Annotated in this window: 46 protein-coding genes and 2 tRNA genes (1 of these 48 running past the window's edge); 28 read left to right on the forward strand and 20 right to left on the reverse strand. The window is 32.1% G+C overall.

Going from position 1 to position 57671, the window contains the following annotated elements:
• From IM807_RS03115 to IM807_RS03145, 7 genes are all read right to left on the reverse strand, one after another.
• On the reverse strand, positions 1-343 hold a 343-nt coding region (locus tag IM807_RS03115; RefSeq protein WP_196363098.1), incomplete at its 3' end, for a hypothetical protein.
• Between the two features lie 20 nt (positions 344-363).
• A complete protein-coding gene (locus IM807_RS03120) occupies positions 364-960 on the reverse strand; it encodes a hypothetical protein (RefSeq protein ID WP_196363099.1) in 597 nt (198 codons plus the stop codon).
• A gap of 327 nt (positions 961-1287) precedes the next feature.
• Entirely contained in the window at positions 1288-1650 is a 363-nt protein-coding gene (locus tag IM807_RS03125; RefSeq protein WP_196363100.1) for a hypothetical protein, read from the reverse strand.
• Positions 1651-1813: 163 nt separating this feature from the next.
• Entirely contained in the window at positions 1814-2371 is a 558-nt protein-coding gene (locus tag IM807_RS03130) for a hypothetical protein (protein ID WP_196363101.1), read from the reverse strand.
• Positions 2313-2543, reverse strand: a complete 231-nt coding sequence (locus IM807_RS03135) for a hypothetical protein (protein WP_196363102.1) — start codon at positions 2541-2543, stop codon at positions 2313-2315. The genes IM807_RS03130 and IM807_RS03135 overlap by 59 nt, the downstream gene beginning before the upstream one ends.
• A 279-nt stretch (positions 2544-2822) precedes the next feature.
• Positions 2823-3098: a hypothetical protein gene (locus tag IM807_RS03140; RefSeq protein ID WP_196363103.1), complete on the reverse strand. Its 276-nt coding sequence runs from the start codon at positions 3096-3098 to the stop codon at positions 2823-2825.
• Positions 3067-3312, reverse strand: a complete 246-nt coding sequence (locus IM807_RS03145) for a hypothetical protein (protein ID WP_196363104.1) — start codon at positions 3310-3312, stop codon at positions 3067-3069. The genes IM807_RS03140 and IM807_RS03145 overlap by 32 nt, the downstream gene beginning before the upstream one ends.
• On the opposite strand from IM807_RS03145, the gene IM807_RS03150 reads away from it, so the two are divergent.
• From IM807_RS03150 to fusA, 4 genes are all read left to right on the forward strand, one after another.
• Positions 3304-6573, forward strand: coding sequence for a hypothetical protein (locus IM807_RS03150; RefSeq protein ID WP_196363105.1), 3270 nt, complete (start codon positions 3304-3306; stop codon positions 6571-6573). The genes IM807_RS03145 and IM807_RS03150 overlap by 9 nt on opposite strands.
• Before the next feature lie 170 nt (positions 6574-6743).
• Complete coding sequence (rpsL, locus tag IM807_RS03155; protein ID WP_196363106.1) at positions 6744-7163, forward strand: 30S ribosomal protein S12; 420 nt, start codon at positions 6744-6746, stop codon at positions 7161-7163.
• Between the two features lie 53 nt (positions 7164-7216).
• Positions 7217-7687: a 30S ribosomal protein S7 gene (gene rpsG, locus IM807_RS03160; protein ID WP_196363107.1), complete on the forward strand. Its 471-nt coding sequence runs from the start codon at positions 7217-7219 to the stop codon at positions 7685-7687.
• Positions 7688-7699: 12 nt separating this feature from the next.
• Positions 7700-9784: an elongation factor G gene (gene fusA, locus IM807_RS03165; RefSeq protein ID WP_196363108.1), complete on the forward strand. Its 2085-nt coding sequence runs from the start codon at positions 7700-7702 to the stop codon at positions 9782-9784.
• A 760-nt stretch (positions 9785-10544) separates the two neighbouring features.
• On the opposite strand, the gene thrS is transcribed toward fusA, so the two are convergent.
• Positions 10545-12284, reverse strand: coding sequence for a threonine--tRNA ligase (thrS, locus tag IM807_RS03170; RefSeq protein WP_196363109.1), 1740 nt, complete (start codon positions 12282-12284; stop codon positions 10545-10547).
• 4 nt (positions 12285-12288) lie between these two features.
• Positions 12289-13272 (reverse strand): tryptophan--tRNA ligase, encoded by a 984-nt coding sequence (gene trpS / locus IM807_RS03175; protein WP_196363110.1) that lies wholly within the window; start codon positions 13270-13272, stop codon positions 12289-12291.
• 65 nt (positions 13273-13337) lie between these two features.
• On the opposite strand from trpS, the gene IM807_RS03180 reads away from it, so the two are divergent.
• The 15 genes from IM807_RS03180 (at position 13338) to IM807_RS04435 (ending at position 31733) form a co-directional block, all read left to right on the forward strand.
• Positions 13338-13727, forward strand: a complete 390-nt coding sequence (locus IM807_RS03180; protein ID WP_196363111.1) for a PTS transporter subunit EIIB — start codon at positions 13338-13340, stop codon at positions 13725-13727.
• A gap of 4 nt (positions 13728-13731) precedes the next feature.
• Positions 13732-16923: an ATP-binding protein gene (locus IM807_RS04430; RefSeq protein ID WP_196363112.1), complete on the forward strand. Its 3192-nt coding sequence runs from the start codon at positions 13732-13734 to the stop codon at positions 16921-16923.
• Positions 16910-17650, forward strand: coding sequence for a ribonuclease HIII (locus IM807_RS03190; RefSeq protein WP_196363113.1), 741 nt, complete (start codon positions 16910-16912; stop codon positions 17648-17650). The genes IM807_RS04430 and IM807_RS03190 overlap by 14 nt, the downstream gene beginning before the upstream one ends.
• Positions 17643-17939 (forward strand): YneF family protein, encoded by a 297-nt coding sequence (locus IM807_RS03195; protein WP_196363114.1) that lies wholly within the window; start codon positions 17643-17645, stop codon positions 17937-17939. The genes IM807_RS03190 and IM807_RS03195 overlap by 8 nt, the downstream gene beginning before the upstream one ends.
• 12 nt (positions 17940-17951) lie before the next feature.
• On the forward strand, positions 17952-19469 hold the full coding sequence (gene gpmI / locus IM807_RS03200; RefSeq protein ID WP_196363115.1) for a 2,3-bisphosphoglycerate-independent phosphoglycerate mutase: 1518 nt from the start codon (positions 17952-17954) through the stop codon (positions 19467-19469).
• Between the two features lie 68 nt (positions 19470-19537).
• On the forward strand, positions 19538-19750 hold the full coding sequence (locus IM807_RS03205; RefSeq protein WP_196363116.1) for a hypothetical protein: 213 nt from the start codon (positions 19538-19540) through the stop codon (positions 19748-19750).
• 229 nt (positions 19751-19979) lie between these two features.
• Entirely contained in the window at positions 19980-21779 is a 1800-nt protein-coding gene (locus IM807_RS03210) for a cation-translocating P-type ATPase (protein WP_308699305.1), read from the forward strand.
• An 864-nt stretch (positions 21780-22643) separates the two neighbouring features.
• Positions 22644-22880 (forward strand): hypothetical protein, encoded by a 237-nt coding sequence (locus tag IM807_RS03215; protein ID WP_196363118.1) that lies wholly within the window; start codon positions 22644-22646, stop codon positions 22878-22880.
• Between the two features lie 18 nt (positions 22881-22898).
• The gene (gene nusA / locus IM807_RS03220; protein ID WP_196363119.1) at positions 22899-24701 is read left to right on the forward strand and encodes a transcription termination/antitermination protein NusA; all 1803 of its coding nucleotides are present in this window, start codon (positions 22899-22901) and stop codon (positions 24699-24701) included.
• Positions 24702-24729: 28 nt separating this feature from the next.
• The gene (locus tag IM807_RS03225; protein WP_196363120.1) at positions 24730-25053 is read left to right on the forward strand and encodes a YlxR family protein; all 324 of its coding nucleotides are present in this window, start codon (positions 24730-24732) and stop codon (positions 25051-25053) included.
• The gene (gene infB / locus IM807_RS03230) at positions 24999-26798 is read left to right on the forward strand and encodes a translation initiation factor IF-2 (RefSeq protein WP_196363121.1); all 1800 of its coding nucleotides are present in this window, start codon (positions 24999-25001) and stop codon (positions 26796-26798) included. Before IM807_RS03225 ends, infB begins: the two co-directional genes overlap by 55 nt.
• An 11-nt stretch (positions 26799-26809) precedes the next feature.
• The gene (locus tag IM807_RS03235; protein ID WP_196363122.1) at positions 26810-27145 is read left to right on the forward strand and encodes a ribosome-binding factor A; all 336 of its coding nucleotides are present in this window, start codon (positions 26810-26812) and stop codon (positions 27143-27145) included.
• A gap of 59 nt (positions 27146-27204) precedes the next feature.
• Positions 27205-30132: a DNA polymerase III subunit alpha gene (gene dnaE, locus IM807_RS03240; RefSeq protein ID WP_196363123.1), complete on the forward strand. Its 2928-nt coding sequence runs from the start codon at positions 27205-27207 to the stop codon at positions 30130-30132.
• Positions 30132-31040, forward strand: coding sequence for a 5'-3' exonuclease (locus IM807_RS03245; protein ID WP_196363124.1), 909 nt, complete (start codon positions 30132-30134; stop codon positions 31038-31040). Before dnaE ends, IM807_RS03245 begins: the two co-directional genes overlap by 1 nt.
• A gap of 39 nt (positions 31041-31079) precedes the next feature.
• Complete coding sequence (locus IM807_RS04435) at positions 31080-31733, forward strand: phosphotransferase (protein ID WP_196363125.1); 654 nt, start codon at positions 31080-31082, stop codon at positions 31731-31733.
• Between the two features lie 310 nt (positions 31734-32043).
• Here IM807_RS04435 and IM807_RS03255 read toward each other — a convergent pair whose 3' ends face one another.
• Both IM807_RS03255 and IM807_RS03260 read right to left on the reverse strand, forming a co-directional pair.
• Positions 32044-32523, reverse strand: a complete 480-nt coding sequence (locus IM807_RS03255; RefSeq protein ID WP_196363126.1) for a PTS sugar transporter subunit IIA — start codon at positions 32521-32523, stop codon at positions 32044-32046.
• A gap of 19 nt (positions 32524-32542) precedes the next feature.
• The gene (locus tag IM807_RS03260) at positions 32543-32833 is read right to left on the reverse strand and encodes a PTS sugar transporter subunit IIB (protein WP_196363127.1); all 291 of its coding nucleotides are present in this window, start codon (positions 32831-32833) and stop codon (positions 32543-32545) included.
• Positions 32834-33125: 292 nt separating this feature from the next.
• Between IM807_RS03260 and glpK the strand changes: the two genes are divergently transcribed.
• Positions 33126-34640 (forward strand): glycerol kinase GlpK, encoded by a 1515-nt coding sequence (gene glpK, locus IM807_RS03265; protein WP_196363128.1) that lies wholly within the window; start codon positions 33126-33128, stop codon positions 34638-34640.
• Between the two features lie 10 nt (positions 34641-34650).
• Entirely contained in the window at positions 34651-35394 is a 744-nt protein-coding gene (locus tag IM807_RS03270; RefSeq protein WP_308699306.1) for an MIP/aquaporin family protein, read from the forward strand.
• 405 nt (positions 35395-35799) lie between these two features.
• Here the strand turns inward: IM807_RS03270 and IM807_RS03275 are convergent, their stop codons facing one another.
• The 4 genes from IM807_RS03275 to IM807_RS03290 all read right to left on the reverse strand — a co-directional run bounded on the left by IM807_RS03275 (position 35800) and on the right by IM807_RS03290 (position 41491).
• Positions 35800-37578: a PTS ascorbate transporter subunit IIC gene (locus IM807_RS03275; protein WP_196363129.1), complete on the reverse strand. Its 1779-nt coding sequence runs from the start codon at positions 37576-37578 to the stop codon at positions 35800-35802.
• Positions 37579-37765: 187 nt separating this feature from the next.
• A complete protein-coding gene (locus tag IM807_RS03280) occupies positions 37766-38269 on the reverse strand; it encodes a PTS sugar transporter subunit IIA (protein ID WP_196363130.1) in 504 nt (167 codons plus the stop codon).
• Positions 38270-38460: 191 nt separating this feature from the next.
• A complete protein-coding gene (locus IM807_RS03285; protein WP_196363131.1) occupies positions 38461-39519 on the reverse strand; it encodes a phospho-furanose lactonase in 1059 nt (352 codons plus the stop codon).
• Between the two features lie 148 nt (positions 39520-39667).
• On the reverse strand, positions 39668-41491 hold the full coding sequence (locus IM807_RS03290; RefSeq protein WP_196363132.1) for a P68 family surface lipoprotein: 1824 nt from the start codon (positions 41489-41491) through the stop codon (positions 39668-39670).
• A 136-nt stretch (positions 41492-41627) separates the two neighbouring features.
• On the opposite strand from IM807_RS03290, the gene IM807_RS03295 reads away from it, so the two are divergent.
• The 4 genes from IM807_RS03295 (at position 41628) to IM807_RS03310 (ending at position 46930) form a co-directional block, all read left to right on the forward strand.
• Complete coding sequence (locus IM807_RS03295; RefSeq protein WP_196363133.1) at positions 41628-42794, forward strand: ABC transporter ATP-binding protein; 1167 nt, start codon at positions 41628-41630, stop codon at positions 42792-42794.
• On the forward strand, positions 42760-43698 hold the full coding sequence (locus IM807_RS03300; protein WP_196363134.1) for a sugar ABC transporter permease: 939 nt from the start codon (positions 42760-42762) through the stop codon (positions 43696-43698). Before IM807_RS03295 ends, IM807_RS03300 begins: the two co-directional genes overlap by 35 nt.
• Entirely contained in the window at positions 43688-44533 is an 846-nt protein-coding gene (locus IM807_RS03305; protein WP_196363135.1) for a carbohydrate ABC transporter permease, read from the forward strand. Before IM807_RS03300 ends, IM807_RS03305 begins: the two co-directional genes overlap by 11 nt.
• A 93-nt stretch (positions 44534-44626) precedes the next feature.
• Positions 44627-46930, forward strand: coding sequence for an ATP-binding cassette domain-containing protein (locus IM807_RS03310; protein WP_196363136.1), 2304 nt, complete (start codon positions 44627-44629; stop codon positions 46928-46930).
• A gap of 17 nt (positions 46931-46947) precedes the next feature.
• On the opposite strand, the gene IM807_RS03315 is transcribed toward IM807_RS03310, so the two are convergent.
• Together IM807_RS03315 and smpB are read right to left on the reverse strand one after the other, a co-directional pair.
• Positions 46948-47481, reverse strand: coding sequence for a thermonuclease family protein (locus tag IM807_RS03315; RefSeq protein ID WP_308699307.1), 534 nt, complete (start codon positions 47479-47481; stop codon positions 46948-46950).
• A gap of 137 nt (positions 47482-47618) precedes the next feature.
• A complete protein-coding gene (gene smpB / locus IM807_RS03320; RefSeq protein ID WP_196363137.1) occupies positions 47619-48056 on the reverse strand; it encodes an SsrA-binding protein SmpB in 438 nt (145 codons plus the stop codon).
• Between the two features lie 89 nt (positions 48057-48145).
• Between smpB and IM807_RS03325 the strand changes: the two genes are divergently transcribed.
• A complete protein-coding gene (locus IM807_RS03325) occupies positions 48146-50782 on the forward strand; it encodes a cation-translocating P-type ATPase (RefSeq protein WP_196363138.1) in 2637 nt (878 codons plus the stop codon).
• Between the two features lie 11 nt (positions 50783-50793).
• Here IM807_RS03325 and IM807_RS03330 read toward each other — a convergent pair whose 3' ends face one another.
• From IM807_RS03330 to IM807_RS03340, 3 genes are all read right to left on the reverse strand, one after another.
• Positions 50794-51750 (reverse strand): nucleotidyltransferase, encoded by a 957-nt coding sequence (locus tag IM807_RS03330; RefSeq protein ID WP_196363139.1) that lies wholly within the window; start codon positions 51748-51750, stop codon positions 50794-50796.
• A 421-nt stretch (positions 51751-52171) separates the two neighbouring features.
• Positions 52172-52255 (reverse strand) — tRNA-Leu (locus IM807_RS03335).
• 39 nt (positions 52256-52294) lie between these two features.
• Positions 52295-52388, reverse strand: a tRNA-Ser gene (locus IM807_RS03340).
• A gap of 352 nt (positions 52389-52740) precedes the next feature.
• Here IM807_RS03340 and IM807_RS04440 point away from each other — a divergent pair.
• Both IM807_RS04440 and IM807_RS03350 read left to right on the forward strand, forming a co-directional pair.
• Positions 52741-56940, forward strand: a complete 4200-nt coding sequence (locus IM807_RS04440) for a P110/LppT family adhesin N-terminal domain (RefSeq protein ID WP_196363140.1) — start codon at positions 52741-52743, stop codon at positions 56938-56940.
• A gap of 183 nt (positions 56941-57123) precedes the next feature.
• Positions 57124-57671: the beginning of a P97 family adhesin gene (locus IM807_RS03350; protein ID WP_196363141.1), read on the forward strand. It continues 4906 nt past the right edge of the window; 548 of the gene's 5454 nt are visible here — the first part of the coding sequence; it begins with the start codon at positions 57124-57126; the stop codon falls past the right edge of the window.

The following is a 57671-nucleotide window of genomic DNA, read 5'->3' on the forward strand; positions in this document are numbered from 1 at the left end:
TACCTCAATAAGGGTCTTCTTTTTTAATAATTGGCGAAGTCATAAATGTTAAATTAATATTTTTTGATAAAGAAGGAATAAGCGGTTGAAAGATATCATTATTTTGGCTTCCATTTTGAATAGCGCCACTTAAAAATTTAGGAAAAATATTAATTATTTTTGATGAAAATGAATCAGGGGTTCTCCAATAATAAGTAATAATTAAGCCAATTTTTACTGTTTTCGAACTAGAATTTACATCAACCTTTGCAAGTCTTAAAGTGTAAAATTTATCATTTGATTCATTTATCTTCAATTGAGTTTTTGGTTCTAATGATTTTGGAATTTCACCAATTAGATCCACATAAGTTTTATTAGGGTCATTTATGAGCTGTCCAAATGGATTTTTAAGATCATATTCATACCCTCTAACATCAAAATCAAGGTTATAATGGGAAGAATTGCTAGCTGTTCACTGGTTTTTTGGAACTGAATTAAAATAACCATCGGTGTCATTTGATGAATCAACTTTATATTATTAATTTTTGTTGGTGATTCACTTGGGTTTTTAATTATGTCTGCTTGGCTGTCAAAAAAGATTTTTGATGATAACTCTATTCAACTAGTAAGGTCATCTTTTCCGCTTGTTTTAGCATTTTCAAATCTGTTTTTTAAAACATTCAACAACCCTTTTGGATCCTCAAATTCCATTTCAATATAAGCGCCAATTTGGTTTAAAGGCTTAATTTCAGATTTTTTCAATAAAATTCGGTTGGTATACTTGGCAAAATCAGTTAATTCTAATGTTTCAATACCAGAAACCTTGTTTCTTTGATTTGAAGTTGAATTTTGATATGCTTCTTCTTTTTCATTTCTATTATCTGTTTGATTTGTATCTAATTTGGTGATTAATTTTGCAAATTGAGATTGACTTCGATTATTATTATCTTTAAAATATTTATATTGAATTGCAACTCTCATTTTATAGTATTTTAATCAAGATGCATCACCTTTTAGAGTGAAGGCAAAATAACGTCTATAAGGATGTTGTCTCCTAATAGAAACAGCATTGGTACTAGATTGATTTTCCTGATTTTTAAAATCAAAATACGCTTTTATTTTTTCAAGTTCTTCTTGTCTTGCCTCAAGCTTTTGTTTCTTTCCTCAATTGCTTGCTTGATTTTACTACTCTCTGATCTTAGTTGTTGCTCAAACTGTGTTCTATAATTAGAATTGGCAAGTTTTTTTATTAAACTTATTCGCTCAGCATCACGGATAGAAAAGTTATCGATTTCACCATCAATTATTTTAATTTGTTCTTCTATCTTTTTCTCTATATACTAGAATTCTTTGCAATTCAGGATCTTCATTATATTGAAATTCTGGAGCATCTAATTCCCGTGGGTTAAACAAAACAACGCCGTTTGAACTAGCACTTTCAGGTTCATATTTGGCTACTTGTTCCCATGAAGAAGCATCAGTTGCATCATTATTCTTGTTTTTATCAGTTGTTCCTTCAAGAATTAATTTTCAATCTTTAATTGATGATTCATCAATTGCTCGATAGGGATCATCAAAGGCAAAGTAAATATGTTGTTCAAAAGTGTCATCTAGCCCTTGTTTATTGTAAAAATTAGAAATTTTTACTTCTTTTAATGGCGGTTGGGCCAACTGGGTTGTAAATTTTAATTGATCATCTTTTTTATTTGTTGCTCCCTGATCAAGATTAAGTGTAATTCCATCAGTTCTTGAGCTAATTTGTGTAATTTTATAAGTGGTTGAAGGATAAAGATTAAAATCAGAATTTGAATCAGTTACCGGTTTTGCTTTTAAACTAGCAACAAGTGATTTTTAACTTTATCATATTAACATTAAATTCATAATTTCTTTCTTTATTATTATCACCAGATGTTAGATCTTTTCCATCTGGACCAACAGGTTTAAATTTGACCATTATTTTTTTCTTATCCAAACTTCACATTGAAACAGGATCAAGATTTAAATCCAGAGTTTCAGGCAGATATTCTGAACCAGATTGACCACCTGAAGGAGTTCTTTGTTTTTGAGTCAAAATTATACTTTCGGGCGAAAGTACAGAAAACGTGGTTTTAAATGTTTTTTCGGTTGCACTTGCATTTGTTTGTGAAGTGCCACTACTTTGCGCTAATTTTAATTTATATTGTTTTTCACCAAACGGGATTTCAAGATCTTGACCCTGTAATTTAAGGATTTTATATTCAACATTGGGAATAAGATCTTTAAGATCATATTCAATTTCAAATTTTGACTTATTTTTTTCTTCTAACCTTGTAACATATGAAGTTGTTACTAAACTAATAGGGATTTTGTTTTGTGTTTGTTTTTTTTGGATCTGGTTGGATTGATAAAACAATGGGATTTTTAACTATTTTATCAAAATTTCTAGAATCACCTTTTATTTTGATTTTTAATTTAGCTGAAGTATCAGTTAAATTATTTACAATTACTGATTCAATTACTGGGGGAATCACAACATCTGTTTCTAATTTGGGCGCATAATCCAAATTATATTGTCTTTCGGGCACTTCGATTTTAATGTCTTCAGGTGATTTGCCTTTAAGATTGGTTACTTGATCAACTTCTTTTATTTTAAATTCAAAAGCAATTTTGCTTCCAGGTTGGATTTGATTTTGATTTTTTAAATTAATTTCAACCTTATAAGGTGTTGCCGGTTTTGTGTTATCTTCTCTAACTGCTGCATTTGTAATTGTTGTTATGTTAGTCCCTTTATTTTATCCTTAATTTTAATTTCAAATTTAGATTTATTTAATCAAGAATCATCCTTGTCAAAATAAAATTTGATTTTACCAAAAACTCTTGAACCATCTTCAGAAATTGTTTTCTTGTTTTCCGCGACCAGACGAAGTTTGTATATCACCCGTTCTTAGATTTTCAACTTCTAAGTCAGACAGATAAATTTTTTGCGCTACAGGCGTGAAATTTACATTAGCTGTTCCAGCAGAAGCAGCAACAAAAGGATCAATTTTTTCACCACCAATTTCAAAATTGGTGATTTTATAGGTGTGAAATCTATCCAAATTATTTAATTTAAAAAGTAATTTTTCCATTACTTGAATCATACGGATTTTCTGATATAAAAGTAACTTCTTTTTGTTGTGATTGTGTTGAAGAACTTTCAGCAGGGGCAATAGTAATAGTTGCATAACTAGAAGGAATTTGTAAAAATTTATTATTAAAATTAAATTCTAAAGTTGCTGATTTTCCATCAGCATTTTCATCGTCGTCTTGTTTAAAGAAAGTGATCAAAATAATTTTGCTGTGCGTTTGCCACAAAGATTAACAGTCACACCTCCAAGAGATAATAGTACTATTGAATTAAAAACAGCAAATGCTGTCAAAGCAATTCAGTATGAAGCAGTTTCAGAAGGTCAAACCGATGTTACTGTTGAATTTTACAATAATAATGGTGAACTAAATAATCAGCAAATAGAGCTAAAAGCTAAACTTAATGAAACTTTTGGAAACAAATATATACCTTCAAGCTGGAGTAGTTCAAAAAATGTAAAAGCTGAAGCCCAACTAACAGCAGCTTCACAAGGCGTTTCAACTGTTAAATTTTCAGTAAATAAAGATCTTAAAAAAGCAAAGCAATATATAATTGAAGAAATTAAAAACAAACAGTCGCAACAAAAAATCGAATTTGACACCCCAATTAAAAATGAAAATGCACTTCAACGAAAATTTTATTCAAAAGCTGAAAATGCAAAATTAGTTAAAACTGAAATAAAGGATGTGACAACTGATTCTGCTGAAATTAAATTAGTATTTGACAAAGATGATGCTTTCCTAAAAGATGATCTTGTTACCCTTTATCTTGAAAAAACTGACCAATCTCAATCGATTGGTTCAACAACAACTATTAGAACTTCGACCCAATCTGGAGATGGAAGAGGGAGAGGTGCTCAGCAGCAACAAGAGCAACTTGAAGCTACTTTTAGATTTAATAATGTTCTTGAACCAGGGCGAAAATACACAATTAAAGCGCTGACTTCCAAAACTGTTGATCTAAAAATTGATGAAAAATCAAAAGTAAAAAATCCTAATCTGACTTCTGGATGGAAAACTGCTGCTAAACTCCGCAAAAAACGTTCTACTAGTTCTAGTTCTGTCACCCTTGATTTTATTACACAGCCACTTATTAGTAATATTGAAGCAAAACAAATTGATGATGATTCAGCAACAATCAAACTAGAAGGATGGACAAAAGACCTGAATGATGCAGGTTTAACACCTAAATTCACTGCAACTAAACAACAACAACAACAACCAAATAATGGTCAAAAAAAATCAAATCAATGCACAGGTTCAAGTCAAAGTTGCCTTGAATTTAAATTTAGTGGTCTTGAGCAATACACTGAATACAAAGATTTAACTTTGAAAATTGAAAAATCCTCATCATCTTCGGGTGGTGGCAATCAAAATCAACAAAACGCTCCTTTACAAGATCTTACAGTAGAATTTGTCCCAGAAATTCAATCAGGGGCAAAACAGTTTTTGCGTAAGTTTCGGACAACAGCAAAGAATTTAAGCCTTGCTACTAATAACCCCGTAACATTAAAACCCCTTTCTACTTCAATTGTAAATATTGAAATTGAATTAAAAGATGAAAAGCAAGCTAGTTCAATTGCTGATGTTCCTTTTGTACTAAAATATAAAAAGATTTTTCCAACTGTTTTTGCTGAAAGTATTGAAAATACTTCACTTCCTGTTTTAATAAATACAAAAACCAAAAAATTAACTTTTAATATTTCAAATCTTGATCCGGGTGCTATTTATGAAGTAACTAGTGCTGAGCCTCTTGATGGTGCAGTTAAAGACAATCATAAAATAAGTGGTCTTAAACCAACTGAAGAATTACTTAAATTTCTTAAAGATGTTGAAGGATTACCTATTAAAAAAAGTAGTCCTGATAAAATTTACTTTGCACCTTTGAACATTCCAGTAAAACTTGAAAGTGGATGGTCACATCCAATCAGATATGATTATTATGAAGGTGAACAAATTTACATTAAATTTAACAAGGAAGCAGCAACGGCAATTAATACTGAGTGACTTAAACAAAATTTAAAATTAAAGTTGATTCCTAATCAAAAAAGTAGTACTAGCTCTGACAGTGATTATCAAGAAGATTTTAGTAGCATTACTAGTTATACCCCTTCAATGAAAGGAAATTTCAAGTATTATTTAACTCTTTCAGATCTAAAATGAAATCCTGAAAGTCAGATTGCTAGTTTAAAATTACAACCCAAAACTCTTAAATCTGTAATTGGAGCTAGAGTTGAAATTATTATTAAAGATGTTGAAAAATATCATTTTGATCCAACAAATTCTTCATCTTCATCTTCATCTTCATCTTCATCTTCATCTAATCCACAATCCGTTATTTTCCGTCTTACCTCACAAGCAGCAATGGTAACGCCGACAAATGTTGATTATATGAATCCAGGACTTATAGGATTTAGTTATGCAATTTATGATCCAAATGATTTAATTCAACCAACCGGAAAAGATTATAATCCTTTTGGTGAGTTTCCGCACTTAACCCCTTATAAAGAACAAGATTGGTTGAAGGTTATTATTAATGATGGTGAAGATGATTCAAAGTCTCAACTACATCTTTGACAACCCGATGATAAGATCTACAAAAATACTGGAAATGCAAGGAAATGAAGTGATATTCAAACTCTTAAAGTTCCAGAACCGCCAGTGGCAATCAGGACAAAATTAGATGTAGGAAAAAACATTAAATATTTAACACTTTATTGAAAAATTAATTCTAATACTGGCTATTTTCATTTACCACAAGTTTTTCAAGATGCAAAAGCACTTTTCTACCAAGCAGGAAAGATTGTTAATCTGCCAATTTCCTTACAATTAAAAACAAAATCAAAGGATTCAATCCAAAATCTTTATTCATTTGTGCCAAATTCTCCTTATGGAACGCCAGGGCATGTTATGCCTTATTCTAGTTCAGCACAACCTCATGATGCTATTTCAATAATAGATGAAGGAAATAATTACTGAAACGAATGAGGATCTACTACAAGAAAAAATCAGGAATTAATTCCTAGAATTAATAAATTTCCAAAAAACATCTCAAATGTTTTTTGATCTGCACCTTCCTATGGTGAATGAACTACTAATGATAGTGAATTAAATAGAATATTTTATCAAAATAGGGCTATACCACGATTAACCGCTAATTCAAAAACAACTGATTTGCAAATTCAAACAGGTATTGGTGCTGTTTCTTGAGGAACTCGATATTCAGGTAAAAAATGAAAAATTATTTATGTAAAAAATAAAGAAGGAAAAACATCGCAACCAGGAATTGAAGAAACACAAGCTAGTTGGGACTATTACAATCAAAAAACAAAAGCCGAACGCTTTGTGAATTCAGATGGAACTTCTTCTTGAATTATATCAATGAATTTGGATGGTAGTGGAAACATTCACAAGCCATTACTCTACGATCCATTAAATTATTATGATATGCTAGGGCCTTTTAAACCTCCTGAATTACCTGAAAATTAAAAAAATTTGCAAAAAATTGTTAGAAAAAATTATCTGGGTTTTTTATACTAATTTATAAAATAATTGTTATAATTATTTTTTAATTTACAGAAGAATATTCTTTTGATACAACCGAAATGGTTGTTAGCTAAATAAAAATCATGCTGTATTTCAGCACTTTAAAGGGGAAAATGCCAACTATATCGCAATTATCTAAAGGATGCCGTGTTAAAAAAATCGGTAAATCCAAAGTTCCAGCGTTGAACACACTTTTTAACTCATTGCATAAAAAAGAACTAAAAATAAGTTCACCTTTCAAGCGTGGAGTTTGTACTCGTGTTGCAACAATGACGCCGAAAAAACCGAATTCAGCCCTTCGAAAATTTGCCCGTGTTAAACTTTCAAATGGAATTGAGGTTAATGCTTACATTCCTGGCGAAGGTCACAACTTGCAAGAGCACTCAATTGTGCTAATTCGCGGTGGGAAAGTAAAAGATTTGCCTGGGATTCGTTACCATATTGTTCGTGGAACTCAAGACACTACTGGTGTTGCAAAAAGGGCACAAGGTCGTTCAAAATATGGTGCTAAAAAACCGAAAAATAACAAATAAAATTTGTTAAAAGACAAAAAATGAAAAGATTTTAATTTTCAAAAGGAGTAAAAATGTCACGAAAGAAACAAGCACCAATTCGCGAAGTGCTATCAGATCCAGTTTTTAATTCCAAATTGATCACAAAAGCAATTAATTGTGTGATGCTTGAGGGAAAAAAAACTACAGCCCAAAATATTCTTTATTCATCTTTTAAATTGGTTGAACAAAAAACTGAAAAAGATCCGCTTGAAGTTTTTCAGCAAGCAGTTAAAAATGTTACTCCACTTGCTGAAGTTCGTTCTCGTAGAATTGGCGGAACAAACTATCAAGTGCCAATGGAAGTTCGCTTGAAGCGTCAACAAACTTTGGCTCTTCGTTGATTAATCCTTTTTGCCCGTAAACGCAACGAAAAAACAATGGTTGTTCGTTTAGCGAATGAAATTATTGATGCTTATAACAAAACTGGTGGTGCCTTTAAGAAAAAAGAGGACACCCACAAAATGGCTGAAGCAAACCGCGCTTTTGCTCACTTTAAATGGTAGGATTTTGTTAATATGTCTCGAAAATTTGAACTTAAAGATTACCGCAATATTGGAATCATGGCTCATATTGATGCCGGAAAAACAACAACGACTGAACGAATTCTTTTTCACACTGGTAAAATCCATAAAATTGGTGAAACCCATGATGGCGTTAGCCAAATGGACTGAATGGAGCAAGAAAAAGAGCGTGGAATCACAATTACCTCTGCAGCAACGACCGCTTTTTGAAAAGGAAAAAGAATTAACATTATCGATACACCCGGTCACGTTGATTTTACTGTTGAGGTTGAACGTTCATTGCGAGTTTTAGATGGTGCAGTTGCTGTTTTGGATGCTCAATCGGGAGTCGAACCCCAAACTGAAACAGTTTGACGCCAAGCAACAAATTATCATGTTCCCCGTGTTGTTTATGTCAACAAAATGGACAAAGCAGGAGCTAATTTTGAAGCATCAATTGAATCTGTGCGCACAAAATTGAATGGAAATGCTGTTGCAATTCAACTAAATATTGGTTCTGAAGGCGATTTTAGTGGCTTGATTGACCTTGTTGAATTTAAAGCTTTTAATTATGATGGTCAAAAAGAGGAAAACGAAAACGAAATTCCAATTCCCCAAGAACTTGAGGAAAAAGCCCGGAAAATGCGTGCTCAACTTGCAGAAGCAGTCGCTGATTATGATGAAAATCTTCTTAATGATCTTCTTGAAGAAAAGGAAATTTCGCCTGAACAACTTCGTGCCGCAATTCGAAAGGCGACAATTACTGGTGATTTCTTTCCTGTTGTTTGTGGTTCATCCTTTAAAAATAAAGGTGTCAAAAAAATGATTGATGCTGTAATTGATTACTTACCTTCGCCAGTGGATGTCCCACCAATTAAAGCTTTTCGTGATGAACAAGAAATTACAATTGAAGCCAGTGATAATCAAGAATTCTCTGCCCTTGCTTTCAAAATTATGAATGATCCTTTTGTTGGTTCGCTCACCTTTTTCCGTGTTTATTCTGGAGTTTTAAGCAAAGGTTCTTACATTATTAATTCAACAAAAGGTAAAAAAGAAAGAGTTGGTCGAATTTTGGCAATGCACGCCAATTCCCGTGAAGAAATCGATGAAGTTCGCACTGGTGATATTGGCGCTTTTGTTGGTCTAAAAGACACAACAACTGGTGATTCCTTGATTTCTGAAAAAAGTAAGAATTTTGTTTTGGAAAAAATGGTTTTCCCTGAACCTGTTATTTCACAATCACTAGAACCTTTTTCTAAAGCAGAAGTAGAAAAATTAGCCAATGCTCTCCAAAAATTAGCCAATGAAGATCCAACTTTTAAAACTTGAACTGACATTGAAACTGGTCAAACTATTATTGCAGGAATGGGTGAATTGCACCTTGACATCATTGTTGATCGCCTCAAAAGAGAGTTTAATGTCCAAGCTAGTGTTGGAAAACCTCAGGTTTCTTATCGTGAAACAATTACAAAAAGTGCTGAAGTTGAAGGAAAATATATTAAACAATCCGGTGGACGTGGTCAGTATGGTCATGTTTGAATTAAATTTGAACCTAATCCAGAAGAAGGCTTTGAGTTTGTTGATAAAATTGTCGGTGGAAAAATTCCTAAAGAATATATCAAATCAATTCAAAAAGGTCTTGAAGAAAAGATGCAAGTTGGAATTCTTGCAGGTTACCCGCTAATAAATGTACGTGCAACCCTTTTTGATGGTTCATTTCACGAAGTTGACTCCTCTGAAATGGCCTTCAAAATTGCTGCATCAAAAGCGCTTTCTCGCGCTCGTGATGCTGTAGGAACAGTACTTTTAGAACCGATTATGGACGTTTCTGTCTTTGCTCCTTCTGAATATTCAGGTGATGTAATGGGTGATTTATCACGTCGTCGTGGACTTGTTCGTGAGCAAGAAACTCGTTCAGATGGGGCAAATGTGATTCGTGCCCATGTTCCTTTATCAGAAATGTTTGGTTATTCGACCCAACTTCGTTCAATGACTTCAGGGCGTGGCACCTACCAGATGCAATTTGATCATTATGAAGTCGTGCCTAAAAACATTTCTGATGTGATTGTCAAGCAGCGCGCAATTAAATCTGATGACTAATTTAATTTAAAATTTCTTCCTTTTTTTGGCAAAAAAAGGAAGAAATTAAGAAAAAACTTACATTTTTTTACTTTAAAAAATCGATGTCAGTTTGAAAACTCATTTTTTTACCTATTCAAAATTCCTCAGTTTTTTATTGATCTTTATTAAAAAACTGAGGAATAAAAAAGCACCAAAAATAGGTGCTTTTTTATTTTTGTGGTTGTAAAAACAACCACAAAAAGCGAAAAAATGGCTAAATTTTTCTTAATTTTTCCGCTCGTGAGACAGCATTTTCATGTGTAATTCCCCAAAAATCAAAAAAAGCGGGCTCATACAGAAAAATTGAAAAATTTATAATTCTTAATGTGTCTTTTTGGATTTATTTTTTTTAAATTGTCTTTTTGAAAAACGCAATTCAATTTTTTTTTTGACCATGAGGGAAGGAATAATTAAAAAAATGGTAGTGCAGGTCAAAATTATCCGGAGACTCAAAAGATTTTTGTTCAAACTTAGAGGATAAGTTAAAAGCAAAACTGTTAGGGAAAAAAGTATGACTGAATAGTAAAAAATAAAGGAAAACTGAACAACTTTTAGCCTAATTCAAATCAGTGAAATCAAAATGCAAACAAAAAAATTAAGAATTGCAACTAAAAGCAAAATTCAGTAGGAAATGATCACTTTTCCATAAAAATCAGGTGAGAAAAATGCAAAAATTAGACCAATAGGTAAAAAAATTGTAATGAAAGAAAAGAAAAAATCAGGAATTTTTGTGATTTTTTTATACATTTTTTACTAAATTATTCAGCATTTCAATAAAACTTTCAAGTGAAACTGTTTCAGTTTTTGTCGAACCAAATTCACGATAAGTAATTTGGTTATTTACAACTTCTTCGTCACCAATAACAATTTGAAAATTAATTTTTTGCAAATTTGCCTCTCTAATTTTACGAGAAATTCGCTCATTCCGAAGATCAATTTCAGATTCAAACCCAAGTTCAAAGAGTTTTTTGTGAACTTTTTGTGCAAAATCAAAGTGTTTTTCTGTCACCGGAATGACAACAATTTGTTTTGGTGAAAGCCAAAATGGCAAAACTCCTTTAGTTTGTTCAAGCAAAATCGCAATAAATCTTTCATATGTGCCAATCAAACCCCGGTGAATCAGGATCGGCGTTTCCTTTTCGTTGTGCTCATTTGTGAAAAAAATTTCAAATTTTTTTGGCAACAAAAAATCAAGTTGTATCGTTGAAATCGTGATTTCCTTGTTGAAAACAGTTTTAATTTGAAAATCAATTTTTGGACCATAAAAAGCTGCTTCACCAATTTTTTCAACATAATCAACACCAGTTGAGTCCAAAAATTGCTTTAAATCATTTTCGGCCTGATTTCAAATTTGATCATTTTGAAAAAATTTGTCCTTATTTTCAGGATCTCTTCGTGAAAAAGAAATGTATGAAACTTCGATTTTAAAAAAATTAAGAACTGTTAAAATCATTCCAAAAAGGTGATTAATTTCATCAAAAACTTGATTTTTGGCAACAAAAATATGACCTTCTGTAAGATCCATTGCGCGCACGCGCTCAAGCCCAGAAAGCGCGCCTGATTTTTCGTAACGATACAAACGCGATTGCTCAGAAATCCGGTAAGGCAAATTTCTATAACTAAAAAGTTGGCCAGAAAACAACACAATATGGTGAGGGCAGGTCATTGGCCTTGGAATCAAGAACTCTGAATCAACATCCAAAGATGCGAACATATCATCTTTATAATGATCTAGGTGTCCGGAAATTTCGTATAGCTTTTGATGACCAAAGTGGGGCGTCATCACCTCTTTGAAGCCGTAATTACGGTCAAATTTGAGAATTACTTGTTTAATTTTGTTGTGAATTTTCATCCCATTTTCAAGCCAAATAGGAAACCCTAAACCAAAAAGGGGACTGAAAGTGAATAATTGCATTTTTTTCCCTAGCTTGCGGTGGTCTTGCTCTTGTCTTTGACGCAAAATTTCAAGAAATTTTGCCAAATTTTCCTTTGAATCTCAGCAGGTGCCATAAATTCGTGTCAGTTGCTTGTTTTTTGCGCTACCAAGTCAATAAGCACCGGCGATGTTAAGAAGTTTAAAATGTTTGATTTTATTAAGAGATTCAAGTTCACCAGTTGTGCAAAAATCTGCAAAAATCTCGTTTTTATTTTGATCAACTATAGAAAAATAGGTGATTTTTGCAGATTTTTCTCTAAAATTTTTCTCTAAAATTTTTTTATATTCTTCAGTTAAAATTCTTGATTCTAAAGAATTTTTTTTAATAATCTGTAGGTTTTTTGTCAACAATTTTTGCATCATTTTTTCAATTTTTGCAAAATCAAGTTGTGAAATTGAATTTTCCAAATCAAAATCATAGAAAAAACCATCTTCAAAAATAGCGCAATTTCCCAATTTTACCTGCGGGAAAAGTATTTTAATCGCACATGCCAAAAGGTGAGCGGCAGAGTGGTTGAGCTGATTATCAATTTTTTGGTTCATGAATTTAAAGCCCTAATTTTTTCTTAATTTTATTCAAGTTTAAATTAGCAATTTTTGCTGCTCTTTCGGCACCAATTGTTGCCAAAGCATCAATAATAATTGCATTTTGCTGGTATTTTTCTTGAATTTCTTCAAGAAAATCAGCAACGATTTGACCAACAGTCTGCTTGAGAAAAAAGTAATCCTTGTCATGAAAAAAAGCAAGGGTTTCTTCCTGATTTTTGCCACTAAGACCCATAAAAATGTTTAAAAGGTTCGTAATTCCAGGTTTGTTTTCACTAAAGTAAATTTTATTTTCTGAGTCAGTTACGGCTTTTTGAATTTTTTGAAAAGCAACTTTTGGTGAATCAGTCAGAAAAATTGCCGAATTTTTGTCACTTGTTGATTTGGACATTTTTTTGGTTGGATCGGTTAGCGACATAATTTTTTTGGTTGCCTGTGAAATTACAGGTTCAGGAATGTTGAAATTAGCGTTGAATTTTTTGTTGAATTTTTCTGCAATATTTCGTGTTAATTCAAGATGTTGTGCCTGATCGGCGCCAATAGTAACAAAATCAGCGTTGTACAAAAGGATGTCAGCAGCCATTAAAATCGGATAAGTGAGCAAGCCGGTTGGGATAGTTTCGGTGTTATTTTGTTGTTTTTGTCTTGATTTGTCCTTGAATTGTGTCATTCTTGACAGCTCACCAATTGTTGTTTGTGTTTGAAAAAGTCAGTATGATTCAGCGTGTGCGCTGACCTCTGATTGAAAAAACAAAGTAGTTTTTTCAGGATCAAAACCGCAAGCAAGGTAGAAAGCAAAAATACTTTTGCGATTTTTACTTAATTCTTCGGGCTGAATTGGCAAAGTAAGCGCATGTAAATCGGCAACGAAAATAAAATTTTCGTATTTTTCTTGCAATTCAACGCTTGGTTTGATTGAACCCAAAAAGTTTCCAATCGTTAATTCACCAGTCGCTGTTATTCCAGTTACCAATCTTTTCTTCATGTTTTAAAAATTCTATCATATAATGATAAAAAATAGTAAAAAATGAGTATAATTAATGAATTATTATGATTTTTTTTTCAAAAGTAGTTTACCTGTTTTTACAAATCATCACTTTTGGTTTTTTTGGTAAACTGATTAGCAAAAAACTCAATAAAACAAGGTCTGATTTTCAATATTCAGTCAAACTTGACTTTGAAATCGAGAAATTAATTAATTTGTTAGGGGGTAAAAAAAATATTGAAAACAGCAGTTACAAGATTTCCCGCTTAATTATAAAATTAAGGACAACTGAAAATTTAGATTTTGAAAAAATCAAACAATTAAAAGGTGTTTCGGGCGTGGTTGTTGATTTTCAAACTGTGAATTTGATAGTTGGAAGCCGTTCGAAGGTAATTTGCGAAGCAATTGAAAATTTTTCACCTAAAAAAACAAAAAATTACGAGGATTTAGTATAAAAAAATGGAAAAATTTGACCCAAAAAAAGAAAACCAAAAGTTTCAATCTGGAAACCAAAATGTTAGTTACGAACGTTTACTGGCGAATTTAAGTACAATTGAGCGCGCTGATTCAGCACTTTTTACAAGAATTGACAACGAAAATTACATTGATTTGTTTTCAGCGCTCAATCTTTCTGATTTCAAAAAGCTGCTTTCTTTGCCAATTTCATCGTTTTCACTTGCTAGTTACGAATTTGGTGATTTACTTGAAAAAATTAATGAAACTGCTAACAAAGAAGAATTTGTTGAACTTTTTAAGAATAACAATTACAAACTTACAACTGCTGACTTGAAATCATTGGATGCTGATTTTCAGAACGCGAAAACAAATATTACTAACAAAATTAATTACAAAAAACAAACGGGACTAGCAAAATGAAAAAGATTAATTAAAAAATCTTACGATATCTTGCGTGATCGCAACATTTGACCTTTACACATCGGTTTTCTTTACATTTCTTTGGCAATTGAGGACCGAAAATTTTTTGGCCCACTTTTTGTTAAAGAATGTGAAGTTTCAATTTCAAGTTCAGTACCAAATTTGCATGCTGACGGGCACATAAAATTAAATAATAAATTGGCAACATTTTTGAAAAAATTGGACTATCATTTTGATTTTGACTTTGATTTTTCTGAATTTTCAATTGACGAATTAGTGGAACATTTAAGAAAAATTTTTGAAGATAAGTTTGAAATTCCAAGCATAATTGCCGCTGTTCCCAAAGATGTTGTTCCCGCTGATGAGACAATTGCTTTTTATCCTGGTGTTGTTCTAGGTTTCTTTAACACTGGTGGATCACATCAGCGCCAAATTATGGAAACAATGATTAAAACAGGTGAAATTCACAGCTTAATCGATGTAAATATTGACAAAAATATTTACCGAAATAATGTTGAAAAATCGCTTTTTTCGCCTAATTTTAGTAGTTTTTTCAAAATTCAACCAACTAATTTTACACAGGATTATGCCCATATTTCGGCAATTTTGCAAAACACAATAATTTGAGGGCCCCCAGGGACCGGAAAATCGCAGACAATCGCCAATATTATTGCCAATATTATTGCTTTAAGCAAAACCGCACTTGTCAGTTCGCAGAAAAAAATTGCCCTTGTTGTTTTGCGTAAAAGATTAAAAATGATTTCTTATTTTTGTCTTTTTGTGATCAACGAAAAGTTGGAAAATTACAAGGATTTTTACAAACCAATTGAAGAATATGTCGAAATTATCGAGAATTTTAACCTTAAATCTGAGTTTGGCGAGATCAAAGTTTTTTCAAATGAGGACCGTGAATATTTGGAACTTGCAATGAAAATTTTTCCCGATGAAGAAGTTCTAAACGACACATTGGAAGCCTATAAAATTATTGAAAATGCCAATAAATTCTTTTCACTTAATGTTGCTGAAGCGATTTTTAAACTATCCAAATCGATTAATATTAATCCAAAAAGGTCGCCACGCACACAAACTCAGCTCAAACTTCACATTATTGAGTCAACTTTGAAAAGAAAATTGAAAATTTATGAAAAAGCGCTTCATGCTGTTTCAAAAGATTTACGTGACGATGTTGACATCATCCTTGCAAATCTAACAAATTATGACGATAATTTGGAAAATATTTACAGTAAAATTGAAAAATTAAACATTTCAAATTTTGCTAACTTGGAAAATTTCCTCAATTTTGCCACTAAATCCAAAATTGAGGTCATAAGTGACAAAGCGCTTTTTGTTTTTAAAGCAAAAAAAGTTTTTGAAATGTTAACAAAATTGACAAAAGACGAGGAATTTCAGCAAGATTACAACCGGTTTCGTCTCAGCGTTACCCAGAAAAAGAAAATGTCACCTTATAAATTTCTTCTTAAACATGCCAAAATTATCAAGACACTTTTTCCTGTTATCATCACAACTCCTGACATTGAATTAGTGATGTTTGAGAAAAAAGAATTTGATTATGTGATTATTGATGAAGCTTCACAGATGTTTTTAGAAGAGGCTTTGCCACTTTTGTACTATGGAAAAACGAAAATTTTGGTGGGAGACCATCAGCAAATGCAGCCAGTACGCTGATTTGCTTCTAAAACGAATGAAGAATCAGAAGATGATGCTTTTGCTAACATTGAATCAATTTTAGAATATGCTCATTCCAAAGGTGTCTTTAACGTAATGCTTGACAAAAATTATCGTTCAAAGCATGCTTCTTTAATGACTTTTAACTCCAAACATTTTTATGATTCTGAACTAAAAATTGCCAATAATTATCGTTTTGATGGTACAGATGTGATTGAAGTTCACAATGTGGGTGGGCAGTGAGATGGTCAACAAAACTTAGCAGAGGCTGAAGCAGTTGTGAAAATAGCGCAGAAGTTTCTGCACAAATTCGAGACAATGATCATTTTGGCCTTTAATAAAAATCAACAAAATGCAATTGAAAAAATCATTTTTGATTCTTACCCTGAAATTGAAAAAATGATTTACACTGATAAAATTATTGTCAATAATCTTGAAAATATTCAAGGAGATGAGGCTGATTTAGTGATAATTTCAGTGGCTTATGATCAAACTGCAAAGTTTGCTTCCACTTATATTGCCCGAAAGGGTGGAAAAAACGCCTTAAATGTGGCAACTTCTCGTGCTCGCCAAAAAATGATAATTTGCAAATCAATTAATGCAAGTGAAATTCAAAATGCTTCAATTTCTGAAGATTTGGAAATTTTCAAAGCTTGAATTAATTTCCTTGATCTTGATGTAATTTCACAAGTTCACTATTCACGCAAAATCAAGAGTCAACCTTCACTTTCTAATTTGACAATTACTGGAAAATCAGCCTTTTTCAATAAATTTCAACAACAATTTATTGAAGATTTTATAGCAATTTTTCCTGATTTTGAACCAAAAACCAATTTTGTAATTGGAAGTGTGGAAATTGATGTTGCAGTATTTGACCAGGGTCAATTTTTATTTGGAATTTTCCTTGATTCACTTGAATATCGCACGCCTCAGCAATTTATTAAATATTTTGATTCGATTAAGTTTGTTGAAAAAAAAGAATATCCAATTTTAGTGATTAATTTTGTTGAATGAAAACTAAATCAACAAAAAATAATCACAAAAATAAGGGAAAAAATTGTTGCATTAAAGGAAGATGACCTTGTTTAATTTCGAACTTTATAAGTCAAGTGATCTTGTAATTGGCTGCGATGAAGTTGGCGTAGGTGAATATTTTACAAATTTAACAGTTTCTTGTGCTGCTTTTGTTGAAAATGAAGTTGAAAAAGTACTTTTGGCACAAATAGTTGATTCAAAATTACTAACTGAAAAGAAAATAGCTGATCTTTTTCAGCTTTTAAAGCCAAAAATTACCTTTGAATTCCTTGTTTTGGAAATGGAAGAATATAACAATTTGATCAAAAAAGGTCTGAATTCACATGAAATTAAGTCTCTTTTGTACTTTAAAATTTTAAGCAAAATTGTGAAAAATTTCGATGGTAAAACCATCAACAAAATTTTTATTGATGGTTTTGTTAGTGAAGCAAAATTTTTACAATATTTGGAAAAAATTGCCAATTTTGCCAATTTTTCACCTTGAAATCTAGAAAAATATCCTTTGATTTTAGAAAAAAAAGCTGATACAAAAATTAAACAAGTTGCTGCTGCTTCAATAATTGCCAAATTTGCTTTAAGTCAAAAATTTGCTCAACGACAAGCGAAATGACAAGCAATTTTTCCTGCTGGTTCCAACCAAATTACCAAAATTGTTGATTTTTGTGTGATGCAAATTAACAAACATGGTGAAGTTTTTTTAGAAAAAAATGTTAAAATGCATTTTAGTATAACTAATAAAATTTATGCAAAACTTGTAGAATTAAGGAGTAAAAATGGTTAAAAATTTTGCTGATTTAAACGAAAAAATCAGCACAAATCTCAATGTTGCCGGTGGTGTTGGCCTTGGTGGTTGGATTGGAATCACAATTGCTGTTGGGATAATTTTATTCATTGTGGGTGGAATTATTGCACTTTTTGTTTCCAAAAGAATGTTTGAAAAGCAAATTCGCGAAAATCCTCCCATCACCGAAAACATGATTCGTGCAATGTATATGCAAATGGGTCGAAAACCTTCAGAAGCACAAATTCGTGCAGTGATGCGCTCGGTAAAAGCAGCTAAAAATTCATAAAAAGAGGGAAAAATGTCCAAAAAAGTCATTTTAATTATCATTGATGGTCTTGGGATTCGCCAAGAATCACAAGGAAACGGATTTTTGTTAGCAAAAACACCTGTTTTTGATATGCTTTTCAAAAATTTTCCAAATAGTTTAATTTCTGCTTCAGGTGAAGATGTTGGGTTGCCTCAAGGGCAGATGGGAAATAGCGAAGTCGGCCACTTACACATTGGTGCTGGTTTTGTGATTCACACTGGAATTTCAATCATCAATAATGCCCTGAAAAATGGGGCTTTTTTTGAAAATGAAAAATTTATTGCTGTTTTTGAACATAGTCTTAAAACAGGATTTCCTGTACAAATTATGGGACTTTTTTCACCTGGTGGGGTACACTCACACCAAGACCATTTGTTTGCTTTAATTGATTTTGCAAGTAAATTCGGTGTTAAAAAATTGAATATTCACCTTTTTGGTGATGGCCGTGATGTTTCGCCACAATCAATAAAACCTTGAATTGGTGAACTTTTAGCAAAAATTAAGGACTTTCCCGATTACAAAATTGCTTCAATTTCTGGCCGTTTTTATTCAATGGATCGCGACAAAATGTTTGAAAGAATTGAAAAAGGGTTTGATGCTCTTCGTGGTAATGCGAAAAATTCATTCAAAAATGTCCTTGATTATGTGGAATCACAATATCAAAAAGGTATTTTTGATGAATTTTTTGAACCGGCAATTTCAAGTGAAATTGCACAAAGAGATTTCTTGAATGACAATCATCCTGTCATTTTTTTCAATTTTCGCCCTGATAGAGCAAGGCAACTTTCGCATTTTATTTTAAAGACTAATCTTTATTCAGAAATGCCCAAAAATCCCGTAAAAATTGATGTTTTTGTTTCAATGATGAAATATGAAGGCATCAATTGTGATGTTGCCTTTGAAGAAGTTAAGGTTGATGAACCGCTAGGAAAAGTTGTTGCTGAAGCTGGATTAAAGCAATTAAGACTAGCTGAAACGCAAAAATACGCCCATGTTACCTTCTTTTTTGATGGTGGTGTTGAACTTGATTTGCAAAATTCAGATCGAATTTTGGTTGATTCACTAAAAGTTGAATCATATGCTGACTTTCCGGAAATGTCAGCTGCAAAAATTACTGATAAATTAATCCAAGTAGGTCGAAATTATGACCTAATTGTGGTTAATTTTGCTAATCCTGACATGGTTGGCCACACCGGAAATTTAGCTGCGACAATTAAAGCAGTTGAGACTTTGGATACACAAATTGGTCGGATTTTTTCTTGGGCAAAGGAAAATAATTTCCATCTTTTTATCACTGCTGATCATGGAAACGCTGAATTAACTGAAGACGAAAATGGCAATCCATCAACAAAACACACATCTTTTCCGGTGATGTTGATTACAACCGATAAGGATTTAAAGCTTAAAAACGGCACATTGGCAAATATTGCGCCCACAATTTTGGACTATTTTGGAATTAAAAAAAGTCCAAAAATGGATCAAGATTCCTTGTTAATTAAAGAAAAATAACAAAAAAATTTGTATTTTCAAATTTTTTTGTTCTATATTTTTTTAAAAAAATGAAGGATGATTTACTAATGAACACTATCAGAAGATTTGAAATTAATATAAAATGCGCAAGCTGTCAAGGCGTTTTAGCAAAGCTTTTTGCTGATTTTCCTGATATTTCTTGAAATCTAAATGTCAGTGCTAAAATTTTGAAAATTACCTGTGATGAAAATAAGTATTCTGATGATTTCATAATTAAAAAACTGGCTTCAGTTGGTTATAGTTGTGCTCGGATTGACTAATTTTTTTGTCTTTTTTAAAAGCAAAAAGTGGACAAAAATAAAAATAATCACTGAATTTATTATTTTTATTTTTGTTTTTTCAGTTTTTATTTTTGAAACACTAGTTCATTATCATTTTTTGCGTCTAAAAAATCATGAAAAAATTTTGCTAGTTTTAGTTTTTCTTCTCTTTTTTCAAGCTATTTTTGTAATTTTTTTGGAAAAAAAATATTTTTTAAGTTACAAAAATATGCTTAAAAAAATCTTCACAATGGATTTGTTAATTGCAATTGCAAGTCATGTTTCCTTTTTATATTCAGCAATTTTTTTTATTTACAAACTAGCAACAGGACAACAAAATGCTGTTAATATGGAATTTTTTGAGGTTTCAATTGTACTTTTTTTGTTTTTTAATGTAGGAAAATTCATTGAAGAGAAATTGCAAAAAAGTTCAAACCAAGATTTAAAGGATCTTTTTAAGTTAAAAAACAAAAACTCCTTCATTCTAGATAATGGTAAAAAAATCCAAATTCCAACGCACAAGATTACAAAAGGACACTGTGTTTTAGTATCAAAAGGTGACTCTGTCCCAGTTGATGGACAACTTTTATCAGATTTTGCCATTTTGAACTACCAATCAATTAATGGCGAGCCCTTGCCACTTGAATTTCACAAAAATCAGGAAATTCTTTCAGGAAGTGTCAATATTGGTGATACTTTTAAACTTTTGGCAACAAAAAAAGCAAGTGAATCCTTTTTGATGCAAACAATTAATCGCCTTGAAAATATTTTTGAATCGCCTTCAAAAATTGAAACTATTTCAAAAAAAATTGTCTCAATTTTCACACCAGCAGTGTTAATTTTGTCGATTTTTGCATTCATAATTTGACTTACTGTTGGCTATTTGCTTGGTGATTTTCAAAAAATTTATCCAGGTTTTAGTTTGCCGCGAGACTCAAGCCCGCTTTCAGCTGCAATTTATATTGCAGTTGCTGTTTTAGTAATTTCCTGTCCATGCGCATTCGGAATTGCTGCCCCAATAGCAATTTATTCATCATCAATTTTAGCATCAAAAAATAAGATTCTTTTTGCAAATTCACAAGTTTATGAACAAATTTTACTTTCAAAAGTGATTATTTTTGACAAAACAGGAACATTAACTTTAGGAATGCCGAAAGTTGTTGATTTTCAGGGTGATCCAAGTTTACTTTTGCTTGCAAAGCAAATGACACAAAATTCTACACACCCGATTTCTAATGCTATTTTCAATTTTATTGATCATGAAGTCGAGTTTCTTTTTGCAGAGGAAATTCCAGGTCAAGGTCTAAAATATGTTGATCAGCAGGGAACAATTTGACAAATTTTGTCACATGATTTTGCAATAAAAAATAACTTTTTGCAAAATCAAAATTTTTCATTTACTGAAAACGGAAATTACACAGTTTTGGCAAAAAATTACGAAATTGTTGCTGTTTTTTTAATTAAGGATGAAATCAAAAAAACAGCAAAAGATACAATAAAAAAGCTGCAAAATCAAGGATTTAAATGCATTATTGCCTCTGGCGATAATCAAAAAAATGTGGCTGATATTGCAAAAAAAGTAGGAATTTCACAATTTTTTGCAAATCTGCAACCACAGGCAAAAGCAAGTTTGGTTGCAGATTTGCAAAAAAAATCGCCTGTGATTTTTGTTGGCGACGGCATAAATGATGTTTTGGCAACAAAAACAGCAGCTTTATCAATGGCTTTTGAAACCGGATCGGGGCTAAATAATTCAATTGCTGATGTTTCACTCCTGAAACCTGATTTGATTTTAGTATACAAGGCAATTGAAATTGTTCGACGAACAAACAAATTAATAAAAATTAATTTTACATGAGCAATTTTATTTAATTTTTTGTTTGTTCCACTAGCATTTTTAGGCTTTATTTATCCAATTATTGCAATGCTGCTAATGCTTTTTTCATCGATTTTTTTAATAATTAATACCTTATTTTTTAAGAAAAGAAATCAAAAATTTTTGTCTAAATCACAAGAACAGGATTTTTAAAACATAAATTAATATACTAATTTAGTAAGAATTTTTTTATTTAATATATTTTTTAATAAAATTTTTAAATGAATTTTTTGGCAAAAAGCGTAAGGTTTAGGGGTTATTGTGCAATTAAAAAAATTTTGTAAAAAAGTTTTTATTTTTAAAAAAATGTTATATAATTATTTTTGTTCATATGAATTATGTTTGTATGAACAAAAATAATAAATAGGTTAAAATTTTTTTTCTAACCACTGTAAACACAAAAACCTTTTGAAATTTGTTAACGTGCCTATTTAATTAAATAAACGCAGTTGACTAAAAAACTAAAAAACTAAAAAAAATCAAAACATGGTATAATTGTATCTGCTTGTGTGAATGCCAAAATTTGTACAAGCAACCAACTTTCTTTTTAGACTCATATTTGACTTTTACAAACATCATATTCCATACAATATTTCAATATATAAATCATAAAAAAGTTGGATTTAATTATCACAATAACTTACTTATTTTTTTTTGTTGCTTGTAATTGATTTGTATTATGTAAAAAATCATATCGTGCATGGTTCGGCTTAAATTAATTTTGGGGCAACTTCTAAATATTTCGCCCCCATGTCCATAAAAGTTACCTAGATTATAATAAAAAAGATTTTTAGTTGAGTTTCTATTTTACTTTTGCTCCATTGCACATTATTGTAATATTAGTTTGGAGGCGCCTTGAAAAGGTGCCTTTTTTATTTTTTTTTAAACATTTTTTTTTTTTTTTTTTGATTTTAAAAAAAAAAAAAAAAATGTTATAATTATTTGTGACTGTCAAAACAAGAGGTTGTCGTTCTGGCAGCCTCTTTGTTTTTAAAAACGCACATAAAGGAAAAAATCTTGAACATAGAAACAAGTTTAGATCTTGAAAAATTAATGGATGAGCTTCCTACCATTTTGTCAGCTAATTTTGTCATTAATGAAAATGGAAAAAAATGCCTACAAATTGTAACAATTTACCGTACCTGAGAGTATGTTGGTTGGCTTCGCTATGATGTTAAACGATTCATTGAAAAGAATGAAAAGTGCAAATTTGATTATGAAATTGAAATAATTTCAAAGTACGGAATGCTTTAAAAACTATTAGGAGAAATTATGCCAAGAAAAAAAAGCGTACAAGTTGATAAAAATCAAAAAGACACACTGAAATTGATTGTTGAATCAATTAAAGCTGTTGCTAAAAATAGTGAACTTATTGAAACTGCGGTTATTGAAGTCTTTCGTGATGCAATTGAGTACGTAATTACAAAAAAAATTGATCCTGATGCTGAAATTGTGATCAATGCTGACTTGGAAAATTTGGATTTTAAAGTCCTAAACACCAACGGAGTTGTTGTTGCTGATAGTCATTTTGAAAATTTAAAAACCTATGAAGAAAAGGTCAATGAATCTTTTTCTTTTATTGCACTTTCAGATGCAAAAAATTATGATCAAGAAGCAAAAATTGATGATGTTTTTCCAATCCAAATCAATTTGGAACTCTTTGAACAATGACTTTTTACGGCAATTATGCATGCTTTCAAACAACGAATTTCCGACATTGTTCGCAACAATATTTATAACCGTTACTATCCCTTAAAAAATAAGGTAGTTACAGCCACAATCACAAATAAAATTTCTGCTGGCTACATTTTTGAAATTGACCAGGACAAAGTTGCTGCCTTCATGCCAAGTCACTATGCTTCTGGTAAAAACCTTAAAATTGGTGATCGCATGGAAGTTGTAATTGAAGATGTTACTAAAAATACTCGGCAATCGCAGATTGTTGTTTCCTCGAAATCAATTCAATTAGTTAAGGAAAAAATTATTAATTCGATTCCCGAATTGCAATCAAAATATCTTGAAATTGCCTCAATTGCTCGGATTCCGGGCGAAAAATGCAAAGTTGCAATTCGCCGTACTGAGGAAGCAGAAGCAAAAAATATTTCTGAAGTTGGCTCAATAATTGGATCCACCGGAAACCGTGTTTTTGCAATTTCACAAGAACTTAATGGTGAAAAAATTGAGGTGATCAAATACGATGCGGATATAGCCCAGTTTATTGTTAACGGTCTTGCGCCCGCGCGCGTTGTTTGTATCAAAGAGTTTCGGATTAACAACAAAGTGCGCCGTTTTACGGTAATTGTCCCTGATTTTCAACATAGTTTAGCAATTGGAAGAAAGGGTTCAAATGTTAAATTAACTTCTGATTTAACACGTTCGCAATTGGAAATTCTTCCTTATTCTTTAGTTTTAAAGGAAAATTCCTTTGAAATTGAATGAAACGGAAATATCCGTGATGAAGCAGAATTATTTGAACTCAAAAATGAGTTTTTGGCGCGCCAACAAACAAGAGATTTTCAATTCTCGCGCCATTCCAGTTTTACACCAAATGATACTTTTTCTTCAATTTTGCGTGAATTTGAAGCCGATATGATCGAATTAGAGCGTCCAAGTGAACAATCATTCTTGAATTACTCAAAAAGTGAAGGCCGGAATTCAAATCGTGACAGAAGTAATGCTTCGCGCAATAATTCGGCGAAAAAATCGCGTGGCGGTGTGCAAAATTGAAGTGAAAATAGCAAAAATCAAGACTATTTTTACGAATCCAACGAATATGGTTTTAATCAAAATGATCAAAAATCATTTTTTGATGCTGATTCGCTTTTTGATTCAGCTCTAAATCAATCAGCAATTGAAAACGAATTAATTGACAAACAGCATGAAAGCGCGGCAGTAAAACCGCGTGTGCGCACATTTTCGCCAAAAAAAGAGGAAAATGAACCTACAAAAAGTGAAAATCCTGTTATTGAAACAGTGCAACAAAATGAAAATCACTTTAAAAACTTTAAATCCGATGATGATTTAATTAATTATGCCGGTGTTAACGATCTTGATATTGATGACTTTGATTTTTAAGCCAAATTTAAGAAGAATTTAATTATTAATGAAAAGAAAGCTCCTAAATTACACAAGAAAATGTATTGTTGACAGGAAAGCTTATCCTGTTTCTGAACTTGTCCGCTTTGTTTATCGTGACGGTAAATTGATTTTTGACCCTTTTTTTGACCCTAAAATTGGTGGCAGAGGATCATATGTGCTTCTGGATTATGATAAAATAAATTTGGCAATTACAAAAAAAAAATTTAACTATACTTACAAAGCAAATATCCCCATTTTTGCTTACCAAAACTTAGCCATCGAGGTCGATTTATGATGAAAAAACAGGAAAAAAGAATCTCAAATACAGGAGAAATCAAATCCCAATTAAAAACTGTTGAAACAAAAGTAGAAAATGGTGTCTTCCTTTTTTCAGGAATGCTCACTATTGCTGAATTAGCACAAAAAATCAATGTAAGTGCTAATGAAATAATTACCTATTTCTTCAATCAAGCAAAAATGTACAATTTAAATCACAGCTTATCTGAAGAAGAAATTGCCGAAATTTGTCTTGAATTTAACCTTGATTTTAAAAAAGAAGTGCAAATTGATGCCACTAATTTCATGGACAAAGTCCAAATTCAGGACGAAAATGTTGATTTAAGTCCACGACCACCAATAATTACGGTTATGGGGCATGTCGATCACGGAAAAACAACTTTACTTGATTATATTCGTAAAACTAATGTTGCCAAGTCAGAAAAAGGTGGAATTACACAGCATACAGGTGCTTATCAAGTTGTTTTCGAAGGAAATACAATCAATTTTATTGACACACCAGGTCATGAAGCGTTTACACAAATGCGTGCCCGTGGCGCAAAATTAACTGATATTATTGTTTTAGTTGTTGCTGCCGATGATGGCGTGATGCCACAAACAAAAGAAGCAATTAGTCATGCTTTGGCAGCGCAAGTGCCAATAATTGTTTTCGTTAACAAAATGGATAAAGAAAATAAGGATCTTGATCGGATCAAAACTGAACTTTCAAGTCTTGATGTTGTCACTGAAGAATGAGGTGGTAATAACATTTTTGTTTACGGTTCAGCGCTTACAGGCGCAGGAATTGACGATCTTTTTCGGGCAATTTTGCTAGTTGCTGAAATGCTTGAACTAAAAGCAAACAAAAATCGTTATCCAATTGGCGTTGTTATTGAAGCAAAATTACACCATAATCGGGGGGCAATTGCCACTTTAATGGTTCAAAATGGGACTTTAAAAGTTCGTGATTTTATTGTAGCTGGTTTTCAATATGGACGTATTCGTTCCCTTGAAAATACAAACAATGAAGCAATAAAATCAGCACCTCCAGGCACACCAGTAATTGTAACAGGGCTAAATTATGTCCCTGAAGCAGGTGATAAATTTTTTGGTTTCCATGAAGAAAAATTTGCCAAACAGCTTGCGCTTGAGAAAAAAAGTGCTGAAAAAATTATTCGCACAAAAGTTCAATCCTCACAACAAACAAAAGCAAAAACTTTAAACATTATCATTAAAGCTGATGTTGCTGGAATTGCCCAAGCTTTACAACAAACAATTGAAAAATTGTCTTCAAAACAGGTTGATGTTCACATTCTTCACTCAGGAGTTGGAGCAGTAAACAAGGCTGATATTTTGCTAGCACAGACCTCAAATTCAATCATTTATGCATTTAATTTGCAAACACCAGCGTCGATTGAAGCACAAGCAAAAGTTGCTGGGGTTGAAATTCGTAAGCACACAATTATTTACAAAATTATTGATGAAATTAAAAAGCAAGTTTTGGGATTACGGGAAATTAAATATGAATTGCAACAAATTGGAATTGCGAAAATTATTGCTAAATTCTGGTATTCAAAAGTTGGTTCAATTGCTGGATGTAGTGTTCTTGAGGGAAAATTTGTTGAAAATTGCAAGGTTGAAGTTTGAAGAAATAAAAAGTTAATTCATTCAGGAAGAATCGAGTCACTGCAACGTGATAAAAATAATGTCAAAGAGGCTGTGGTTGGAAATGAATTTGGAACCCATATTTATCGGTTTAATGACATTGAAATTGATGATGAATTAAGAGCATTTTTAGAAGTTGAAATTGAAGAATAAAAGGAAAAATTATGGCAGTTAGTCATCAAAAAAAACAAGCTTACTATGAGCAGTTAATTGCAAAAGTGATTGAATCCAATTTTGCTGATAGGATGCCTGTTTCAGTCAATTGAGCTCGACTTTCAGGGGATAATTCCCACCTTTTTGTTTATTTAGAATTTGAAAGTGATCCTGAAGCAAATTTAGCAGAAATTGTTAAAGCACAAAAATTTATTCGCCTTAAATTTGGTAATTTACTTGATGGTTTTAAAGTTCCAGAATTGCATTTTCAGCTCGATCCTGTTGCTAGTCGGGTTGACCAAATGGATAAAGTTTTTGCACGCATTAATAACGAAAAAAATGAATAATTTCCCTTATTTTATTACCTATTTTGCAATTTAAATCTGAGAATTACTGTTAGAAAATCATGAAAATTATTAATTTACACACAACTAGCGAATACACTTTTCTGTCCTCGACAATCAAATTAGATTCGCTAATTGAATTCGCAGTTAAAAATGATTTAAAAACCCTAGTTTTAACTGACTTAAATTCAATGTACGGAATACCTAAATTTTACAAATTATGTCTTAAAAACAAGATAAATCCGATAATTGGTTTGGAAATTGAAATTGAAAATTTTCATTTTATTTTACTAGCTAAAAATTATCAAGGTTACATTTTTCTTTCCGAAATTTCCTCAAAAAAATTACATAATGTTTCACTAAATATCGTTGTTTTAGAAAATCAGCCTGACATTATCATTATTGACCACCCAAAAAAAGGTTATTTTGCAAAAACTAAGCAGCAATTAACAAATTTGTTACAAAATCTAAAAAATTACTTTATTTCCCTAAATGATCCAACAGTTGAAAATGCTGTTTATGTGCAAGAACGTGATGTTCTTTTTGCAAAAGAAGGAATTTATCATCAATATCTTGCGAAAATTAAAGGGGTAAATTTTGATTCAAAAAGAAAATTTTATGACTTTGACAAATGAGAATGTGAAATTGATCCAATTGTTGCAGAAAGGACAAATTTACTTGTTGAAAATATCAAAATTGAGTTCCCAAAAACTCAATTTAATCTTCCTGATCTTAATGAAGAAAGCGCACTAAATCCTAATGAGTTTTTGAAAAAAATTTTAAATAAAGCAGTTGCTGAAAAACAAACTGAATTGCAAAATTATATTTGAAAAAAACGGCTTGCACATGAATACAAAACAATTTGTAGTCTTAATTTTAGTAATTACTTTTTAGTAATTTGGGATTTTTTGCGCTGAGCAAGACAAAAAAAAATCCTTATTGGTCCAGGAAGAGGTTCGGCTTCGGGTTCACTAATTGCCTATTTACTTGACATTACAACTGTAAATCCACTTAAATATGACCTTATTTTTGAAAGGTTTTTAAATCCAGAGCGAATCACGATGCCTGACATTGATATTGATATTCAAGATACCAGGCGTGGCGAAATTATTGAATACCTTTTTAAAAAATATGGTAATAATCATTGTGCAACAATTATTACTTTTTCAACCTTGGCGGCACGAAGTGTTTTTCGTGATATTTCTAAGGCTTTCGGGATTCCTGAAACGCAAATTAACCAAAATGCAAAATTAATCAAGGCAAATTTTACCTTGCAGCAAGCTTATGATGAAAAATCAGATTTTTATAAATTGATTCAAAAAGGTTACAATAATGATAGTGAAATTTATAAAAAGATTTTTGAAATTAGTGTTTTCCTGGAAGGGGTTCCTCGGCAATCTTCAACGCATGCAGCTGGAATTGTGCTTTCAAAATTACCAATTAGGCAACTTGTACCCACACACGTTTCTAAGGAAAATTTAAATCAATTACAATATAGTGCTGAATTTTTGGAAGATTTCTCGCTTTTAAAAATTGATCTTTTAGGTCTTAAGAATTTGACAATTGTTGATAATATTCTCCAAAAAATGTCGAAAACTGGCCTTGATTTAACCTTTTTGCAATTGCCAGTTTATAGTGAAGAGGCAAATAAATTGCTTTCAGATGGAAAAACAAGTGGTATTTTTCAACTTGAATCACCAGGAATGACAGCCGCAATTCGTTTAATTAAGGTAAATTCAATTGCCGATGTTTCGGCCATAATTTCGCTTTATCGGCCTGGGCCAATCAAGCAAATTAAGGTTTATGCTGCTAACAAAAAATCAGGAAAATGAGACAAATTTTTTCCTGAATATGACAAAATTCTTGATTCTACTTTTGGTGTTATCATTTATCAGGAACAAATTATGCAAATTTGTCAGGTTGTTGCTGGTTTTAGTCTTGCACAAGCTGATTTAATCCGGGTGGCAATTTCAAAAAAAAATGAAGAAAAACTGGCACAAATTAGAGATAACTTCATTGAAAAAGGTCATAAATTAGGTCATAAATTAGCAACTGTACAGAAAATTTACGATCTGATTTATGAATTTGCAGACTATGGCTTCAACAAGGCGCATGCAATTGCTTATGCAACTTTAGCTTACAAAATGGCCTTTTTAAAGGCAAAGTTTCCAGGATTTTTCTTTGTTGAGTTAATTTCCAATGAAAATGGTGCGCAAGCAAATATTATTAAATATGTTGCTGAAGCACGCAGTTTTGGCTTCAAAATTGAGCGGCCAAACATTAATTTTTCTGAGGAAAATGCGGTCTTTTTGGCAGAAACAAACAGTATTTTTTTGCCGCTTTTAATGATTAAGGGTCTGGGAATTGCGGCTGTAAAATTAATTGTTTCTGAACGGCAAAATCACGGAAAATATCAGAATTTCCGTGATTTTATTACAAGAATGAAACTGATAAATTTTTCCAAAGCAGCTTTCTTAAAGCTAATTTTAGCAAATGCACTTAATGACTTTGGAAATCAGGAAACACTTTTGCATAATTTTGATTTTCTGTGAGATAATGCAAGTCTTGTGCTTACTGACAAAAATGGCAATCCGGTTGCTCCGGTTCTGAAAGAAAATTTGGGATTAGAACTTGAAAAAATGCCCTTTGATTATGAAATAAATCTGGAAAATGAGCGAAAATTGCTTGGGATGACTTTTTTCAAAAATCCAGCTTTTGAAGGACAAACACCCCTAACTGAACTTAAAAAAGATCTAGAACATCGTGTTATTTTACAAGTCAAGAATGTTTTTTTAAAAACAACAAAATTTGGAAAAACATGTCATGTTATTTTGGCTGATGATGGAAATGAAATTGAAATTTGGACAAAAAAGATAGAATTTTCTAAGTTAGAAAAGGGGAAATTCTATCATTTTCACTTGGTTAGAAAAGAAGGGAAAGAAGATAAATTTTATTTTACCCAACCAAATTTCAAAGAGTGAGGTAAATAGTGACAAAAAATATTTTGTTGGTTGATGCAACTTGACTGGCATTCAAATCTTTTTATGCAACATTTTCAGGGATTAGAATGGTGAATTCGCAAGGAATTGATACTTCAGCGATTCATATTTTTTTTACAACTGTTTTTCGTTTAATCAAGCTTTTTGAGCCATTTAACATCTATTTTGCTTTTGATAAGGGCGACAAAACTGAGCGTCATAAAACTTATCCTGATTATAAAAAAGGGCGGCCAAAACAGCCTGAAAGCCTTTTTGAACAGATGAATATTATAAAAACGATTCTGAACACCTCAAATTTTGCCTGATCTGAAGAAAGTGATTTTGAAGCAGATGATTTAATTGCCTCATTGCAACAAAAAATTCGCAAAGAAGAACCAGAAACTGAGATACTTATTTTCACGGCTGATCAGGATTTATTGCAATTAATTGACAATAAAACAAGAATAGTTAGCAAAATTGAAAAAAATTTCATAAATTTCAAAACAATTGATAATTTTTTTGAAATTTATGGATTTTTACCAAATCAAGTTATTGACTTTAAAGTTTTAGCAGGTGATAAATCTGATAATATCAAAATTTTGGAAGGTCTTGGCGAAAAAGGAGCGCTAAAATTACTAGCAAAATATAAAAATTTAGATGGAATTTTGGTCAATATCAAAAATTTAGCGCCGAAGTTGGGGCAACAAATCCTTGAAAAACGGGAAAAATTACTGTTTTTCAAGGATTTTATCAAGTTAAATACTAATGCAACTTTTAATTTTAATATTTTTGAAAAACAAAGAATTGAAATTAATTCTCATCTCATCAAAATTTTAGAAGAGCTTGAATTAAAAAAAGTTTTGTTATCCTTGACGCTTCTAGCTGAAGGAAAACTAGTTGACAAGGAAATTGAGAGTTAATTTTTCTCTTAAAATAAAGGGAATTTTTGAAGAATTACAATGGATTTTACAATTTTTCCTGATTGAATTAGCAAAAAATTAACAAAAATCAGCTTAATTTCCTGTGGTTTTCACAACTGCAGTTATCAAGGATTTTTTGGAAATGAAAAAGTGCAAGTTCGTCTTGTCAAAAATGACTTTGTTGATTGGGAAAATGAGTATAATTTTATTAAAAATCGGCCAGAATTTATCTATTACAAACAAGGAAACTTTGTAAAAAAATGGTTGGGCCAACAAGTTTTAACACCAGAAACCCTGTTGGAGCATAGAGAACAGTTGTTTGTAGCAGTTACTAAATTTCAACAACAAAAAATAACAGATATTCGACAATTTGATTGGAAAATAAAAGAAATTTTTGATGAAAAATACCACTTTTTAGTCAAAAAGTACCAATTTGACCCCCAGGTAATTTGTCATAATGACTTGCAATTTAAGAATATTTTGGTTGATTTTAATTCAGTTTTGCTAATTGACTTTGAGTGAGTGCGCCTAAATAATCCCTATTTTGACTATGTTTCACTCCATTTGAATTTGGGAATTGAAGCAAAAGTTATTATTGAATATTTTGGATTAGATTTAGAAAAATTTAACGACTTCACTTACCTAATTAATGTCTTTACAAATTTTTGAAACCAAAAATATTACCAAAAATAGACCATTTTTATTCAAAAAATTACAAAGTAAAAAAGTGGCTCATATGAGCCACTTTTAAATTGTTTTTGGACAATTACACATGAAAATGCTATCTGAGATGCAAAAAATCGGCTCTTTTTTCCTAAATTTTTTTCACTTTTTAGCTTGTTTTAACAAACCAAATCTAAAAAAGTGCCGATTTTCAGTGTTTTTTTTTTTTTTTTTAGATCCCATTTTTTAGTGAAAAAAAAACTAAAAACTGGAGAAATTCTAGATGAGATTTTAAATTGTTTTTGGGTTAAAAAAATGAAAAATACCTTGAAAAATAAACCTATTTTTCAAGGTATTTTGTAAAATCAACTTGTTGTATCAAGGAAATAATTTCATCTTTGTTTTTTGCATTAACAATCGCTTCAACATTTTCGCTATTTTCAAAAACAGCAACAATTTGCGGTAAAGCAACTGAAGTGTGAATATCTGAACTTGTTGCCCCTAAAGTTATCAAAATTTGGATTGGACGGCTATCACCATCAAAATAAAAAGGTTTTTTGAAGGTAACAAGTGAAAAGCAATCTTCAAAAACACCATGACCTGCAGCTGCATGTGGCATTGCCAAAAATGGAGCGATTATATAATAAGGACCATTTTCAATTGTTGAATCAATAATTCCATCAACATATTTTTGGCTAATTAGATTTTTATCAAGAAGCGGTTTACAAGAAATTTCAACTGCTTCTTTTCAAGTGTTAGCTTGTTGATTAACTAGAATTGAATCATTTTCAATTAAATTTTTTAGTAAATTAACTGACATATTTACCTCTAATTGCTTATTATTTTAAGCTTTCCAAAACTGGATTTAGCGCGCTTCTAATCTCGTTTTCATCCATGAGATTAGTTACACCGACAATTTTTGCCCGTTGGTTTGCGTTAAACTCACTAACTAAATGCTTGGAGGCAATAATGATATCAACTGAGTTTGTTAACCCTTTTGACTGACCCATTGAAAGCGCCTCAACTGTTGCGTCAATTCCAAGTTCCTTGACAATTTTCTGCACTTTTAACTTGATTATCATTGAGGTGCCCATTCCGTTTCCGCATGCAGCGACAATTTTCAATGCCATAATTTCTCCTTTTTTGAAAATTTTTAAATTTTTAAAATTAATTAAATTATATAACTATTTTTCCAAAATTGCCAAAAATAACAAAAAATCTTTTAGCATTTTTGGAAAAAGGTGGAAAAATTTAGGAAAAGGCCCAATTTTACTTTTTTTACTTTTTTTACTTTTTTTTTAAATTAGTGTTGGAAAAAATAAAATTTCTGCTATAATATTAATAAGTTAAGCGTTTGCCAAAGAAGTTTTGTTCTAGTTAATACAGGTTTCCTGGCCAAAATTTTGAAGAGGACTTGATCATATGCAAAAATTTGTTTTTGCCCTTGATTTGGGAACCACTTCTTGCCGGAGCCTGGTTGTCGATAAAAAGGGAAGTATTGTTGCTATTTCCCAGCTTGAATTTAGTCAGATTTTTCCAAAATCTGGTTGGGTTGAACATGATCCAATTGAAATTTGGAACAGACAGTTAACAACAATGCAAAACGCAATCATTCAAGCAAAAATTTCTGCTATAAATATTAGTGCTCTTGGCATCACAAATCAGCGTGAAACAATTGTGCTTTGGGACAAGGAAACCGGACTTCCAGTCTATAACGCCATTGTTTGGCAGGACAGACGAACTAGTCAATACTGCCAGGAGCTAATTAATCAGGGTCATTTACAAATGATTTCTGATAAAACTGGCCTTATAATCAATCCTTATTTTAGTGGTACAAAGATTCGTTGAATTTTGCAAAATGTCCCGCTGGCGCAGGAAAAATTACAGCAAAACCGTCTTTTAGCAGGTACAATTGACACCTGACTAATTTGAAAATTAACAGGCGGTAAAGTCCATGCCACTGATGTCACTAATGCTTCGAGAACAATGCTTTTGAACATTCATAGTCTCGAATGGGATCAGGAAATTCTTGATTTACTGGCGATTCCACGCCAGATTCTTCCGGAGGTCAAAGCATCAGCTGATTTTTATGGTGAAGTTGAAAATCATCATTGGTCAAATCAACCAACGGAAAAAGTGCCAATAACTGGAGTTATTGGTGATCAACAAGGCGCCTTGTTTGGTCAACTTTGCACTGAAGTTGGAATGGTGAAAAATACTTATGGCACCGGCTGTTTTACACTTGTAAACACAGGTGAAAAGCCGTTAAAATCCAACTATCAGTTGCTGACAACTATTGCTTGGAAAATTGGTGATCAATCGCCAATTTATGCCCTAGAAGGGGCGGTTTTTGTTGCCGGAGCAGCGATTCAGTGGCTTAAAGAAAGTCTAGGAATCCTTGACAATTTTGATCAATCAGACTTTTTTGCCAATCTTGTTGAGGATGATCAGCGTGTCTATGTTGTGCCGGCCTTCACTGGTCTTGGCGCGCCTTATTGAGATTCAAGTTCGCGTGGCGCGATTTTTGGCCTTGAAAGGGGTACCAAACCTGAGCACATTGTGAAAGCGACACTTGATGCCATTGCCTACCAAACAAATGATTTGCTAAAAGCGATGGAGAAAGACTTGGGAAAACCGATTGAATTTTTGCGTGTTGACGGCGGAGTGGCAAAATCAAATTACCTGATGCAATTTCAGTCATCAATTTCTGGCGTCAGTGTCCAAAGGCCAAAAAACACTGAATCAACAGCGATGGGTGCGGCTTTTCTGGCCGGTTTAGCAGTAAAATTTTGGGCTGATCTTGCCGAGATTAAAAAATTAGTTGTCACTGAAAAAGTTTTTGAACCCAATTTAGATAAAAAAAAGGTCGCAATTTTATTGAAGGGTTGAAATCAAGCCATCAAACGCTGTTTAAATTGAACGCAGTCAATTAAATAAAGGGAATATCATGGAACTTATTAATTTTTTGTCAGAATTTTTGGGTACACTTTTTTTAATTTTGCTAGGAAACGGCGCGGTTTACAGTGCAACTTCGTCAAGAATGGTTGCAAACCAACCTGGGAAATGGATTATCATCAGTTTTGGTTGGGGACTTGCTGTCCTTGTTGGTCTAATTATTTCCAGCGCCTTCAAGGGCTTAGGACATCTTAATCCGGCTGTTACAGTTTATGATGCAATCGCGTCTAATGATTTATTGAAATTTGCGCTAATTCCTTTCCAGTTTTTAGGCGCTATTGTTGGCCAAATTCTTCTTAATTTTATTAATTGGCGACACATTGGCATAACCGAACTCAAGTTAGTTCGTTCTGCGCATTCAACTAATCCAGCTTTTGGTTCATCCGAGAAAAGCGCAATTTTTAATTTCGCTTATGAGTTTGTGGCAACAATGGTTTTTTTAGGAACAATTTTGGCGCTCTCACGTGGGGCAAATCCAGGAAGCGTGTTGGCATTAGGACACTTTCCAATTGCTTTTTTGATAATTGCAATTGCAATGTCACTTGGATCATCAACTGGATTTGCGATTAATCCAGCACGTGATTTAGGACCAAGAATTGTTTACTTTTTTATGGAAAAATTTTGTCTAAAATCACGCGCTTCAGAACATATTGGAGCAAATTTTGCCTACTCATGAATTCCGGTTATTGCGCCTTTGATAGCAGGAATTTTCATTGGCTTTTTTGCATTAATTTAAGAATTAGGTAATTTGTAAAATCTTTGTAAAAACAGATTGAATTTAGCCTCATTTATGCCAAATTCAATTGATTTTAGTAACTCAACCTTTGTTTCAACAGGATGATTAATGATATTGTTAACAAGTTTCTCTAATATATTTTGAATCACAAATTTGTGGCAAAAAGATTTTGATAAAACAGGGTATCTGAACTTATTTTTTAAGGTTAAAATCTGTTGATGAACTGAAGAAAAACACTAGTTTTCAAGTCAATTTTTGATTCAAGGTATAAAATTAATTTATCCCTTTGATCCAAAATGATGCAAGTTTCAACTTTTAAAAAAAAAAAAACGACACGTTTTTAATTGTGTCGTTTTTTTTAAAACAAAATTGTTGAATAATGATTTTGAAAAAAAGAAGTGAAATTTAGTTGACTTCTTCTGGTTTATCAACTAAATCAACGTTGACTTTGAATAATTTTTGCAATCAGGTTTTTTTTGTTTGTTTAGTTGAATCAACAATTTGGCCAAGTAAAATTAGACCAATTATTGCTATTGCAACGCTTACTCAACCAAGAATTGCATGGAATTGACCAATAATTAAAGTAAATCCGAAGAAAAGGTTTCAATCACCCATTCCCAAAAATCCAGTAGCAACCGGGCTTTGGCCAATAGGAATCCCAACTCCCTCAATGTTTTGTACTAATTTGAGAGCAAAGGAAATCACAACAATTTCCAAAAAACCAATGATTGCTGGAGCAATAAATGAAGCTTTTCAACCCCCAGAGGCATTGGCAAAAACTCCCATTGCACCAGAATTGAAGAATAAAGTAATAAAAAGAGGAACAGCAATTACAATGTAATTATTTCCAGGAATTGCTGCAAGGCCAATAACAACAAAAACAGCAAGAAATTGGCCTAAAACTCCGCCCAAAAATCCGTAGGTAACAGCGTTAATTGCGAATCCATAAGTTGCAGCAATGTCAACTGCAACTACAGCACCAGGGATGATTTTTTCAGAGATCCCATGAAAAGATTGTTGCAATTCAGTAACAAACATTCTTACACCAGTAATAATGGCAAGTAGGGCAGCAACAATTTTTAGGACACCACCAATAATTATAAAAACAAAATTGGCACCACCAAACGAAGAATTTCAACTGCTTCCAATCGCTTTTACAACAGTTTTTGTTGCTTCAGAGGCAGCTGCTGGTGCATCAAATCCTGAAAAATCAGGTTTAATGACGTTTTCAACTCCGTAGTAACCAATAATAATTGTAAAAAGAACAACAAACAATACCAGAATAATGATTGTTTGTGTGAAAATGTTATCCTCAAAAATTTTCAAATATGAAGGTAACTTACGATTTTCAGCGCTATTTTCTTTGTTACCGAAAAAGCGTCCAATTTTGTAGCTTGTAAAGAGACTCAACATTTGTTGGTGCCCAACAGCAAAACCGGCATTTTGAGTAACTAAATTAGTAATTTTTAAAGTTGCAACTGATGAAGTTGCCCAGTAAATACCCAAAAATAGTCCTGAAATCAGAACAAGCCCTACTTGTGATCCAGCACCAATTGCGCCTTGGTCAGTCAAGGGGAAAGAACGAAAAAGAATTACATACAAAAGCGCTGTCACAATTGCAGATTGTTGCAACATCACATGCCCTGTAATCATAATTGCGTTTGTGTTTGTGAATTTTTTACCTAAAACCATCAAAATATTGACAACAAAAGCGACAATAAAACTGAAGGAAATTAGAGAAACAAATTCATTGCCAGTGCCAAAACTTTTTCCTAAAAAGTTAGTCACTGAAGCTCAACCAAAATAAGGGTCAAGTGGCACAACTCCACCTGATTTTACACCTTTGATTGCATCAAAAACTGGCTTTGCAAGGCCAACTAGTGCGCCGGATCCAATTGAAAGCAAGAAAATTCCAATCGCTGTTTTCAAAGCGCCAATAAATGCTTCACTTTTCCCACGACCCAATGCCAAATAACCAACAAGAGTTAAAGACCCAAGCAAAAGCGGGTTTTGACGCAAAAAGTTATCAAGATAAACAGTTCGCACAAGAAAAGTGAGGGCAGTTGAAAAGCTTTCTTGTTTTTGGCCGATTCGAACACCGAGAGTAATCGCGATAATCAAAACGTTGACCAACAAGAAAACAAGTAAGCCGACAAGAATTTTTTTGTTCTTCGTGAATGACATTTCTCCTCCTTATGATATTTTTCGTCCACATATATTATAAATATTTAATTTTAAATACATATATGCACGTATTAGTATTATATCATAAAAAGTTTTGAAATGAAAAATTATTATTTTCCGATTGGAAAATAATAATTTTTCTAATTTTGGAAAAATCTTGAAAAAAGGTTATTTTTGCAACTTAAAATTATTGGAATTTTTGAACAACCTCAAGAAATTCATCAACACTTTTAGCATAAAAAGCTTGACTTTTGAACTTTGGGTCACCAAGAAATTTTCCAAATTGCATGATTAATTCAAAATGATCTTTAGCTGTTGGTACACTTAAAGTGATAATAATTTTAGCTCTTTTTCCAATTTGTTGATTAAAAATAAGTTCATTTTCAAGAAGAATGATTGAAGCACAAGGTTCAGAACAATATTCATTTGCAGGAACATCAATAAACGCAAGACCATCCCCTAGAATAAAGTCATTGCCAAAATCACGAATCAAGGTGAAAATCATCTTTTCAAGCTTTCAAGAAGCCTTACCGTTTTCAACAAGAACGCGTACACCCTCATGAACAGCATCAACTCAATCATCAAAATTTTTGAAACGGATGAATCTAGGGTCAAAAAGCACAGAACTACCTCTTTCATCCATTTTTACAGTTGCATTTTTTTTTTTTTTTTGGCTAATTTTTTGCCACAATATAATATTTTGCACTAAAATTTTAAAAAGCAAAGAAAAAACTTTTTTCAGAAGATTTAATTTAGTAGCAAAAAACAGTGTTTTGTCAATAAAATGAATAAAAAAACTGGTTTTTTATAAAAATTTATCCAGTTTTTTTATTTTTTTAAAATTTATTTAAGTCAAATTGAGTCAAACTAAATTTTAAAAACTTAGTTGATTCCAAAGGATTTTTTGAGTTCAACCACAGAACTTGGTAGTTTAGAAGGATCAAATTTTCTTGGTTCATCAAAAGCAAGAATTTCTGCTGGATTATTGATAAGCATATCATCAATTGCTTCTTGGCTTACACCAACTTTTTTCAAAAGCGGGATGAAACGATCAAATAAATAAGCGAGTCCGAAAGTCACTTTACCTTTTAACTTCCCATAATTACGCTGGTACAAAATTCGACCCGCATCAAGTGAGAGTGTAATGTGTTTTTGCAAACCAAGATCAACAAGATATTTGATGTTTTCAGCAAGCATTGCGTCAGTGTAATATTTTACGCGATCAGGTCCATCAAAACACAAACTAACACCTAATTCTTGAATTATTTTTGCATGATAATATTTATCAGGATTTTTATTTAAGTGTGAAAGTTGAATTTTACGTGGGTTTGCACCAAAATCAATTAAGTATTTGGCAGCTTCGTAAGCCATTGTTCCCAACTGTGTGTGCACCAAAATTGGTGCTCCAGTTTCGATTGATGCTCTTGCAGCGACCTCAAGTGATTTTAGTTCAAGGCGATCAATTGCGCCATAGCCAGTACCGGATTTAATAATCCCTGCTTTTGCCTTGGAGCGCTTGACAACAGGACCAGAATAGTTGTATTCATCCATCCCCTCAGTAATTTCAGCAACAACCATTTTTGTAATTTCATCAGTTGGTGCCAAAGCAAGTCAGGAAGATCCTTTGTCATAAAAAGCTGCTTTGTGGAAGCCAGTTGCCATAATAATGTGCACTTTTCCGGCTAACTTATCAGCAATTTCCAACATTCGATAAACATCACGACCAACATTGGGTGGATCCATTGTTACCAATGTTTTTCCACCGCGTGCAGCAAACTCAAGCGACTCTGCGATTGCTGCTTCATTTGAGAGCATCACAAAATCAGGATGCTCGTGGGCCTCAGGCCCATAATTTTTAATTAAGTGATCGTGACAATCCACAACACCCAACTCACGTGGGTGAACATCACCTAAAACTGTTCTTGCAAATTTGTCCTTCATGTTAAAACCCTTTCTTTTTCCAGCTTAGCCTTGTGCCAAAAATTGTTGAATTTAGTGACACAAAGGTGGCGTTGAAATTGATTATACCACAAATTTGAGAAAACAAAAAAAATTTGAAAATTTTTTTGCCCCAGCGCTTATTGTTAATTTACTTTTGTTCATCAATCAATCTCAGAATTTCTTCCCCGGTTTGAATTTTTTTGTTTTCCACTTGTGTTGAAGCAATTAGCGAGTCCAGAATGAGCCCAGAAATTTTTGTTGCCTTAAAGTCTCCGTTGTCATTAAGAATTTTATAGTTGTCCTGATTTTCCTTGGTTGCCTTTAACATTGACTCCATTGACAAAATCACTGAACGCAAATTGGCTGCTCTTTCATAAAGTTTTCAGTCGATTTTTTTGGCTTCTTCACCAATTAATTCAAAAGATTTTTTGTTTTTGGTTTCAAAATCCTTGATTTGATCCAAATAGTTTTGGTACTTTACCTTGATTTTATCAAGTTTTTCTTGGTTCAAAATTGCCTTTGTTGGCACAAAATAACCAGTATTTTCCATTAAATAATCAACATTGTCAACCATTGTGCCATCAATATCGTTTTGACCATTGAAGAGTCACTCTAAAAATTTAATGGTTGCTTTTTGGGCTTTTTCATCACCAGTTTTAACTGGAATTAGTGACGAACCTCCAGATCAGAAAACAGAATAAGGTGAATCTTTCATTGATTTTACGGGCTGATTTGTGGTGTAAACATCATGAATGGTGGCAAAATTTTTGGCATTCTCAGGGTTTTTACTAGCAAATAATGATCTTGAGGTTGCTGAATCAATTGATTGTTTAATTCCAACTCCAGGCACAAAACCAAAAGCAGTGCGGTAGCGCAAAATGTCATGACTTGCTCATTCACCAATGCCTTTTCCTTTAAAATTTTTGAACTGAAATGCGTGAAAAACCACTGTTTTTTCCCCGACTTTGGTTTTTAATTCAGGGTTTTCGCCAGTAAAAATTTTGTAATCTTTTTTGAATTCATCACGGAGACTTTGATCATCAAAAATAGGGAAAGTAAGTTTGTCACTCTTGGTTTCCCAGAGTGATTTTCCAGTTTTAGAAACAAGATTTTTAATGAAAACTAAAGATGAATAGTCAATCTCGAAAATGGCAGCATTTTCAGTATTTTGATCTAATTTTGCATCACTTTTCAATTTAAGACCCTTCATAAATTTTCTTGCAAAGTCAAGAGCAGTTTCAATGTTGGAAAAGGTTTCATCATTTACATTTAAATCTTTAAAAACAGTTGCGTCTTTTTCTTCAACAGCTTTAAAAAAACTGTTTTCTGGGGTTGAATTTCCGGCAGTTGATCCTTCAGTTGCTTTTTTGTATACAACTGAAGATTCATCAACTTTTCCACCGCCTTTTTTGACAAGATCAAGCACAATTTTGACATTATCGAGGTTAAAGCTGAGCGCATCAACATCGTTTTTGTTGAAAGGAATATTGTAAAAATGGTTGTTGCCAAAGGCAAATTGGTTGTAAGCTTTAACAATTTTTTCTGGGAAAATTTCAGGCTTAACTTTTGTGTTTTGAAACTGCAAAAGGCGGTCATATTTTTGCAAAACATCGGCAGTTGAAATGTCGCCTAAAACAAGTGAAGGCAATTGATCTGAGTTTGAATCAAGCATATTTTTGATGTTTTGTGTGGTCTCAGTTTGTGTTTTTGCCTTTGCTTCATCAGTTAAAATAATTCTAACTGGCAGGAAATCAGGGTCATTTTTAAACTTTGAATTATAGTAAGGGATTAGACCTTTTTCGTGCTTTCCGTATTCGTCAAGACCAAAAATTAATGGTCAAAAAACACCTTGGCTTGTGCTCAAAGTAACTTCATTTTTGCTAACAATTTGCTGTTTTTCACCACAAGCCGCAGCAAGGAAAAGCGTAGGCGAAAGGATTAAACTACTCAATAAAATTTTTTTTAAATTCATGATTTTTACCTCTTTTTTATATTTTTTGAAATTTTTTTCAGAAAAAAAATTATGTAATAAAATAAAAATTTACTACTTTATTTGAAAATTAATTATAATATAAATTAAAATATTTTTAAAGAAAATTTTAAATATCATGAAAAAAGACAAAATTGCCATTTTAATTAAAAATTTATCATTTTCATATGATTGCAAAAACTACCTGGAAATTAATGATTTGGAAATTCCTGCAAACCAAATCATCACAATTTTGGGGCCTTCAGGCGCCGGAAAATCAACATTTCTTAACCTTTTAGCTGGTTTTCTGCCAGCAAAATCGCAAATTGAATACCAGGAAAATTTCAAAAATTTTGGCTATATAATGCAAAAAGATAATCTTTATGAAGAAATTTCAGTTAAAAAAAACTTGTGAATTAGCACAAAAAATTCACCAAAATGAACTGAAAAAGTCTGATTTTTAAGCCTTGAAAAGTTGAAAAATCAAAAAAACATTAATAGTTTAGTTGAAAAATCAAAAAAATTTTTTGCAAACAACAAAAAAGGTTTTTGGCAAAAAATTTGCCAAAAATTTCATTTTTTTTTGACTATCATTTTAAATTTGAAATTTTATTTTTTTTATCTTAAATTTCGCAAAAAATTTTTTGAATCTGAAGTTCAAAAAGTGCTAAAAACACTTGAGATAACTGAGGTTTTTGGCAAAAAAGCAGCAAATATCAGCGGCGGGCAGCAGCAACGAATTGCATTTGCAAAGTCAATTATCAAGGGCGATAATTTGATTTTAATGGACGAACCATTTTCATCACTTGATGCGAAAATTAAGGAATCTACCATCAAATTATTATTGAAAATCAAGCATGAATTCAACATGACAATAATTTTGGTGACTCACGATCAGGTTGATGCTTTAAAAATAAGTGACCAAATTATTTTGTTAAAGGACGGAAAAATTGTGCAATTTTCCACACCACAGGAACTTTTTGATAATCCAAAATCGCTTTTTGCTGCAAAATTTATTGGTAGTCCTGAAATTAATTTTTTGGAAAAAAAGCAGGAAATTAGTTACTTTATTCGCGATAAAAACATTAAAATTTTGCCAACAAATAATGAAAAAAATGGAAAAATTTTATTTTCCAAAAAAATTGCTGATAGCTATTATTATCAAGTACGCGATTTAGAAAAACAAATTGATCTTGAATTATTTTTGCCAAAGCAAATTTTAGGTACAGATGTCAAAATCGAATATGATAAAGTAAAAATTTTAGCTTTTGATGAAAGAGGCAATCGTGTTTTTGCGGAAAATTAGTCCTGAAAAATCAAGCATTTTACGGAAAAATGCAAGTGCAATTTCGTTGCTTATACCCTTGTTGATTTTTTTAATAATTTTTTCAATTTACCCGATTTTTGAGTCGTTTTTTAATTCTTTTAAAGTTGGTTTTGGTACTAATTACAAGGTTAGTTTTGGTAATTTTCATGATCTTTTGCAAAAATCATCCTTTAAAGATGCGCTGAAAAATAGCACAATTTTGTTTTTTGCTAGCTCGCCTATTTCACTTTTCATTGGTTTTTGTGTTGCAATTTTGTTGGCAAAAGTTAACAACAAAATTGTGCAAAAATTTTTTATTAGTAGTTTGTACTCCCAGTTTTTTATTTCGGCGTTTGCAATTGGGATTGCTTTTAGTTTTCTGTTTGGCGAAAAAAATGTTTTTGCAAAAATTTTTGGCCTTGATTTTTCCTTTACAGGTGGTAAAAATCAAATTCCATTGATCTGACTATATTTAATTTACCAACTTTGACGTTCAATCCCCTTTAATTCAGTCCTTTTTTTCTTTGCAATTTCTGCAATTAACAACCGTTATCAAAAAAATTTACAAATTGACAAAATTGGCTTAAAAGATAGAATCATTAATCTTTATTTTAAGGAAATTAGTGGAAAATTTTTAACAATTGCCTACACAAATTTCATTTTTGCGACAATGTTATATCCGAATGTGATCACTGGAAATTTGAATTTAGACCTGAATCATGGACATACTTTGGCCTCATACATTTTGAAATCAGCGGATAATTTGGGACTACAAGCAACGGCAAGTTTTCTTTGCTTTCTATATTTATGTGCTGTTTTTTCAACTTTTATAATTTTTAGACCCAAGTATTGAAAAATAATTTATCAAAAATTCAGCAAAAGGTGACAAAAAAATGAAATTTAAATTTAAAATCAATTTTCAAAGTCTGATTTTGCAATTTTTGTTGTTTTTAGCTCTTAGTTTTGTTTTAATTATTGTTCTCTTTCCACTTTATTATTTGATTTTGAATGCTTCACTACCTGATGAATTGCAGGATAATCCAAATTCAACATTGAAAATTAGTGGTTTTTTGTGAAAAAATTTTCTTAATTCAATTAATGAAAATTTTTGAAATGGGTTAAAAACTTCATTTTTAGTGATTTTATTGATTAATGTAATTAGACTAATTTTATATTCGATGGCAAGCCTCGGTCTTTGAATTGCAACAAAAAGGGTAAAATTAGTTTTCATTTCCTTGTTTGTTTTGCTTTCGTTTGTGCCTGAAATTAGTATTTATGTGCCTTTGGCGCAAATCTTAAACAAGGGCAGATTAATCACAAATTTTCCTGTTTTTTCATTAATAAGTAACCAAATTTTTTCCTTTTTCAACTTTTTTTATCTTTATAAAAGTGTAACAAGTGTCAAAAAAAGAAAATTATTTTTAGCAAAAGTAGACAATTTATCGATTTTTTCCAAAATTAGATTGGTTATTTTTCCAAAAGTGAGAATCGCCTATTATTTAATGATAATTTTTACAACAATTCAGTGTTGAAATGATTTTCTTTGGCCTAGTTACATTTTGGCAAACCGTTCATTCCAAACAATTTCGACTTGATTTCAGTACAGTGGGCAAACAAGTTTGGGATTTTTACAAAATGTGCAAGCTGCTGGTGCGCTTTTTGCTGTTGTTGTCCCCCTTTTTTTCTATTTAATTTTTTCAAGATTTATTAATAATGCAACAGCAAAAAATGTGCGCTAATTTTCAAAAAGTAAAATAATCAATTAAATAAGTATAGTTTTGTAATAAAATATATCAATTAATTGCCAAAAGGTGCTTTAAAAAGGTTTAAAAATGATTCAAATTCGTAATATTACAAAAAAACTTGGAACAAAAACAATTCTAAATAATGTTAGCGTTGATATTCCAACCAACAAATTAACCTTTATTTCGGGGCAATCAGGGGTAGGGAAAACGACTTTGTTACACATAATTGCTAAAATCACAATGCCGAACAGTGGACAAATTTCCTTTTTTGACGAAAATCAAAAGCAGTTAAAAAATCCAAATGTTGACATTGTTTTTCAGGATTTTAACTTAATTGACAATATTTCAGCTGTTGATAATGTTAAAATTGGTACAAACATTATGGGTCGGAGCTTTAAACAGGAAGAGTTTATTAAAAATGCCAACTTTTTGAATCTTGATCAGAGTATTTTTCGTACAAAAATGGAAGATTTATCCGGGGGCGAAAAGCAAAGAATTGCCATTTTGCGTTGTCTCAATCGGGGATCAGAGTTTATCCTCTTTGATGAACCAACCGCTGCTCTTGACAAGGAAAATGAGATCATTATTTTTGAAAAAATTAAACAAATGTCAAAAACACACACAATTGTTGTCATTAGTCACAACATTGAAATGGTGAAAAAGTACGCTGATCAAATTATTTATTTGCAAAAACATAAGCAACCTGTGGTTGAAATTTTAAATAATCAACAGGAAGAAATTGAGTCTTTTTTACCAGAGCCAGTCAAAAACCGCAATACTTTGGGTATTTTACAGCTAAAAAATAAACTTAGTATTTCACCAACTTTTGTAATCGCTGATATTAGCAAGAAAATGGCGCAAACAATTTTAATTATTATTGCATTTTTGGCAGCAATTTTTTCAATTAGCTTTGCCTTTGAATTAAATAGCGGTACTGATAAAATTGGTCGCCAACAGCGATATACTTTGTCGCTTGATAAAAATAAGATTGAAAAAAAATCAAAAACACCGTTTAGTGAAGACGAAATTCGCCAAATTAACAATTTTAATTCAGTTAATTCTGTAGTAGCGCAGCAGCCAACCACTGGAATGAGTTTGTTTTTTGAAAACAAAAGAGCAAGCCTTTTGGGAGTAGAACAAATTGAAATTGATCAATTTTTTAAAAATAGAATTGAAAATGATCTTGTTAATTTTGAAGGTCGTTTTCTTGAAAGTTCATCAGAAATTATCCTTGCAAATTCAGTAATTGAGAAACTAAAAATTAAAAATCCAATTGGAAAAACGATCTTTTTGGTTTCAGGGGATACCACTGATATTTTGAAAAATCCCCGCAAAATTCCTTTGACAATTGTGGGCGTTAACCACGGAATTACCCAGACAGTGAGCCGCAGTAATTTTAATTTTAATTTGATTAATTTTCCATCTTTTATTAGCAAACAGACAATTTTGGATATGCAGGACTTAGTTGCAAAAAATTCACCAAAACCACAGGAAAAACTGCATCTTTTTCCGGAAATTACTTCTTATATTCCTTCGGAAAATAAGCAAAAATCAGCATTAATCCCCTTTGCAATTCAACTTGAAAAAACGCAACCGCAACCGCAAAATGGAGCTAATTTGAAGCTGATCACGGGGACAACTGCCAAAAAAGTGGATGAAATTTTGATTTCAACAACAGCGGTTGATTCAAGCGCTAAATATAAACTAAAAGTTGGTGATATTGTGCAGGCAAAATCACCTTTGAATCAAAAATTTAATCTTGTTGTTGTTGGAATTTTTGATTCAAAAACGCCCGAATTATATTATCATTCCAGCGCTTTTGAATATTATAGTCGTATTCATCCAACTTCATTGGCGGCCTATTTGGCAAATACTGAAGAGGAAAATGATCTGGATTCTGAGGCAAAAACAGCAAAATTTGACCTTGAAATTACCCCACCTTCAAACTTAATTCGTGTGATTACTAGCCAATCCTTGGGTATTATTGACATTATTAACAAAGTTACCTTTGCTGTTTTTATTATTTTCGTAATAATTTTGATTGCTTTTATTCTTGTTTATGCCAAAACAGTCAGTGAATCTAAGCAAAAAATGATCGGAATTCTAAAGGCACTTGGGGGTTCAACTTCCTTGACGCTTTTTTACCACACATTAAATATGCTTGTAATTTCTTTTGTAACCTTAATTTTTAGTTTTGCAATTATCTTTCCGGTAATTAAACCAGTGCACACTTTGGTTGTTGGTTCGGGTTTGCCGCCGGCACCAAATGATCTTTTAGCAATGATAATTTTCTTTTCTTGAATTGGTCTTTCAGTTGTTTTCATTTTAATTTACGTTTTGATGTCGTTGATTACTTATAAAAAATCAACGCAGCAACTTTTACGTAATTAATTCATAAACAACGGTTGTTAGTGGACAAATTTTCGTCCAAAACCAAAGGAATAAATGCGATTTATATCGATTTCCCAGATATTTAACTTGTTTTTTTTAGCTTCATCTTGTGCTTTTTTGAGTGCTAAAAGTAATTTTTCGTATTTGGGATAATAATATTTTCCTTTCGGGTTTTCACTTTGACCATAACGAGCAATTGCGAAGCCCCCAAACACAAGATTGAGATTAATAGTTTCATCTTTTTCATTTTTAATAATTGCGACAATTCTTTGGTATCGGTCGCGATCAACAATTTCAACTTGAACTCAGCGGGATAAAATTGCTTCTTCGAGGGCTTTTTTAGCACGTGTTGCGTAAAATTTCATTTTTCAGGTATCAACTTTTGCCCCTGGATTGTTTAGTTTAATTTCCGGAGTGTCAATCCCAAAAAGGCGGTAGTGAAAGCCGTTTTTGTCAGTAAAAGTGTCGCCGTCGTAAACGTTTTTGACAAAAGTTGCAAAAATTTTACCTTTGCTAATTTGCGACTTTTTTTCCAGAATTGGCAAGCGCAAAATTAGATTTTCGCCCTCTTTGCTATCAGTTTCTTTATTTTGTAGTTTTCTGCTGCCAGCACTTACAATTTGTTTTTGTTGGTTAGGTTGGTTTCAAATACAACTTGAAACTGTAAGAAAAGGTAAAAAAGTGAGGGCTAGTAATAGTTTTTTAAGGATTTTGCAACCTCCCTTTTGGCTTCTCGTTCTTTGATGGCATTGCGCTTGTCAATTTTTGTTTTTCCTCTGGCAAGGGCAATTTCAACCTTGATTAGCCGTCGTTTTTGACAAATGGATAAGGGCACAATTGCTAGTTTTTTTGTGTTTTTTTCCTTTAGAATTTTGCGCAATTCGTGCTTGCGCAGTAGTAATTTTTTACTCCTTTCAGTGTCTCCACGCGAACCTTTATAGGCGCCAACTTTTGCGTTGGCTAAAAAAAGTTCGGATTGTTTGAAATAACAAAAAGCACCAACAAGAGAAATATTTTTTTCAAGGATCGATTTGACTTCCCAACCAAAAAGGGAAATTCCAGCTGTAAATTTGTCAATAATTTCATAATCGTATCTGGCACGCCTGTTTTCGACCAAAATTTTCATTTTCTTCCTTAAATAAATAATATAATTATAATTTATTTTGGATTCAAATTACATTTGATCTTACTTTATTTTAAAAAAAAGGGCCAAAAATGATAGAAAAAAGAAAAAATCAGGAAAAAACTGCCAAAAGTTCACAAATCACCTTGTTTTTACAGGAAATTGATCACCAAAAAGGGGCAACTGAAGAACAACTTGTGTTTTCAAAAGCCAATTTTGGCGAAAATATTTTGCCAAAACCTCCGGAAAAATCCTTGTTCTTGCGAATTTTAAGCCAATTAAAAGAACCATTGACACTTGTGTTGATTTTTGTTATCATCATTTCAATTGTGACAACCGCAGTTTTTGAGCAGGATTTGGCACTTTGGCGGAAAATAATCCACTATCTTGAACCACTTGTGATTGCGATTATTATCGGGATCAACATTTTCTTTTCGCTGATTCAAGAAGCAAAATCAAAAAAAGCAATTGAAGCAATTTCGGCGCTGAATTCGCCAGTTGCTACAATAATTCGCAAAGGCCAAAAAATTAGCAGCCCTTCAAATTCGATTTTGGTGGGCGATATCATTGAAGTTAGTGCAGGTGACTTGATTAGTGCTGATGGCTATGTTCTGGAAATGAAAAATTTTGCAGTTCAGGAAGCAATTTTAACAGGTGAGTCAACTTCAGTTCATAAGCAAAAAATGGTTGATTGAACAGATATAAATTCCCAAGTTTTTAGTGGCACAAGTGTTTTAAGTGGGCAAGCCAAAATTTTAATTTCTGCTGTGGGTGCGCAAACAAGAATGGGGCAAATTGCAACTTTGGTCACAAAAACAACCGAAATTGAGTCACCTTTGCAACAAAAAATTGCCAAATTTTCAAAATTCATTACAATTATTGCTGCCCTTTTGGCAATTTTCTTCTTTTTTGTTTACATTTTTCTTGTTTTTGCTGGTGATTTTTCACATTTTAAAGAAGCAATTGTGGTTTCACTTTCGCTTGCAGTTGGTTTTATTCCTGAAGGACTTGTACCACTTGTGAGCATCAATTTGATAATTGGAATCAAAAGAATGGCAAAAAATAATGCAATTGTCAAAGATCTAAAGACAATTGAAACTTTGGGTGCAGTTTCAATTGTTTGTTCAGATAAAACAGGAACAATAACGGAGAACAAGATGGAAATTATCGAGGTTTTCTATCACCAAATTCCTGAAAATACTTTTTGAACGCAAGCAATTTTAAACACCAGTGCCTATCGTTTTTTTGAGGAAAACAAGGAAAAATATTTTGGCGATCCTGAAGAAATTTTGCTTTTAAAGAGTGCTAAGGAATGAAAGATTTTTAAGGAAGATTTACAAAAAGAATATGAATTTTTTGATCAAATCCCCTTCAGTTCCCAAGCAAAATTTTCAGCAGTTTTTTATAGCAAAGGGCAAAAAAAACACCTATTTATTAAGGGCGCGCCAGAAATTTTGCTTGCGAAAGCAACAAACATAAGTCAGAATTTAATTACAAAATTAACCAAAATGCAGGAAGCGGGACTAAGAATTTTTGCATTTGGCCACCAAGAAATTGAAAATGCTGATTTTGAAGTTGAAAATCTTGAAAAATATCTTGATAAGATTGAAATTTCTGGTCTAATTGCTTTTCAGGATCCACCACGAAAAGAGATTAAAGAAATAATTACCAAGTTAAAACAGGCACAAATTTCGACAGTGATGATCACTGGCGACAATTTTGCAACCGCCAAATCAGTTGCAACAAATGTGGGGATTTTGGACGAAAATTCATTGTCTGTAGATCGCCAAAATTGACAAAAAGACGATTTTTGGCGCGAAAATGTTGAAAAATTTCACCTTTATTCGCGTTCACAACCTGAAGATAAATTAGAGATTGTCAATGCTTTACAGCAAAAAAAACAGGTGGTGGCAATGTTGGGCGACGGTGTAAACGATGCGCCTTCGCTAAAAAAGGCAAATGTTGGTTTTGCCATGGGAATCACGGGTTCGCAGGTTTCAAAACAGGTAGCAAATGTTGTGCTTGCTGATGATAATTTCAGTAGTCTCTTTTTGGCAATCCAAACTGGACGAAATATTGTTGCAAATATTCGCCAACTAGTTGCTTTTCTTTTGATTGCTAACTTTTCGATGCTACTTTCTGTCCTGTTTGCAACGCTTTTCTTTCAAATCCAGATTTTTTCAGCTTTACAAATTCTTTGGATCAACGTTGTTTCCGAAACTTTTGGTGGCGTAGCGCTTGGACTAACTAGCCTTGCAAAAAATGTAATGAATCAGCACTTTTTGCAGGAAAATCAGCGACTTTTCAGTCAAAAACTAATTTACAAAATTGCTTTTTGGTCATTTTTAATCACAGCGCTTAGTCTTATTAGCTTCTGAATTTCTGGTTCATCCACAATCACTTTTCTAGTCATTAGCCTTTGTCTTGCAAGTACAAGTTACCTTTTGGCAACTAATCAGCCGATTTTTTCTTATCACTTTTCTGAATTAAAATTTCTACATTTAGGAATGTTAGCTAGCATTTTTTCAGTTCTATTCGTTGCTTTTGTTCCCGGAGTTAGCGAGGTTTTTTCACCAGATCAGGCAGGAAAAAGTCTTAATTATAATAATAACAGACTCCATTTTCTCTTGTTGCTAATGATTTTGGCACCATTCTTCATTGACCAAATCAGCAAACTACTTCTTCCCTTTCTTAGTAAATTTACTAAGAAAGGGAAGATTTTAGCCTAAAAACTTAGTTTTTAGGCTTGTTTTTGCGCTTGTCAACATACCAATTTAATCTTTGTTTCATCAAAGGTGCTTGGATTTTCAACTTTTAAAAGTGTATACAAAATTGCTCGCCTAATGCGTGAAGTTGTATAACGTTTGGAGTTAGTAGCGCTAATAAAACTTGCAAGACTAGGAGCGTTAATATGTTTTTTAAACAGATTTTCCATTCCTTCACTAATTAGCCAAATTTTCGCTAGTTCCTTGGCAGGGGTTTCCTGAACAATTTTCTGAAATTCAGGATAAAAATCTTCAAGGCGACAAACAGGTTGAACAAATTTCATTGGCGAAAACTTTTGAATTGATTTGTTTTGATAAACAAGTTGGCGCAAAAAACTTGCTGAGGCATAATTTTTTGTTGGAATAAGGGAATTAAACCCGATTGTTCTTTGTAACGAATAAGCGCGAATTGGATAATCGTGAAAAACAATTTGCTTGACATATTCAAAACCGAGAATGTCATTTGGTAAAACAACTTTTTGGCCACTGATTTTTTCAAGGGCAATTGCGCTAGCTGTTGGAAAACTAAGTCCTGATTTCAGTGCTTTTTTTAATTCAGAATTGTAAAGTGCTAAATTGTTTTTTCACAAATTAGCAAGAAAATACATGTTTTCAATATCATTTGATTCAGATCCAAAAATTAATTTGTCGATTTTGTGCTCAAAAACTAACTTAACAGCGCCTGCTGCAAAAATATGAGCAGCTTGAGTTGAAAATTCAAAAGGAAGACGAATAACAAAATTAGCACCGTATTTTAGAGCTAATTTTGCTTTTGTTTCAAAGTCTGCAAGACTAAAATCACCACGCTGAGTAAAGTTGCCGCTTAAAATTATATAAATTTTTTCACCGGGAAAATGTTTTTTAACATAATTTAGTTGGAAAATATGACCATTGTGAAAAGGGTTGTATTCGGCAATGATCGCGATTGACATTATCTAAAAAATTGGGGCCCTTTTATAAAAATAGGATCTAAGATCTCATTCCTGACCTCATATTGCCATTCTTGCAAAAACAAATAAATGGCAAAAAGAAATAAGGATAAGCTGTTAATTTGTCTTATACCTAAAGTTTCTTTAATTTTTTTAATAATAAAGTTTGTATATGTGCTTTGTAAAAAAATACAATCACGATAGGAGTACAAAAATAAAGGAGGTTTAAAACTCAAAACCATTAAAACCATTATAGAAAATTTTAGTTGCCTAAATTTTCTAGTTTTAGGATATTTGATTCTGAGTTTTTTATTATGTATATCAATTTTTTTTAAAAACTTTAAGGAGACAATTTTTTGTAAGTTTGTAAAATAAAATTAAATTTAGAATTTGAATTAAACAAAAACCATTTTTAAGATTTTTGTGGTGCTCTTGACAAGACTCGAACTTGCACCCGTTTCCGGATTAGAACCTCAATCTAACGTGTATACCATTTCACCACAAGAGCATTATTATGTATATTAAATATGAAGTTTTGAAAGAACACTGGCGGATCAGACAGGATTTGAACCTGCGCGGGTTCTTTTGAAACCCCTAATACGTTTCCAACATATCCTCTTCAGCCACTTGAGTACTGATCCAGAAATTATGTTATAATTATACAACAAAGTTGGAAAAAAGCAAAACTAAAAAATAAATTTTTAATTTTGACAAGGTCATCAATTGAAAACAAAAAATTTTCAATTCGATAAAAATTATAATACAAAAATTTATTTTTTCAAAGAAATTTTTTTCAAAGAAATTTTTTAGCACTGAAATCAAAGGTCCCGAGTGGAGGAAACACACTTTTTCCAAAAAAAAAAAAAAAATCCTTTCCCAAAAACCCAGTTCAGCACTAAAAACCAACCAAGTAACAAAAATTTTGCTATTTTTTCCAATTTATTGTATAATAATGTAATTATAAACCTCGAAAGGGATAATTCCACAACAAATATGAACAAACAAATTCGAAATAAAGTACTAATTCTCCTTGCCGGTCTGACCTTCATTGGAGTCACTGCTGGGGCGGGAATTGGTGTCCAAAAGGCGGCGCTTAGATCGTCTTATCTAAAGCAATTTGACAATGATAAATCCGAAAGCGCCCTAAATCCCGTTGCAAGTGAAACTGATTTGGCAAACGCAATTAGTAGTTTTAGTCTAAAAAAAGAATGAAGTACAATTTCAGCAACTCAAGCTTTTGATTTGCACAAAAACCCTTTGTATGCCTTTAAACTATCAGATGCAGTTGATTTTAGTAAGTTAGATAGCAAATTTGCTAATCTTTTCTTTAACGTTCAAGTTAATGAAAAAACCGCTGTTTCCGGTACTTCCATTAACAATTTAGTGGTTTTTGTTTTTGATAAAAAAAACAAAGAGCAAGTTGCAAATCGCGCCTTTAATCTTAATCTTTCTGGCTTTGCAGCTAGCGACAATCAGGCATTAAAAGATAATTTTGTTGACAAAAATTCCACTTTCGAAATAAATTACGACACCAATTTTCTCAAAAGAAATTTCCCAACCGGAGCAATTTTACCTTCCGCTTTTGCGATTAAGTTCCAAGATCAACTTATTAATAATTTAAGAGGGTTAGCCCCTGAGTCTTTTGTTGCACCCCAAGCAGTTGCTGAAAGAGTAAATGTTAGTGCTTTTAAAGACGCTGGGACAATCACCCAAGCAGGTGAAAATGGTCAAGCAAGCGGGGGATCTGGAGGTGGAACATCAACTGGTGGTTCAGGTGGTTCAGGTTCTTCAGTAGCGCCAGCAACACCAGCACCAGCGCCAGCAGATCCTGCACCAGCAGCGCCAGCACCAGAAGCGACACCAAAAGAGCCTGAGGTGGTTTTGCCAACAATTGAATCTTCAAAACTCAAAGAAGCTTTTACAAAAACACTTAAAGAATTTGGAAGTTTAAAATTAGTTTCTACTTCCGGTCTACAAAGTTTAATTTCTGATAATTATTCACTTTTGCCAGTAGCTTCAAAAAAATCTTTTGTCAAAATTGGTTATGATGATCAAAATGGAACAGCAACAATTAGCCTAAAACTAGTTGATAAAAATCAAAAAGAAAAGAATCTTGATTTAAACGTTAGCGGATTTACTTCACTAATTGAACTAAAAAATAAAATTACTGAAAAAGTTTTAAAAAATCAACTTTCTTACTTTAGTTTGTTGCCAAAAGTTGTTACTTATTTACAAAAAAACCCTAACTTTAAGATTGCAACAATTGCAAACGTTGATTTTGATCAGAAAATTTGAAAATTGTATCAGGATTACAGAGCAGCGTATACTGATGTAGCTAATTCTGACCCTAACACTAAAGAACAAAACTTGAAAAAAATGCTTAGTTTTGCTAATTTCAAGAAAGAAATTTTAAACCGTTTATCAAAAGAACCAGTTAAAATTGTTGAACCAAAACCTGAAGTAGATAAAGATGATCCTACTTTAAAAATTCCGGCTGAAACATTGCTTTCTGACAACACTCCAGCTACAATTACATTTTTTTCTGAACTCTTTCCCAAAAAAGCTTTACCATCTGGCGTTCCTTTAGCTGCGCCTGGCAAAGAATTATTCTACAAAACAAGTATAGAGTTTGAGAAAAAAATTGAAGAATTAATTAAACCCTACAGAGAAATTTATAGTGCGAGTGATTCAAGTTCTCATCCAAAAGATGGATCGGGAAATATTTTATCACCATCAAACTTTAAATTTTGGTTTAAAATTGCCAACACTAATAAATTTAATTTAGATGGCTATGATTTTAATTTTTCAGTTGCTAAATATTCAGAATCAGCACAAAAAAGCCCTGCGGACTTGCCAGTTAATATTGAAATTTACCCAAAAACTGATTTAAGATTACAAATTAATCCAAAAAATATTCAGTATTTGGATATTGATACTAAGCACCAAAAAGTTTATGATTTTGGTGCTGGAAATCTTGAAAAAAAAGAACATCCACTTGTTAAAGATCCATCATTGGCATGGTTTACACCAATTGAATCACCAACAGTTTTCTCAACAGTTGAATATTCTGGTTGATCTTTCCCTATTACTATCAATGCTTTAGGTCCTAAAGCGCAACAAGAACTAACAAAATTACTAGGGAATGATCATGAAACTGCACTTACAAATCAAGGTGAAAAACCTTGGTTTGTAAGTGATATTGAACAAATCTTTAAAAAAGCAAATCTAGAAAATTATCTTCAATTGTCAGGATCAGCGAAAACTGATGCCCAAAATTACCTTAAATCAGCTTTAAATGGTATCGCCGAGCAAGTTGTTTTACCGCCTGAACCAAAAAAAGAAATAAAGAAGGAAGACAAAGAGAAAAAAACTGAAGAAGAAAAAAAGAGCTCAACTCCTCCTTCAACCAGTGGAGCTGGATCAGCAGGGACAAGCAGATCAACAACAACTTCAACTGCTAGCACGCAACCAGTTTCAGCGCAACTTTTCCAAGAATCTCCAGCAGCTCCCGCTCCAGCGAAGCCAGCTGACCAACCGAAGATGTTGCCATTTGGTGACTATTTAATTAAATATCTTGATAAATTTGCAACTTATAAAGTTGAATCAGGACAAAAATTAGCAATTAAAGGTGAATATGATCCTGAAAATTTAAGTTATAATTTTGTTTTCCAAGTTTTGGATAGTAAAAATGAACCAATTGCTTCAATTCCGTTTAAATTACGTGGAGTTGGTGTTGATAATTATGCCTTTAAAAAATCATTAGCTTTTTCACCTGATGTTTTTGTGGACGGGCGCAGTGGAATTAAATATAATAAAAATCAAGCACAAGGATTAAGATCATTAAATGATTCAGGATTTTCTTATGTTGTTAATAATGAAAGTCAAAAAACCACCACCACTAATAATAAAGCAAATGTTTTAAATCAAAACGGAATTGCTGTACATTCACCTTTGACCTTTGATTATCAAAAAGCAGGTTCTGATTTGACAACACCATTAGGGCCAATTAATGATAAAAAAAGAACTTCTTTGACAACCTTAAGAAAAGGTGTTCTATACTTTGTTTTCACGCCAGAAGCAGTGCTTCGAGGTGAACAACTTTCATTTGCTCCTTATAAGTTGTTATCATCACCTGGCCGGAATGTAGCGAATTCAAACTTTGGATCATCAAGTTTGATGTTGATAAAACAGTATCCAACAGAGATCAAACAAAATCAAGGTATTTATAATTCAATAACCGAAACCGAAACCGTTACTAATAATAATTTGTTATTAGTTTGAAATGGGAAAGGTGTTGCTTCTTTGCAAGCAGGTCCAGATGATGTAATTGATAAATCAGGTGGGAGTGGTAATTTTATTGGAGGAATCAACAAAGGCTTTGTTGCTATCCATGATTCAAATGATAAAAATGATCAGTATAATCCAGAAATTACAAATCGACCTTGAAGTTTTGTTGCAAGAAAATCCCTTTTTGATTATAGTGTTGAAAAACCAGCAACTACTGATCAAAATACTAAAGATTTTTTCAAACTTAACAAGCAATTTGTTGAAAGATTTTTTAATAATATTTCTGATGCTGATAAATCCAAATTGAATCTCAACCTTCATAGTTTAGGGTCAAGCAAAAGCGATAAAAATAAATTAACTTTCCCTAATGGTTCTGAAAAATTCTTGCAAACCTGGCTATCTGATAATGAAAATATTAAACAATTTATAAAAAAATACCCAGATCAACTTGAATTTATTCAACAGCCACAAAAAAATAATGAATCTTTGGAAAATTATCTAGGGAAAACTTGGCTTTTAGAAGTTGTAATTACTGAGGACACGGTTAAATTTACAATTATTCCTGACTCAGCTGCAGCACAAAAACCAATTTGAACTTCAACATTCAAATCAGTTTTCAATGATCACAAATTAAATATTAATCCTTCAACACCAGTTGGTGCTCTATTTGGCCGTGGTTTTGATTATGGTCAAATTGGTGATAAATTAATTGATTTTGATAGCGATGGCAGTTATGAAACTGCAGAAAAAACAGGACAGCAATCAGGATTAACGACACGACCAGAAAATGGAATTACTTTTAAAGCTCTTGCTGTTTTCAAAGATGAAAACTTAGCGCGTGATGAAAAATCTCGAGTTGAATTACGAAAAGTATTTATGAAACAATACTTTAAATGGAATAAGTAAAGCCTTTTTTCCTATTTTTATTGCTTAAAAATAGGAAAAAAAATAAATTTTTATTGTATAATTTAATAAAATTAAATAAAGTTATATTTGCTTTAATTAAGGTAAAAATTTATTAATTTTGTTTAAATTTAAAATAAATTGTTAAAAAGTTAAAATTTAAAGCAAAAAAATATTGGAGATTTTATGAAAAATAAGAAATCATTATTAATTGGGGGAACAATTGCTACAGTTGTTGGTGCCGCTATTTTTGGCTCTGTTGTTGGTGTTAATTTACAAGCACGCTATCGAGGTTCAAATCCGGTTCAAGGCGTAGTTTCACACCTTCAACAAATTGATGGTGTTGCTTTTAAACCATCAGTTGCCCATTTTACTGACGATTATCAAACAGTTAAAAAAGCTTTGTTAAATGGGAAAACTTACAGTGTTGGCAGTCCTGATTTTGCTAATTTTGCTAATAAATTTGATTTTTTAACAAACAATGGGCACACTGTCTTTCATTTACCCACAAATTACCAATTAGTAATCCAAAAATTTGAAGCAGATGATGAAACTCAACGTTTTCGTCTTTCTTTTTATATTAAAGAAGTTTTAAAAGATGGTCAAGTTGCCCAATCACCAAGTAAATTTGTTTATCTTTCACCAATTGATGCTCCTAGATCGGCCTTGGCACAATATAGTGACATTGTTGAAACCAATTTTAAAAATGGCTTAGTTCCCAATTCGCTAAGCCA

This window comes from Mycoplasma sp. 'Moose RK' (genome assembly GCF_015708155.1).
Classification (GTDB): domain Bacteria; phylum Bacillota_I; class Bacilli_A; order Mycoplasmatales; family Metamycoplasmataceae; genus Mesomycoplasma.